Source organism: Streptomyces albidochromogenes (genome assembly GCF_005981925.1).
Taxonomy (GTDB): Bacteria; Actinomycetota; Actinomycetes; order Streptomycetales; family Streptomycetaceae; genus Streptomyces; species Streptomyces albidochromogenes.
The window spans coordinates 1-54,800 of record NZ_VBVX01000004.1; the positions used below are offsets into that span (position 1 = coordinate 1).

The 54,800-nt window shown below is 72.3% G+C and carries 56 protein-coding genes (2 of these 56 only partly in view); 31 read left to right on the top strand and 25 right to left on the bottom strand.

All coding sequences use genetic code 11. The annotated features are described in order from the left end of the window. Positions 1 to 12 precede the first annotated feature (12 nt). Positions 13 to 1,221 (bottom strand): PucR family transcriptional regulator, encoded by a 1,209-nt coding sequence (locus tag E2E34_RS01010; protein ID WP_138899991.1) that lies wholly within the window; start codon positions 1,219 to 1,221, stop codon positions 13 to 15. A gap of 181 nt (positions 1,222 to 1,402) precedes the next feature. On the opposite strand from E2E34_RS01010, the gene E2E34_RS01015 reads away from it, so the two are divergent. Genes E2E34_RS01015 through E2E34_RS01035 form a run of 5 tightly spaced genes read left to right on the top strand, consistent with a single transcriptional unit; the run spans position 1,403 to position 6,209 of the window. Then, on the top strand, positions 1,403 to 2,212 hold the full coding sequence (locus E2E34_RS01015) for an ABC transporter ATP-binding protein (RefSeq protein ID WP_138899992.1): 810 nt from the start codon (positions 1,403 to 1,405) through the stop codon (positions 2,210 to 2,212). Then, entirely contained in the window at positions 2,209 to 2,991 is a 783-nt protein-coding gene (locus E2E34_RS01020) for an ABC transporter ATP-binding protein (RefSeq protein ID WP_138899993.1), read from the top strand. Before E2E34_RS01015 ends, E2E34_RS01020 begins: the two co-directional genes overlap by 4 nt. Further along, positions 2,988 to 3,878: a branched-chain amino acid ABC transporter permease gene (locus E2E34_RS01025; RefSeq protein ID WP_138895603.1), complete on the top strand. Its 891-nt coding sequence runs from the start codon at positions 2,988 to 2,990 to the stop codon at positions 3,876 to 3,878. Before E2E34_RS01020 ends, E2E34_RS01025 begins: the two co-directional genes overlap by 4 nt. Then, complete coding sequence (locus tag E2E34_RS01030) at positions 3,871 to 4,929, top strand: branched-chain amino acid ABC transporter permease (protein ID WP_138899994.1); 1,059 nt, start codon at positions 3,871 to 3,873, stop codon at positions 4,927 to 4,929. Before E2E34_RS01025 ends, E2E34_RS01030 begins: the two co-directional genes overlap by 8 nt. Before the next feature lie 2 nt (positions 4,930 to 4,931). Continuing rightward, a complete protein-coding gene (locus E2E34_RS01035; protein WP_138899995.1) occupies positions 4,932 to 6,209 on the top strand; it encodes an ABC transporter substrate-binding protein in 1,278 nt (425 codons plus the stop codon). Between the two features lie 79 nt (positions 6,210 to 6,288). Here the strand turns inward: E2E34_RS01035 and pssA are convergent, their stop codons facing one another. The 9 genes from pssA to E2E34_RS01080 form a co-directional block, all read right to left on the bottom strand. Next, positions 6,289 to 7,110 (bottom strand): CDP-diacylglycerol--serine O-phosphatidyltransferase, encoded by an 822-nt coding sequence (gene pssA / locus E2E34_RS01040; RefSeq protein ID WP_208765111.1) that lies wholly within the window; start codon positions 7,108 to 7,110, stop codon positions 6,289 to 6,291. A 22-nt stretch (positions 7,111 to 7,132) separates the two neighbouring features. After that, the gene (locus E2E34_RS01045) at positions 7,133 to 7,789 is read right to left on the bottom strand and encodes a phosphatidylserine decarboxylase (RefSeq protein WP_138895600.1); all 657 of its coding nucleotides are present in this window, start codon (positions 7,787 to 7,789) and stop codon (positions 7,133 to 7,135) included. Positions 7,790 to 7,959: 170 nt separating this feature from the next. Further along, complete coding sequence (locus tag E2E34_RS01050) at positions 7,960 to 9,165, bottom strand: acyl-CoA dehydrogenase family protein (protein WP_138895599.1); 1,206 nt, start codon at positions 9,163 to 9,165, stop codon at positions 7,960 to 7,962. A 2-nt stretch (positions 9,166 to 9,167) separates the two neighbouring features. After that, positions 9,168 to 9,680 (bottom strand): MaoC family dehydratase, encoded by a 513-nt coding sequence (locus E2E34_RS01055; RefSeq protein ID WP_138899997.1) that lies wholly within the window; start codon positions 9,678 to 9,680, stop codon positions 9,168 to 9,170. 2 nt (positions 9,681 to 9,682) lie between these two features. Next, entirely contained in the window at positions 9,683 to 10,654 is a 972-nt protein-coding gene (locus tag E2E34_RS01060) for an HpcH/HpaI aldolase/citrate lyase family protein (protein ID WP_138899998.1), read from the bottom strand. Next, positions 10,651 to 12,663 carry a protein meaA gene (locus E2E34_RS01065; protein WP_138899999.1) on the bottom strand — a complete coding sequence of 671 codons (2,013 nt, stop codon included), beginning with the start codon at positions 12,661 to 12,663 and terminating at the stop codon, positions 10,651 to 10,653. The genes E2E34_RS01060 and E2E34_RS01065 overlap by 4 nt, the downstream gene beginning before the upstream one ends. Continuing rightward, positions 12,663 to 14,000, bottom strand: coding sequence for a crotonyl-CoA carboxylase/reductase (gene ccrA / locus E2E34_RS01070; protein WP_138900000.1), 1,338 nt, complete (start codon positions 13,998 to 14,000; stop codon positions 12,663 to 12,665). The genes E2E34_RS01065 and ccrA overlap by 1 nt, the downstream gene beginning before the upstream one ends. A 408-nt stretch (positions 14,001 to 14,408) precedes the next feature. Then, positions 14,409 to 15,239, bottom strand: coding sequence for a TetR family transcriptional regulator (locus E2E34_RS01075; RefSeq protein WP_208765108.1), 831 nt, complete (start codon positions 15,237 to 15,239; stop codon positions 14,409 to 14,411). 97 nt (positions 15,240 to 15,336) lie between these two features. Then, on the bottom strand, positions 15,337 to 17,118 hold the full coding sequence (locus E2E34_RS01080) for a 3-hydroxyacyl-CoA dehydrogenase family protein (protein WP_138900001.1): 1,782 nt from the start codon (positions 17,116 to 17,118) through the stop codon (positions 15,337 to 15,339). A gap of 346 nt (positions 17,119 to 17,464) precedes the next feature. Between E2E34_RS01080 and E2E34_RS01085 the strand changes: the two genes are divergently transcribed. Continuing rightward, complete coding sequence (locus tag E2E34_RS01085; protein ID WP_138900002.1) at positions 17,465 to 18,043, top strand: adenylosuccinate lyase; 579 nt, start codon at positions 17,465 to 17,467, stop codon at positions 18,041 to 18,043. On the opposite strand, the gene E2E34_RS01090 is transcribed toward E2E34_RS01085, so the two are convergent. Together E2E34_RS01090 and E2E34_RS01095 are read right to left on the bottom strand one after the other, a co-directional pair. Next, positions 17,992 to 18,522, bottom strand: a complete 531-nt coding sequence (locus tag E2E34_RS01090) for a GNAT family N-acetyltransferase (RefSeq protein ID WP_138900040.1) — start codon at positions 18,520 to 18,522, stop codon at positions 17,992 to 17,994. The two genes, E2E34_RS01085 and E2E34_RS01090, sit on opposite strands and share 52 nt — an antisense overlap. Positions 18,523 to 18,548: 26 nt before the next feature. Then, positions 18,549 to 19,061: an SRPBCC family protein gene (locus E2E34_RS01095; RefSeq protein WP_341870201.1), complete on the bottom strand. Its 513-nt coding sequence runs from the start codon at positions 19,059 to 19,061 to the stop codon at positions 18,549 to 18,551. Between the two features lie 63 nt (positions 19,062 to 19,124). On the opposite strand from E2E34_RS01095, the gene E2E34_RS01100 reads away from it, so the two are divergent. Beyond that, on the top strand, positions 19,125 to 19,712 hold the full coding sequence (locus E2E34_RS01100) for a TetR/AcrR family transcriptional regulator (protein ID WP_138900003.1): 588 nt from the start codon (positions 19,125 to 19,127) through the stop codon (positions 19,710 to 19,712). Between the two features lie 60 nt (positions 19,713 to 19,772). On the opposite strand, the gene E2E34_RS01105 is transcribed toward E2E34_RS01100, so the two are convergent. Continuing rightward, entirely contained in the window at positions 19,773 to 21,362 is a 1,590-nt protein-coding gene (locus E2E34_RS01105; RefSeq protein ID WP_138900004.1) for an alpha/beta hydrolase, read from the bottom strand. Positions 21,363 to 21,483: 121 nt separating this feature from the next. Then, the gene (locus E2E34_RS01110; RefSeq protein ID WP_138900005.1) at positions 21,484 to 22,512 is read right to left on the bottom strand and encodes an Rv2578c family radical SAM protein; all 1,029 of its coding nucleotides are present in this window, start codon (positions 22,510 to 22,512) and stop codon (positions 21,484 to 21,486) included. A 137-nt stretch (positions 22,513 to 22,649) separates the two neighbouring features. Here E2E34_RS01110 and E2E34_RS01115 point away from each other — a divergent pair, with 137 nt between their 5' ends. The 6 genes from E2E34_RS01115 (at position 22,650) to E2E34_RS01140 (ending at position 29,346) form a co-directional block, all read left to right on the top strand. Continuing rightward, the gene (locus E2E34_RS01115) at positions 22,650 to 23,093 is read left to right on the top strand and encodes an SRPBCC family protein (RefSeq protein ID WP_138900006.1); all 444 of its coding nucleotides are present in this window, start codon (positions 22,650 to 22,652) and stop codon (positions 23,091 to 23,093) included. Positions 23,094 to 23,392: 299 nt separating this feature from the next. Beyond that, a complete protein-coding gene (locus E2E34_RS01120; protein ID WP_138900007.1) occupies positions 23,393 to 24,124 on the top strand; it encodes a class I SAM-dependent methyltransferase in 732 nt (243 codons plus the stop codon). A gap of 79 nt (positions 24,125 to 24,203) precedes the next feature. Then, positions 24,204 to 25,037: a M55 family metallopeptidase gene (locus tag E2E34_RS01125; protein WP_138900008.1), complete on the top strand. Its 834-nt coding sequence runs from the start codon at positions 24,204 to 24,206 to the stop codon at positions 25,035 to 25,037. Beyond that, positions 25,030 to 26,394, top strand: coding sequence for a M20/M25/M40 family metallo-hydrolase (locus E2E34_RS01130; RefSeq protein WP_138900009.1), 1,365 nt, complete (start codon positions 25,030 to 25,032; stop codon positions 26,392 to 26,394). The genes E2E34_RS01125 and E2E34_RS01130 overlap by 8 nt, the downstream gene beginning before the upstream one ends. A gap of 28 nt (positions 26,395 to 26,422) precedes the next feature. Further along, the gene (locus E2E34_RS01135; protein ID WP_138900010.1) at positions 26,423 to 28,414 is read left to right on the top strand and encodes a S9 family peptidase; all 1,992 of its coding nucleotides are present in this window, start codon (positions 26,423 to 26,425) and stop codon (positions 28,412 to 28,414) included. Beyond that, complete coding sequence (locus tag E2E34_RS01140; protein WP_138900011.1) at positions 28,411 to 29,346, top strand: S66 peptidase family protein; 936 nt, start codon at positions 28,411 to 28,413, stop codon at positions 29,344 to 29,346. The genes E2E34_RS01135 and E2E34_RS01140 overlap by 4 nt, the downstream gene beginning before the upstream one ends. A 21-nt stretch (positions 29,347 to 29,367) precedes the next feature. Here the strand turns inward: E2E34_RS01140 and E2E34_RS01145 are convergent, their stop codons facing one another. Continuing rightward, complete coding sequence (locus E2E34_RS01145) at positions 29,368 to 29,868, bottom strand: DinB family protein (RefSeq protein ID WP_138900012.1); 501 nt, start codon at positions 29,866 to 29,868, stop codon at positions 29,368 to 29,370. 188 nt (positions 29,869 to 30,056) lie between these two features. Here E2E34_RS01145 and E2E34_RS01150 point away from each other — a divergent pair, with 188 nt between their 5' ends. After that, the gene (locus tag E2E34_RS01150) at positions 30,057 to 31,865 is read left to right on the top strand and encodes an alpha/beta fold hydrolase (RefSeq protein WP_138900013.1); all 1,809 of its coding nucleotides are present in this window, start codon (positions 30,057 to 30,059) and stop codon (positions 31,863 to 31,865) included. 78 nt (positions 31,866 to 31,943) lie between these two features. Next, a complete protein-coding gene (locus E2E34_RS01155) occupies positions 31,944 to 32,486 on the top strand; it encodes a GNAT family N-acetyltransferase (RefSeq protein WP_138900014.1) in 543 nt (180 codons plus the stop codon). A 37-nt stretch (positions 32,487 to 32,523) separates the two neighbouring features. Here E2E34_RS01155 and E2E34_RS01160 read toward each other — a convergent pair whose 3' ends face one another. Then, positions 32,524 to 32,859, bottom strand: coding sequence for a DUF6204 family protein (locus E2E34_RS01160; RefSeq protein ID WP_138900015.1), 336 nt, complete (start codon positions 32,857 to 32,859; stop codon positions 32,524 to 32,526). Positions 32,860 to 32,995: 136 nt separating this feature from the next. Here E2E34_RS01160 and E2E34_RS01165 point away from each other — a divergent pair, with 136 nt between their 5' ends. Next, positions 32,996 to 34,969, top strand: coding sequence for a DUF5107 domain-containing protein (locus E2E34_RS01165; protein WP_138900016.1), 1,974 nt, complete (start codon positions 32,996 to 32,998; stop codon positions 34,967 to 34,969). Between the two features lie 7 nt (positions 34,970 to 34,976). Here the strand turns inward: E2E34_RS01165 and E2E34_RS01170 are convergent, their stop codons facing one another. From E2E34_RS01170 to E2E34_RS01180, 3 genes are all read right to left on the bottom strand, one after another. Continuing rightward, positions 34,977 to 35,330, bottom strand: a complete 354-nt coding sequence (locus E2E34_RS01170) for a VOC family protein (protein WP_138900017.1) — start codon at positions 35,328 to 35,330, stop codon at positions 34,977 to 34,979. A gap of 49 nt (positions 35,331 to 35,379) precedes the next feature. Beyond that, positions 35,380 to 36,189, bottom strand: coding sequence for a class I SAM-dependent methyltransferase (locus tag E2E34_RS01175; protein WP_138900018.1), 810 nt, complete (start codon positions 36,187 to 36,189; stop codon positions 35,380 to 35,382). A 122-nt stretch (positions 36,190 to 36,311) separates the two neighbouring features. Continuing rightward, entirely contained in the window at positions 36,312 to 37,274 is a 963-nt protein-coding gene (locus tag E2E34_RS01180; RefSeq protein WP_138900019.1) for a TIGR03557 family F420-dependent LLM class oxidoreductase, read from the bottom strand. Positions 37,275 to 37,418: 144 nt separating this feature from the next. On the opposite strand from E2E34_RS01180, the gene E2E34_RS01185 reads away from it, so the two are divergent. The 3 genes from E2E34_RS01185 (at position 37,419) to ligD (ending at position 41,715) form a co-directional block, all read left to right on the top strand. Next, the gene (locus E2E34_RS01185; protein WP_208765109.1) at positions 37,419 to 38,771 is read left to right on the top strand and encodes an NAD(P)/FAD-dependent oxidoreductase; all 1,353 of its coding nucleotides are present in this window, start codon (positions 37,419 to 37,421) and stop codon (positions 38,769 to 38,771) included. 28 nt (positions 38,772 to 38,799) lie between these two features. Then, on the top strand, positions 38,800 to 40,665 hold the full coding sequence (locus E2E34_RS01190) for a transketolase (RefSeq protein ID WP_138900021.1): 1,866 nt from the start codon (positions 38,800 to 38,802) through the stop codon (positions 40,663 to 40,665). A 135-nt stretch (positions 40,666 to 40,800) separates the two neighbouring features. Next, positions 40,801 to 41,715 carry a non-homologous end-joining DNA ligase gene (ligD, locus tag E2E34_RS01195; RefSeq protein WP_138900022.1) on the top strand — a complete coding sequence of 305 codons (915 nt, stop codon included), beginning with the start codon at positions 40,801 to 40,803 and terminating at the stop codon, positions 41,713 to 41,715. A 23-nt stretch (positions 41,716 to 41,738) separates the two neighbouring features. Here ligD and E2E34_RS01200 read toward each other — a convergent pair whose 3' ends face one another. Continuing rightward, the gene (locus E2E34_RS01200) at positions 41,739 to 43,211 is read right to left on the bottom strand and encodes an MFS transporter (protein WP_138900023.1); all 1,473 of its coding nucleotides are present in this window, start codon (positions 43,209 to 43,211) and stop codon (positions 41,739 to 41,741) included. A gap of 91 nt (positions 43,212 to 43,302) precedes the next feature. Between E2E34_RS01200 and E2E34_RS01205 the strand changes: the two genes are divergently transcribed. The 9 genes from E2E34_RS01205 (at position 43,303) to E2E34_RS01245 (ending at position 47,971) form a co-directional block, all read left to right on the top strand. Then, complete coding sequence (locus tag E2E34_RS01205; RefSeq protein ID WP_138900024.1) at positions 43,303 to 43,674, top strand: gas vesicle protein GvpO; 372 nt, start codon at positions 43,303 to 43,305, stop codon at positions 43,672 to 43,674. A gap of 29 nt (positions 43,675 to 43,703) precedes the next feature. Continuing rightward, positions 43,704 to 44,135, top strand: a complete 432-nt coding sequence (locus E2E34_RS01210; RefSeq protein ID WP_138900025.1) for a gas vesicle structural protein GvpA — start codon at positions 43,704 to 43,706, stop codon at positions 44,133 to 44,135. After that, complete coding sequence (locus E2E34_RS01215) at positions 44,132 to 44,848, top strand: GvpL/GvpF family gas vesicle protein (RefSeq protein WP_138900026.1); 717 nt, start codon at positions 44,132 to 44,134, stop codon at positions 44,846 to 44,848. The genes E2E34_RS01210 and E2E34_RS01215 overlap by 4 nt, the downstream gene beginning before the upstream one ends. Before the next feature lie 6 nt (positions 44,849 to 44,854). Next, positions 44,855 to 45,091 (top strand): gas vesicle protein GvpG, encoded by a 237-nt coding sequence (locus tag E2E34_RS01220; RefSeq protein WP_138894826.1) that lies wholly within the window; start codon positions 44,855 to 44,857, stop codon positions 45,089 to 45,091. Positions 45,092 to 45,131: 40 nt separating this feature from the next. Further along, positions 45,132 to 45,473 (top strand): gas vesicle protein, encoded by a 342-nt coding sequence (locus tag E2E34_RS01225; protein ID WP_138900027.1) that lies wholly within the window; start codon positions 45,132 to 45,134, stop codon positions 45,471 to 45,473. Beyond that, entirely contained in the window at positions 45,470 to 46,300 is an 831-nt protein-coding gene (locus E2E34_RS01230; RefSeq protein WP_138900028.1) for a GvpL/GvpF family gas vesicle protein, read from the top strand. The genes E2E34_RS01225 and E2E34_RS01230 overlap by 4 nt, the downstream gene beginning before the upstream one ends. Next, complete coding sequence (locus E2E34_RS01235) at positions 46,297 to 46,512, top strand: gas vesicle protein (protein WP_138894823.1); 216 nt, start codon at positions 46,297 to 46,299, stop codon at positions 46,510 to 46,512. Before E2E34_RS01230 ends, E2E34_RS01235 begins: the two co-directional genes overlap by 4 nt. Then, complete coding sequence (locus E2E34_RS01240) at positions 46,509 to 46,808, top strand: gas vesicle protein K (protein WP_138900029.1); 300 nt, start codon at positions 46,509 to 46,511, stop codon at positions 46,806 to 46,808. Before E2E34_RS01235 ends, E2E34_RS01240 begins: the two co-directional genes overlap by 4 nt. Before the next feature lie 137 nt (positions 46,809 to 46,945). After that, positions 46,946 to 47,971 (top strand): cation diffusion facilitator family transporter, encoded by a 1,026-nt coding sequence (locus tag E2E34_RS01245; RefSeq protein ID WP_425573338.1) that lies wholly within the window; start codon positions 46,946 to 46,948, stop codon positions 47,969 to 47,971. Here E2E34_RS01245 and E2E34_RS01250 read toward each other — a convergent pair. Further along, on the bottom strand, positions 47,943 to 49,463 hold the full coding sequence (locus E2E34_RS01250) for a bifunctional phosphatase PAP2/diacylglycerol kinase family protein (RefSeq protein WP_138900031.1): 1,521 nt from the start codon (positions 49,461 to 49,463) through the stop codon (positions 47,943 to 47,945). The genes E2E34_RS01245 and E2E34_RS01250 overlap by 29 nt on opposite strands. Positions 49,464 to 49,680: 217 nt before the next feature. On the opposite strand from E2E34_RS01250, the gene E2E34_RS01255 reads away from it, so the two are divergent. Next, positions 49,681 to 50,280, top strand: a complete 600-nt coding sequence (locus tag E2E34_RS01255; RefSeq protein ID WP_138900032.1) for a TIGR03086 family metal-binding protein — start codon at positions 49,681 to 49,683, stop codon at positions 50,278 to 50,280. Between the two features lie 62 nt (positions 50,281 to 50,342). On the opposite strand, the gene E2E34_RS01260 is transcribed toward E2E34_RS01255, so the two are convergent. Beyond that, the gene (locus tag E2E34_RS01260; protein WP_138900042.1) at positions 50,343 to 50,888 is read right to left on the bottom strand and encodes a type 1 glutamine amidotransferase domain-containing protein; all 546 of its coding nucleotides are present in this window, start codon (positions 50,886 to 50,888) and stop codon (positions 50,343 to 50,345) included. A gap of 58 nt (positions 50,889 to 50,946) precedes the next feature. Beyond that, positions 50,947 to 51,384 (bottom strand): CBS domain-containing protein, encoded by a 438-nt coding sequence (locus tag E2E34_RS01265; protein WP_138900033.1) that lies wholly within the window; start codon positions 51,382 to 51,384, stop codon positions 50,947 to 50,949. A gap of 363 nt (positions 51,385 to 51,747) precedes the next feature. Between E2E34_RS01265 and E2E34_RS35205 the strand changes: the two genes are divergently transcribed. After that, entirely contained in the window at positions 51,748 to 51,894 is a 147-nt protein-coding gene (locus E2E34_RS35205) for a hypothetical protein (protein ID WP_167518173.1), read from the top strand. Positions 51,895 to 51,936: 42 nt separating this feature from the next. Here the strand turns inward: E2E34_RS35205 and E2E34_RS01270 are convergent, their stop codons facing one another. Next, on the bottom strand, positions 51,937 to 53,742 hold the full coding sequence (locus E2E34_RS01270) for a thiamine pyrophosphate-requiring protein (protein ID WP_138900034.1): 1,806 nt from the start codon (positions 53,740 to 53,742) through the stop codon (positions 51,937 to 51,939). Between the two features lie 268 nt (positions 53,743 to 54,010). On the opposite strand from E2E34_RS01270, the gene E2E34_RS01275 reads away from it, so the two are divergent. Continuing rightward, a protein-coding gene (locus E2E34_RS01275; protein WP_138894815.1) for an RNA polymerase sigma factor SigF crosses the window boundary here: on the top strand, positions 54,011 to 54,800 show its 5' portion. 5 nt of this gene lie beyond the right edge of the window; the window shows 790 of its 795 coding nt (coding positions 1–790); it begins with the start codon at positions 54,011 to 54,013; the stop codon falls past the right edge of the window. Further along, a protein-coding gene (locus tag E2E34_RS01280) for a PAS domain-containing protein (protein ID WP_138900035.1) crosses the window boundary here: on the bottom strand, positions 54,753 to 54,800 show its end. 1,182 nt of this gene lie beyond the right edge of the window; the window shows 48 of its 1,230 coding nt (coding positions 1,183–1,230); its start codon lies beyond the right edge, outside the window — the gene reads right to left on this strand; it ends in the stop codon at positions 54,753 to 54,755. The genes E2E34_RS01275 and E2E34_RS01280 overlap by 53 nt on opposite strands.

The following is a 54,800-nucleotide window of genomic DNA, read 5'->3' on the forward strand; positions in this document are numbered from 1 at the left end:
CACCCGGCCGCCTCACGCCCCCGACAGCCGGAACGCGTCCAGGGCCAGCGTCATCTCGATCAGGTCCCGTGGCCGCGACAGCGAACGCGACGTCAGCTGTTCGAGCCGCCGCAAGCGGTTGAAGACCGTGTTCCGGTGGCAATACAGCCGCCCGGCGGTCCGCCCCGCCGACCCCTCGCACGCCAGCCACGCGTCCAGCGTCTCCAGCAGCACACCCCGGTCCGCCGGGTCGAGCCCCATCAGATTGCCGAACACGTCCGCCACCAGCCGCTCCGCCAGCTCCGGCTGACTGACCACCAGCGCCGTCGGCATCCGCTCGTCGAGCCGTACGATCCCGGTCGCGTCCGGCGCGCACGTCCGCAGCGCCAGGTCCGCGAGCCGCCGCGCCCGGCCCAGGGCCGCCAGCCCCTCCACCACCGGGCTGATCCCGCCCGGCCCCGGGCAACGCCCGGCGAGCAGCTCCGACAGGGCGGCCGGCGTCGTCTCCTCGCCCAGCGAGACGACGCCCACCTCGCAGTCCGTGCGCATCCGCCAGATGAACCGCATCCCGGCGCCCTGGATCCGCCGGTGGAACGGCTCGCGCCCGTCCCGCCGCTCCAGCCGCAGCACCACCACCGCGTACCGCCCCTGCTCCGGCAGATCGAGGCCGGCCGCCGCGCGGGCCGCGAGGGCCGGTGAGTCCTCGCCCTCCAGCAGGGCGTCCAGCAGCGCCTGGAGCCGCTCGTCGGTACGGTGGCGCAGTTCGGCCTCGGTCGCCCGGTACGCCTCCGAGGCCGTCGCCGTCTCCGCGTCCACCGCCGCGAACACCGTCGTGGCCGCCCGCATCAGCACCGCGAGCCGCTCCGGACCGCCGCCCTCCGCCCCTTCCGCGCCCTCCAGCAGCGCGTCCCAGATCAGGTAGCCGGCCTGCCGGTACGAGTGCACCAGCAGCTCCAGCGGAAAGCCCTGCTGGGCCCGCCGCCGCCCGGTCCACTCCGCGTACTCCAGATCCCGGCGCGGCTCCGTCTTCGGCGCGGAGATCGCCTCGATGCCGATCCGCATCGCGCGCTCGGTCTCCTGCCAGTGCTGGTCCTGCGACAGGACCCGCGTGTACAGCGGCGAGTGCGCGTGCAGCTCGCGCAGGTGCCGGTCCACCAGGTCCGGCAGCCGGTCAAGCAGCGCCGTACATGCCTCGGTCAGCACTGCCCAGTCGTGTCCCGTCCGTGCTCTGCGGCCTCCCATGGGGCGAGAGCGTGCCACGTGCCGTGCCGTGCCGACAGCCCCCTGACACGCGGTGTTGTGCGCGTGCACAACCGTCCGCGGGTGCGGCTGGTCACCGGCAGCGGTTGTGCCGCGAGCCGTGGACGGCGGCCCCCGCCGGTGCTGAGGTGAGCGCCATCGAACGGCCCGAGGAAGGGGTGCCATGGCGGGCGCCGCATTGGAAATACGGGATCTTTCGGCGGGGTACGGACCCGTGCGGGCGCTGCGACACGTGTCGCTCACGCTGCCCGAGGGGTCCGTCGTCGCCGTACTGGGCAGCAACGGAGCGGGCAAGTCCACGCTCCTGCGCGCCATCTCCCGCACACTGTCGTTCCACGGCGGAGCGGTCACCGGGGGCACCGTCGCCTTCGGCGGCCGGCCGCTGACGGGCCTGACACCCGACCGGGTGGTGGCGGCCGGGCTGTGCCAAGTCCCGGAAGGGCGCCAGGTGTTCGCCCGGATGACGGTGACCGACAACCTGCGCGCCGGCGCCCTGGGCGCCACCGGGAACCGCGCCGCCCAGGCCGCCGCGCTGCGCCGCGTCCACGAGCTGTTCCCGGTCCTGGCCGAACGCGCCGGGCAGCGCGCGGGGCTCCTCTCCGGCGGTGAGCAGCAGATGCTGGCGGTCGGCAGGGCCCTGATGGCCGGCCCGATGCTGCTGCTCCTGGACGAGCCCTCACTCGGGCTCGCTCCGCTGATGGCCCAGCGGATCGCCGAGACGATCACAGAGATCAACGCCCAGGGCACGGCCGTACTGCTCGTCGAACAGAACGCCGCCATCGCCCTGCGTCTCGCCTCGCACGCGTACGTCCTCGACGTCGGCGAGGTCGTCCTGTCCGGGCCCGCCGACGAGCTGGCCGCCTCCGACGAGGTGCGCCGCCGCTACCTGGGCGTCGTCGACGAGGACGCCGCCGCCGACGCCTCCGAGGCGGTGGCGGCCCACCGCACCCTCAGCGTCTGGGAGGGCGAATGAGCACCGGGGCCCCGACGCTGGAAGTGCGGGACCTGACCGTACGGTTCGCCGGCCTGACGGCCCTGGACGGGATCGGCTTCACCGTACGGCCGGGAACGGTGCACGCCGTCATCGGACCCAACGGCGCCGGCAAGTCCACCTGCTTCAACGTCCTGTCCGGCGTGTACCGGGCCACCTCCGGCAGCGTCCGCTTCGGCGGCGAGGAGCTGACCGGCCTGCCGGCCCACCGGATCGCGGACCTCGGTGTCGCCAGGACCTTCCAGAACCTCGCCCTGCCGCCCGGAGCCACGGTCGAGGACAGCCTGATGCTCGGCCGGCACCGGCTCACCCGCACCGGCTTCGTCGCGGCGGGCCTCGGGCTGCCGTACGCCGTGCGCGAGGAGGCCCGGCACCGCGAACGCGTCCGGGAGATCGCCGCGTTCGTCGGTCTTGAGGACCAGCTGGCCCGCCCCGCCGGGACCCTCCCGTACGGGCAGCAGAAGCTCGCCGAGCTGGCCCGCGCCCTGTGCATGGAGCCCAAGCTGCTGCTCCTCGACGAGCCGGTCGCCGGGATGACCGCCGGTGAGCGCCGGGCCACCGCCGCCGTCGTCGCAGGCGTACGGGACAGCCTCGGCATCTCCATCGTGCTGGTCGAGCACGACATGGGGGTGGTGATGCGGCTCGCCGACTCCGTGACCGTCCTCGACTTCGGTCGGCTGATCGCCGACGGGACGCCCGCGTCCGTCCAGTCCGACCCCGCCGTCGTCCGCGCCTACCTGGGAGAGGAGGCCACCTCATGACCACCTTCGCCGAACTGCTCCTCAACGGGATCTCGATCGGTTCCGTCTACGCCCTGATCGCCCTCGGCTTCGTGGTGATCTTCCGCGCCACCGAGGTCGTCAACTTCGCCCACGCCTCGCTGCTCCTCGCCGGCGGTTACGTCACCGCCGTGCTGCACGACGACATCGGCTTCTGGCTCGCCCTGCTCGCCGGGATCGGCGGCGCCGCCGCCGTCGGCGCCGGCGTCGAGTTCCTGGTGATGCGCCGCTACCGGGGCTCGAACCACAGTGTGCTGGCCATCGTGACCATCGGCGTCGACATCCTGCTCACCACCGAACTGACGCGCCGCATCGGCACCGACGTCCTCGCCCTGGGCGACCCCTGGGGCGACTCCGTCCTGACCGTCGCGGGGGTGAGCGTCGCGCACACCCGCATCGCCGCGTTCGTCGCCGCCGGCCTGCTCATCACGGCGTTCCTGCTCGCCTTCCGCCTCACCTCCTGGGGGGTGGCGATGCGCGCCGCCGCCGAGAACTCCGAGACCGCCGCGCTGATGGGCGTACGCCTGGGCCGGGTCTCGCTCGGCGCCTGGGCGGTGGCGGGCGGCCTCGCCGCCGTCGCCGCGCTGTTCCTGACGGTCTTCCCGACGCCGGGGCTCGAACGCTCCACCTCGCTCGCCGCCATGAAGGCGTTCCCCGCCGCGATCCTGGGCGGTCTCGACTCCACCACCGGAGCGCTCGTCGGCGGCTTCCTCGTCGGCATCACGGAATCGCTCGCCACCGGCTACCAGGGCGACCTGACGTTCCTCGGCCGCGGCATCGGCGACCTGGCGCCGTACCTCGTGATGGTCGCCGTCCTGCTGGTCCGCCCGGCCGGCCTCTTCGGCACGAAGGAGCTGGCCCGTGTCTGAACCGATCAAGCGGCTGCGCCGCCCGGCGCTGTGGACCGCCGGAGCGGTCCTGCTGCTCGCCCTGCCGTTCTACCTCGACCGGTTCTGGCTCCAGGCCGGCCTGTTCGCGATGGCCGCCGCCATCGGCGCCATCGGGCTCAACCTGCTGACCGGCGCCACCGGCCAGCTCTCCATGGGCCACGCCTTCTTCCTCGCCGTCGGGGCGTACGGCTACTGCGTCCTCGCCGGGGACTCCACCGCCACGCTCACCGGCCTGAACCTCCCCAGCTGGCTGGCGGCGGTCCTGGCCGTGGCGCTCGCGGGCGTCGCCGGCGGGCTGTTCAGCCCCATCGCGGGCCGCCTCCAGGGCGCGTACCTCGGCATCGCCACCCTCGCGCTGATCTTCATCGGCCAGCACGTGCTCTTCAACGCGCACGACCTGACCGGCGGCTTCAACGGCCGCGACGTTCCCCCGCTCAGCCTCTTCGGCGTCACCTTCGACGAATCCGAGCTGCTGGTGGCCGCCGTGCCCTTCGGCAGCGCCGAGAAGCTCTGGTACGTCGCCCTGCTCGCCCTGGCCGGCTGCGCGCTCTTCGCCCGCGGCGTACTGCGCGGGCGCCCCGGACGGGCCATGAACGCCATCCGCGACCACCGCATCGCCGCGGGGGTCATGGGTGTCCCGGTGGCCCGCTACCGGGCCGGGGTGTTCGTCCTGTCCTCCATGTACGCGGGCCTGGCGGGCGTCCTGCTCGCGCTGGTCTTCCAGCGGACCGTGCCGGAGTACTTCGGCATGATCCTGTCCCTCGAATACCTGGCCATGATCGTCATCGGCGGTCTCGGCTCGGTCGCGGGAGCGGTGGTGGGGGCCGTGTTCGTCTCCCTGCTGCCCCAGCTCCTCACCCGGTACAGCGACGCCCTGCCCCTCGTCTCCGCCCCCGGTACGGGCGGGGTCGCTCCGGGCGAGGCGTCCCGGTACCTCTACGGCGCCGCCGTTGTCGCGGTGGTGCTCTTCCTGCCGGGCGGCCTGGTGCGGCCGGCCCTCCGGCGCAAGACGACAACCCCAGGGGAGTAACGATGCCCACGCGTACCCAGGTCACCAGAACCACCGCCGCCACGCTGGCGGCCCTGCTCGCGCTGACCGCGGCCGGATGCAGCTCCAAGGCGAAGGACAGCGGCAAGGACGGAGACAAGCCGAGCGCCGGCGGGATCAAGACCGGACAGGGCGTCACGGACAAGACGATCAAGCTCGGTGTACTGACCGACATGACCGGCGTCTACGCCTCGCTCGGCAAGAGCGTCACCCAGGCCCAGCAGCTGTACGCGAAGCAGATCAACGCCGACGGCGGCATCTGCGGCCGGAAGGTCGAACTCGTGGTCCGCGACCACGGCTACGACCCGCAGAAGGCCGTCTCCGGCTACACCGAGCTGTCGCCGCAGGTCCTCGGCTTCGCCCAGTTCATCGGCTCGCCCTTCGTCGCCGCCGTCAAGCAGCGCGTCGACGGCCAGGACAAGGGCCTGGTCATCCCCCAGGCGTGGTCCGCGTCCCTGCTGGGCAGCCCGTACATCCGCGTCATAGGCAACACGTACGACGTCGAGACGATCAACGCCGTCGACTTCCTCATGAAGGAGAAGGGCCTCAAGAAGGGCGACAAGCTCGGGCACGTCTACTTCGAGGGGGACTATGGCGAGAACGCCCTGGCCGGAGCGAAGTACGCCGCCGGGGAGGCCGGCCTCACCGTCGTCGAGCAGAAGATCAAGCCGACCGACAACGACATGACGGCCCAGGTGGCCTCGCTCAAGAAGGCCGGGGTCAAGGGCGTGGTGATCAGCGCGGGACCGCGCCAGGCCGCCTCGTTCGTCGGGGTCGCGGCGGCGGTCAAGCTCCAGGCGCCGATCATCGGCAACAACTCGGCGTTCTCGCCGCAGCTCCTCGCCACCCAGGCCGGCCCGGCGCTGACGAAGAACTACTACGTGGCCTCACCCACCCAGCCCATCGGCACCGACAGCCCGGCGGCCAAGAAGCTCGTCGCCGACTACAGGGCGGCGTACCCCTCGGACGCGCTCGACAACGGCGTGGTGGCCGGCTGGACGGCGGCCTCCGTCTTCGGGGAGGCGCTGAAGAAGGCGTGCGCGGCGAAGGACCTCACGCGCGAGGGCGTCGACAAGGCCCTGCTGACGATCGACGCGTACGACTCGGGCTTCGGGACCACCCACGACTTCACCGACCCGAAGGCGCCCTCCTCGCGCCAGACGGTCGTCCTGCGGCCGGACAAGAAGGCGACCGGAGGCATGAAGGTGGTCCGCGAGGCGGAGGTCTCCCAGGCCGCCGAGAGCTTCACCGTGGGCGGCTGACGGCCCGCGCGCGGCACCACGGCCGAGGGCCCCGGGGAAGCGTCCCCGGGGCCCTCGGCCGTACCTGCGGTACGAACGGTTACGGCAGCTGCGCCGCGCGCGCCACGCGACGGTTGTCGCGGAAGGTGTTCACCCGCCGCGCCGTGGCGAAGAGCGGGATGACCGCGCCCAGGACCACCTGGAGCGCGCAGCCGGTCGCCAGCAGGACCTGACCGCCCGGGGCGTCGAACGCCCAGGCCGCCAGCAGCCCCATGGCGCCCACGATCCAGCCGAGCATCGCCACCGCGAGGACGCCCCGCGGCTTGGGGTACTCGACCCGGCTCACCATCAGCCACGCGACGCCGATGATGGCGAGCAGCGTGGGGATGAAGGGGAGCTCCAGGAGGACGATCGAGACGACCGTGAGCGCGCCGAAGGGGCTCGGCATGCCCTGGAACATGCCGTCCTTCATGGTGACGCAGGAGAATCTGGCCAGCCGCAGGACCACCGCCAGCAGCACCACGATCGCCGCGAGCGCCGATACGCGCTGGTGGGCGTCGTCCGCGACCATCCCGTACACGAGCACGAAGTAGGCCGGGGCGAGCCCGAAGCTGATCAGGTCGGAGAGGTTGTCCAGCTCCGCGCCCATGGGCGAGCTGCGGAGCTTGCGCGCCACCAGCCCGTCGCAGAGGTCGAAGATCGCCGCGAGGAGCATCAGGATGACGGCGGTCGCGGCGCTGTGCCGCGCCATGCCGGTCTCCTGGCTGCCCTGGAGGTGCGGGATGAGGATTCCGGTGGTGGTGAAGTACACCGCCATGAATCCGCAGGTCGCGTTGCCGAGTGTGAGGGTGTCCGCTATCGACAGCCTCAAAGAGAGCGGCATGTCCTCGGCGTCGGCGTTCTCGTCCTCGGCCTCCGGCACCCAGCCGGCCCGTGTCTCGGGATCAGTCACGGTCAATTCGAGTCACCCCCGCGGTGGTCGCCTGACCGACCTCTACGTCGACCTCGACACCCTCCGGGAGGTAGATGTCGACGCGCGATCCGAAGCGGATCAGGCCGATGCGCTCGCCCTGCTCGACCTTGGTGCCCTGCGGCACGTACGGGACGATGCGACGCGCGACCGCGCCGGCGATCTGCACCATCTCGATGTCACCGAGCTCGGTGTCGAAGTGCCAGACAACGCGCTCGTTGTTCTCGCTCTCCTTGTTGAACGCCGGTACGAACCCGCCGGGGATGTGCTCGACCGACGTCACCGTGCCCGCGAGGGGGGCACGGTTGACGTGGACGTTCAGCGGGCTCATGAAGATCGCGACGCGGGTACGTCCGTCCTTCCACGGCATGATGCTCTGCACCACTCCGTCGGCCGGGGAAATGACCCGGCCCTGGGTGATCTCGCGCTCGGGGTCGCGGAAGAACCACAGCATGCCCGCCGCGAGCGCGGTGGTGGGCACGGCGACAGCGGCCCAGCGGCCGGACTTGCGGGCCCGGGCCAGGCTGAGCGCCGCGGTGGCGACGGTCGGCAGAAGCCACGGCGATGCTCCGCGAGCAAGGCGTCCATTGAGGAGGCCGTCGCGTGGTGCAGAGGTTTGGCTGTGGGGCATGGATGACCTTCGTAGCGGATGATGCCGCGCTGGCAACAGGGGGACGGCGGCTTACCGGCGATGGTAGCGGTTGCGGGCCGCAACTGGGCAAGCCAGAAGCCGAGTCGACGGCCTGAAGCCGATAACAGGGTGTGATCTTTTTCGCGGTCATTTACCCACGAAAGGGGCAATCAGCCCTGGAACCGGTACTCTTCGAGGAGTCGCCGACCGATGATCATTTTCTGGATCTCGGCGGTACCTTCGCCGATGAGCAGCATCGGCGCCTCGCGGTAGAGGCGCTCGATCTCGTACTCCTTCGAGAACCCGTATCCGCCATGGATACGGAAGGCGTCCTCGACGACCTCCTTGCAGTATTCGGAGGCGAGGTACTTCGCCATCCCTGCCTCTAGGTCGTTTCGTTCCCCGGAGTCCTTTTTGCGTGCTGCGTTCACCATCATCGCATGCGCTGCCTCGACCTTGGTAGCCATCTCGGCCAGCTTGAACTGAATGGCCTGGTGCTGGGCGATGGGCTTTCCGAAAGTATGACGTTGCTGGGCATACGAGACACCCAGTTCGAACGCACGCTGTGCGACGCCGCAGCCACGCGCCGCCACGTTGACGCGGCCGACCTCGACGCCGTCCATCATTTGGTAAAACCCTCGGCCGGTGGTGCCGCCGAGTACACGATTGGCCGGAATGCGCAGTCCGTCCATGATGAGCTCGGTGGTGTCGACCCCCTTGTAGCCCATCTTGTCGATCTTCCCGGGGATCGTCAGGCCGGGCCGCACCTCGCCGAAGCCCGCCTCCTTCTCCACCAGGAAGGTCGTCATCTGCTTGTGCGGGGCCGTGCCCTCGGGGAGACCCTCGTCACTGCGGCACAGGACGGCGACGAGCGTGGACGAGCCACCGTTGGTCAGCCACATCTTCTGGCCGTTCAGGACGTACTCGTCGCCGTCCTTCACGCCCTTGGACGTGATCGCCGACACGTCCGAGCCGAGCGCCGGCTCCGACATCGAGAACGCGCCCCGCACCTCGCCCAGCGCCATGCGCGGCAGGAACGTGTCCTTCTGCTCCTGCGTGCCGTGCTGCTTGAGCATGTACGCCACGATGAAGTGGGTGTTGATGATCCCGGAGACGCTCATCCAGCCGCGAGCTATCTCCTCGACGCACAGCGCGTATGTGAGAAGGGACTCACCCAGGCCGCCGTACTCCTCGGGGATCATCAGCCCGAAGAGCCCGAGCTCCTTGAGACCCTCGACGATCTCCGTCGGGTACTCGTCACGGTGCTCCAGCTCCGTGGCGACCGGAATGATCTCCTTGTCGACGAAGTTCCTGACCGTGGCCAGGATCTCCTGCTGGATGTCGGTCAGACCGGCGGTCTGGGCGAGACGGGCCATGGCTACTTCTCCTGGGACTTCGGCTCCGGGCGGCCGGGCTGCTCGCCGCCGCGCTCCTTGATGTACGTCTCGGTCGGGACCATCACCTTGCGCCGGAACACGCAGACGACGGTGCCGTCCTGCTTGTAGCCCTTCGTCTCGACGTAGACGATGCCGCGGTCGTTCTTGGACTTCGACGGCGTCTTGTCCAGGACGGTCGTCTCGCCGTAGATCGTGTCGCCGTGGAAGGTCGGCGCGATGTGCTTGAGCGACTCGACCTCCAGGTTGGCGATCGCCTTCCCGGAGACGTCCGGCACCGACATGCCCAGCAGCAGCGAGTAGATGTAGTTGCCGACGACGACGTTCTTGCCGAAGTCGGTCGTCTTCTCGGCGTAGTTGCTGTCCATGTGCAGCGGGTGGTGGTTCATGGTCAGCAGACAGAAGAGGTGGTCGTCGTACTCGGTGACCGTCTTCCCGGGCCAGTGCTTGTAGACCGCACCGACCTCGAACTCCTCGTACGTGCGTCCGAACTGCATGATCAGGCCTCCGGGGCTTCGAACTTCGAGGTGCGCCGCATGCCGGCCGCGCGTCCCTTGCCGGAGATGACCAGCGCCATCTTGCGGCTCGCCTCGTCGATCATCTCGTCGCCGAGCATCGCCGAGCCCTTCTTGCCGCCCGCCTCGGAGGTGTAGTAGTCGTACGCGTCCAGGATCAGCTCCGCGTGGTCGAAGTCCTCCTGGGACGGCGAGAAGATCTCGTTCGCGGCGGCGACCTGGTCCGGGTGCAGCACCCACTTGCCGTCGAAACCGAGGGCGGCGGCGCGCTTGGCGACCGCCTTGTAGCCCTCCGGGTTGCGGATCTGGAGGTAGGGGCCGTCGATCGCCTGGAGGTTGTTGGCGCGGGCGGCCATCAGGATCCGCATCAGGATGTAGTGATAGGCGTCGGCGTCGTAGCCGGGCGGCTGCTCGCCGACGACCAGGGACTTCATGTTGATGGAGGCCATGAAGTCGGCCGGGCCGAAGATGATCGTCTCGACCCGGGGGGATGCCGTGGCGATGGCGTTGACGTTGTTGAGGCCCTGCGCGTTCTCGATCTGCGCCTCGATGCCGATCTTGCCGACCTCGAAGCCCATCGTCTTCTCGATCTGCGTCAGCAGGAGGTCCAGCGCGACGACCTGCTGCGCGTCCTGGACCTTCGGCAGCATGATGCAGTCGAGGTTCTGGCCCGCGCCCTCCACCACCGTGACGACGTCGCGGTACGTCCACTCGGTGGTCCAGTCGTTGACGCGCACGACCCTGGTCTTGCCCGTCCAGTCACCCTCGTTGAGGAACTTCACGATGGTGTGCCGGGCCTCGGGCTTGGCGAGCGGCGCGCACGCGTCCTCCAGGTCGAGGAAGACCTGGTCGGCCGGGAGGCCCTGGGCCTTCTCCAGGAAGCGCGGGTTGGAGCCCGGCACGGCGAGGCAGGAGCGGCGGGGGCGCAGCCGGTTCACGGGCTGGGGCGTGGTCATGCGGGGACCTCCAGAGGGTCGAGCTTGTTCGCTTTCCGGATCTCGTCGACGATACGGCCGATGATCTCCGTGATGCCGAAGTCCTTCGGGGTGAATACTGCGGCCACTCCGGCGGCCCGCAGCTCCGCGGCGTCCGCCGGCGGGATGATCCCGCCCGCGATCACCGGAATGTCGGCGGCCCCGGCCTCCCGCAGGCGTACCAGCACGTCGGGCACCAGCTCGGCGTGCGAGCCGGACAGGATCGACAGACCGACGCAGTGCACGTCCTCCGCGAGAGCGGCGCTCACGATCTGCTCGGGCGTCAGCCTGATGCCCTGGTAGACCACCTCGAACCCCGCGTCGCGGGCCCGTACGGCGATCTGCTCGGCGCCGTTGGAGTGCCCGTCCAGGCCGGGCTTGCCGACGAGCAGGCGCAGCCGCCCCGAGCCGAGGTCCTCGGCCGTACGGGCCACCTTGTCCCGTACGGCGGCGAGCGGCGTGCCCGCCTCGGCGGTGACGGCGACCGGTGCGCTGCTCACGCCCGTCGGCGCGCGGAACTCGCCGAAGACGTCGCGCAGCGCCCAGGACCACTCGCCGGTGGTGACGCCCGCCCGGGCGCACTCGACGGTGGCGGCCATCAGGTTCTCGGTGCCCGCCGCGGCCTTCTTGAGGGCCGCCAGCGCCTCGGAGGCGCGGGCCTCGTCGCGGTTGTCGCGCCACTCGTGCAGCTTGGCGACGACGCGTGCCTCGTTGGCCGGGTCGACCGTCATGATCGCGCCGTCGAGGTCCGAGGTGAGCGGGCTCGGCTCGGTGGCCTCGTAACAGTTGACGCCGACGATCTTCTCGTCGCCGGACTCGATGCGCGCGCGGCGCTCGGCGTGCGAGGACACGAGCTGCGACTTGAGGTAGCCGGACTCGACGGCGGCCATCGCGCCGCCCATCTCCTCGATGCGGTCCATCTCGGCGAAGGAGTCGGCGACGAGCGCGTCCACCTTGGCCTCGATGACGTGCGACCCCGCGAAGATGTCCTCGTACTCCAGCAGGTCGCTCTCCAGGGCGAGGACCTGCTGGATGCGCAGCGACCACTGCTGGTCCCAGGGCCGGGGCAGGCCCAGCGCCTCGTTCCAGGCGGGGAGCTGCACGGCGCGGGCGCGGGCGTCCTTGGAGAGCGTGACGGCCAGCATCTCCAGGACGATGCGCTGGACGTTGTTCTCCGGCTGCGCCTCGGTGAGGCCGAGCGAGTTGACCTGCACGCCGTAGCGGAAGCGGCGCTGCTTCTCGTTCTCGATGCCGTACCGCTCGCGCGTGACCTTGTCCCAGATGCGGCCGAAGGCGCGCATCTTGCACATCTCCTCGACGAAGCGGACGCCCGCGTTCACGAAGAAGGAGATACGGGCGACGACGTCCCCGAACTTCTCCGCCGGCACCTGACCGCTGTCCCGTACGGCGTCGAGGACGGCGATCGCCGTGCTCATGGCGTACGCGATCTCCTGGACCGGCGTGGCGCCGGCTTCCTGGAGGTGGTAGCTGCAGATGTTGATCGGGTTCCACTTGGGGATGTTGTTCACCGTGTAGGTGATCATGTCCGTCGTCAGGCGCAGGCTGGGCACCGGCGGGAAGACATGCGTCCCGCGCGACAGGTACTCCTTCACGATGTCGTTCTGCGTCGTCCCCTGGAGCTTGGTGACGTCGGCGCCCTGCTCCTCCGCGACCACCTGGTACAGCGCCAGCAGCCACATGGCGGTGGCGTTGATGGTCATCGAGGTGTTCATCTGCTCCAGGGGGATGTCCTGGAACAGCCGCCGCATGTCACCGAGATGAGAGACCGGGACCCCGACCCGGCCGACCTCGCCGCGGGCGAGGATGTGGTCGGGGTCGTAGCCGGTCTGCGTCGGAAGGTCGAACGCCACCGACAGGCCCGTCTGGCCCTTGGCGAGGTTGTTGCGGTACAGCGCGTTGGACGCCTCGGCGGTCGAGTGGCCGGCGTACGTCCGCATGAGCCAGGGCCGGTCCTTCCGACGCTCGCTCATCAGATGTCCCGGAAGCGGTTGATGGCGTCGATGTGCTGCTCGCGGAGCTCGTGGTCGCGGACGCCGAGACCCTCCCGGGGTGCCAGCGCCAGCACGCCGACCTTGCCCTGGTGCAGGTTGCGGTGGACGTCGTACGCGGCCTGGCCGGTGTCCTCCAGCGAGTACACCTTCGACAGCGTCGGGTGGATCTTGCCCTTGGCGATGAGGCGGTTGGCCTCCCACGCCTCGCGGTAGTTCGCGAAGTGCGAGCCGATGATGCGCTTCAGCGACATCCACAGGTAGCGGTTGTCGTACTCGTGCATGTAGCCCGAGGTCGAGGCGCAGGTGGTGATCGTGCCGCCCTTGCGGGTGACGTAGACGGACGCGCCGAAGGTCTCACGGCCGGGGTGCTCGAAGACGATGTCGATGTCCTCGCCGCCGGTCAGCTCGCGGATGCGCTTGCCGAAGCGCTTCCACTCCTTGGGGTCCTGGGTGTGCTCGTCCTTCCAGAACTTGTAGCCCTCGGCGTTGCGGTCGATGATCGCCGTGGCGCCCATCGAGCGGCAGATGTCCGCCTTCTGGTCGCTGGAGACGACACAGATCGGGTTGGCGCCGCCGGCCAGCGCGAACTGGGTGGCGTAGGAGCCGAGTCCGCCGCTCGCGCCCCAGATCAGCACGTTGTCGCCCTGCTTCATGCCGGCGCCGTTGCGCGAGACGAGCTGGCGGTACGCCGTGGAGTTGACGAGGCCGGGGGCCGCCGCCTCCTCCCAGCTCAGGTGGCCGGGCTTGGGCATCAGCTGGTTGGACTTCACCAGTGCGATCTCGGCCAGCCCGCCGAAGTTGGTCTCGAAGCCCCAGATGCGCTGCTCGGGGTCGAGCATCGTGTCGTTGTGGCCGTCGGAGGACTCCAGCTCGACGGACAGGCAGTGCGCGACGACCTCGTCCCCGGGCTTCCAGGCGTTCACGCCGGGGCCGGTGCGCAGGACGACGCCCGCGAGGTCGGAGCCGATGACGTGGTACGGGAGGTCGTGGCGCTTGCTCAGGTCGCTGAGCTTGCCGTACCGCTCCAGGAAGCCGAAGGTCGAGACCGGCTCGAAGATCGAGGTCCACACGGAGTTGTAGTTGACCGAGCTGGCCATGACCGCCACCAGGGCCTCGCCCGGGCCGAGCTCGGGCACCGGCACGTCCTCGACGTGGAGGGACTTGCGGGGGTCCTTGTCGCGGCTGGCGACGCCGGAGAACATCTCGGCCTCGTCCTTGTGCACGGTCACCGCGCGGTACGACTCGGGGATGGACAGGGCGGCGATGTCTGCCGCCGTGCTGTCCTGCGACTGGATCGCGTCCAGGATTTCCTTCACGGGTGCCTCCGGCGAAGCGCGTACTCGAGGGAACGCTTTGAGGGGAAACGTCGGGGTGTTGCTGTGGAGGTGTGCCGTCGGTTCGGCGGTGGTGCGGGTGTTCGGCAGCGCGGGTAGCGCGGGAGGTTGCCTGTGACGCAGGCGCCCGGGCGCGCAAACACGTGGTTTGCGGGGACAGCCGGCGTACGAAAGATCACTGCACGCCGGCCGCCCGGACGACATCAAGGTATGACACCCCGTGCCACGTGACAAGACACTGAGTGCCAACAATTTCTCTCACTTGTCACCTCGCCGTCACACATGAGCGATGATCGATCGATCCTCCTCATCACAGCACGCGAAGACGCCGCCCGCCTCCCGGGTCTCCGGGGGCGGACGGCGTCCGTGTGCGGGGGGAGCGAGGCCGTGTCAGGCCTTCTTGAGCGCCCGTTCGATCGTGCGCATGACCTCGTCAAGAGGGGCGTCCGTACGGGCCACGGTCACCAGCACGTCACCGGTCACCGACGCCGACGCCGGGGGCTGGGCGGCGGGGGACGGCGCCGGCCTGGAGCGGCCCGCTCCGATGCCCGTGCCGAAGGTGTCGCGGACGATCGCGAACGCGTGGTCGAGCTGCGCCTCCACGTCGCCCTGGCCGCCCGCCCGCAGCCAGCGCCGCAGGACGTGGTTGTGGGCCGTCACGACGGCGGAGGCGGCCACCTCCGCCAGCAGGGGGTCGTCGTTGCCGTCGTGGTGGTCGCGCTCGTCGAAGTGGCCCAGCAGATATCGCGTGAACAGCCGCTCGTAACGGGCCACCGAGGCGATCTCGGCCTCCCGGAGCGTCGGGACCTCGCGGGTGAGCTTGTAGCGGGCGACGGAGACCGCGGGGGATGCCGCGTACATCCGCATGACTTCCTTGATGCCCCGGCAGACCGTGTCCAGCGGGTGCTCGTGCGGGGACGCCGCGTTGAGCACCGCCTCCGCCCGCACGAGGGTGTCGTCGTGGTCCGGGAAGATCGCCTCTTCCTTGGAGCGGAAGTGCCGGAAGAAGGTCCGGCGCGCGACTCCGCCGGCGGCGGCGATCTCGTCGACGGTCGTCGCCTCGTACCCCTTCGTCGCGAACAGCTCCATCGCCGCGGCCGACAGTTCGCGGCGCATCTTGAGCCGCTGGGCGGCGGCCCGGCTGCCCGCGGCGCTCTCGGGGGCATCGGACGCGGAGCTCGTACGGGACGGTCGTCGGGGGGAGTCAGCGGGCTGGGACATGCCCCGAACGTACTGCATCTGCGCAGGAGAGCGCGCCTGTGGGTGCGGGCCGCCGTCCGGCTCCAGCAGCCCGCCCCATCCGGTCACACCCTCCTGCTCAGCGCCCCGCATACTCCCGGAAGCCGCGTCCCGTCTTGCGGCCCAGGCATCCCGCGGCCACCAGGTGTTCGAGCAGCGGAGCCGGCGCCAGGCCCGGGTCGCGGAACTCGCGGTGCAGGACCTGCTCGATGGCGAGAGAGACGTCGAGCCCGACCACGTCGAGGAGCTCGAAGGGCCCCATCGGGTAGCCGCCGCCCAGCTTCATCGCGGCGTCGATGTCGTCCAGCGTCGCGTAGTGCTGCTCGACCATCTTGATCGCGTTGTTCAGGTACGGGAAGAGCAGCGCGTTCACGATGAATCCGGCGCGGTCGCCGCAGTCCACCGGGTGCTTGCGGATCTTGGCGCACACCTCGCGGACCGTCGCGTGCACGGCGTCCGAGGTCAGGACGGTACGGACGACCTCCACCAGCTTCATCGCGGGCGCCGGGTTGAAGAAGTGCATGCCGATCACGTCCTGCGGGCGCGAGGTCGCGCGGGCGCAGGCGACGACGGGCAGCGAGGACGTGGTCGTGGCGAGCACCGCGCCCGGCTTGCAGACCTTGTCGAGCCTCGCGAAGAGCTCCTGCTTGACCGTCAGGTCCTCGGCGACCGCCTCCACCGCCAGATCGACGTCGGAGAACGCGTCGAGCGAGCCGGCCGGAGTGACCCGGCCCAGCGTCTCCTCGCGCGCCTCGGCCGTCATCCGCCCCTTGTCGACGGAGCGGGCGAGGGACTTGGCGATCCGGGCCTTGGCCTTGTCCGCCTTCTCCTGGCTCCGGGCCGCGAGCACCACGTCGTACCCGGCCTTCGCGAACACCTCCGCGATGCCGGACGCCATCGTCCCGGACCCCGCGACGCCGACCGACCGCACCGGCCGGCCCGGGGTGGCCGTCGCCGACTCCAGCGGGGTGGAAGCGTCGCGCACCACCGTCTGGCTGCCGGGCGCCTCGTAGGTGTAGAAGCCCCGGCCCGACTTGCGGCCGCTCAGCCCCGCCTCGCTCAGCTGCTTGAGGATGGGCGCGGGGGCGTGCAGCCGGTCGTGCGACTCGGCGTACATGGCGTCCAGGACGGTGCGGGCCGTGTCGATGCCGATCAGGTCGAGCAGGGCCAGCGGGCCCATCGGCAGGCCGCAGCCCAGCCGCATCGCGGCGTCGATGTCCTCGCGGGAGGCGTACTTCGCCTCGTACATCGCGGCGGCCTGGTTCAGGTAGCCGAAGAGCAGGCCGTCGGCGACGAAACCGGGCCGGTCGCCGACCGCGACGGGCTCCTTGCCCAGATCGCGGGCGAGCGCGGTGACGGCCTCGACGGCCTGCGGCGCGGTGAGCACCGAGGACACGATCTCGACCAGCTTCATCGCGGGCGCCGGATTGAAGAAGTGCATGCCCAGCACCCGCTCGGGGTGCGCGGAGTCGGCGGCGAGGCGGGTCACGGACAGCGCGTTCGTGCCGGTCGCCAGGACCGCGGTGGGGCGCACGATGGCGTCGAGGGCGTGGAAGACCTGCTGCTTGGCCTCGTACGACTCGTGCACGACCTCGATCACCAGATCGGCTTCGGAGGCCGCCTGGAGATCGGAGAAGGTACGGAACCGGGCGAGGGCGTCGCGGCGCTCCTCGTCGGTGATCCGCCCGCGCTCCACCGCGCGGGCGGTGGATGCCTCCAGCGACGAGACGGCCAGCCGGGCGGCCTCCTCGCTGATGTCGATGCCGATGACTTCGCGGCCGGCGCGGGCCAGGACCTCGGCGATGCCGGTGCCCATGGTGCCGAGACCGACGACGGCGACGGTACTGAGAGGGGTGTCCATCACGGGACTCCAGAGAATGAGTGACGACTGAGGGCACACGCACCGCGCCGGAGGTACGCCAAGGGGCGCACGGCGAAAGGAGGTTGCGTGCGGAAGGGCTGATCCGAGGGACTGCGCGCTGCGCAGGGCGGGTCGAGCTGCGGGGCCGACGGACTCTGTCCCGGAGTCACGTCGCGGAAGAACACCGAACCGACAGAACACTCGGGCGGCTGCGTCACCAGGCCGCCATGAGGTGATCATTCAGCGGGGGGTGGCCCGCTCACTTGAGAGTAACCGGCGAGTAACGAGCGCGCCAGACCTGGCGGGATGTGATCTGGGACGCCTGTGCGCTGCATACGCTTGCGCCATGGACGAGGAGCTGCGGTCGCTCGCCGACCGGGTACGGGGTGAGGCGCGGTCCGGGCCGGGTGGTGCAGCGGCGTACGAGCGGCTGCTCGCCACCGAGGACCCCGACGAACTGGCGGGCGTGCTCACGGAGACGCAGCGCCCTCTGTGGGCCCGCGAGATAGCCGCCTTCCGCCTCGGTTGCTCCGGCGACCGGCGGGCGTTCGAGACCCTGGTGCTGCTCCTCAACCACCGCGACCCCGACCGGTGCGTCACCGCCGCGTACGCGCTGGCGCGCCTGGGCGACCCGCGCACCGCGCGCGCGGCGGCCGCGCTCGCCACGAACGCGCTGCGCACGGCGTACGCGCTGACGCCGGTGCGGCTGCTCACCGAACTCCGGGCGCCCGAGACCGTACCGGCGCTGATCACCACCCTGCGGGGGTTGCTCGCCCCGGCCAACCCCCACTGGCGGGTGGCGCTGGCCTGCGTCGAGGGCCTGGGGCAGCTGCGCGACGCACGGGCGCGGCCGGTGCTGGAGGCGGCGCTGGGTCACCCCAGACTGGGCGCCGCCGCGTCCGCCGCGCTCAGCCGCCTCGCGTAACGCGTCTCGGGGACGGCGGTGCCGAGCACGTCGAACGGGGCCTCGGCGCCGTCCGGGACGAAGCCGGCCCTCTCGTAGAAGCGGCGGGCGCGGGCGTTGCGGGTGAGGACCCACAGCAGCATCCGCGGGTGGCCGTCGGCGGCGGCGCGGGCCAGCAGCCCGGCGGTCAGCGCGCGGCCCGCGCCGGTGCCGTGGTGTTCGGGCAGTACGTACAGGGCGTACAGCTCGGCGTCCCCGGTCGGCCGGCCCGCCTCGTCGCGGTACGGGCCGCAGCAGCCCCAGCCCACGATCTCGCCGGCCCGCTCGGCGACCAGGTGGTGCGTCGTGCCGTCGTCCCCGGCGAGGTGGGCGCGGCGCCGGGCGGCGTCCTCCTGGACGCTCATCGCGTCGAGGTACGCCTGGGGCATCATCCCGGCGTACGCCGTCCGCCACCCCCGCACCCGCACCCGGGCCACGTTCTCGCAGTCGTCGAGGCCCATGTGCCGTATCCGCAGCTCGGCGGCGCTCACGCGGCCGCGCTCCCGCCGGGCGTGAGGCGGCGGAGCAGCCGGACGTACCGGCTCCAGCGGGCCGGGCGGGAGACGGCGCCCGTCAGCGCGGACTCGGCGCGGTCGAGGCTGTCCTCCAGGACCGCGTCGTGGAAGGCCCGGTAGGCGAGCGGCCAGCTGAGCAGGGCGGGGCCGCTCACCTTCATGGCGAGCGTGTGGCGCAGGACCGCCTGCCCCTCGCCCGCCGCGTGGACCGTGTACTCGTGGAAGCCGCCGAAACCGCGCGGCCCGCTGAACGCGAACCGGACCCACTCCCGGGGGACGTACGCCTCCACCGTGTACCGCACCGGTCCGTGGCCGCCCGAAGAGCCGGGCGCGAGCCCGTTGTCCAGCTCCATGGGCGGCCAGTGCTCACCGGGCCACAGCAGGTCGCCGGGGGTCGCGAGCGTGTCGAGGAGCGCGCCGGCCTCGCCGGCGGTGACGGGCAGGAGGCGCTCGTGGACGTTGAAGGCCGACATCGACGCTGGCATGGGAGCTCCCGGAATCCGTTTTGGAGAGGTCTCTCTATTTAATTGGAGGGTACTCTCCAGAACATGGCGAGGCCACCCCGTTACGACACCTCACTGCTCCTCGACGCCGCCGTGCGCCTCGCGGCGGAGGGCGGCCCGGCCGCCGTCACCATGGCGGCGGTCGCCAAGGCGGTCGGCGCCCCGAGCGGCTCCGTCTACCACCGCTTCCCGTCCCGGTCGGCGCTGATGGCCGAGGTCTGGCTCCGTACCGTCGAGAGATTCCAGGAGGGGTACGTCGCCGTCCTGACCGCGTCCGGTGACCCGGGGCAGGCCGCCGTCGCCGCCTCGCGGCACGTGGTGGCCTGGAGCCGTACGCACCGGGAGGAGACCGCGCTGCTGCTGCACGGCCCCGAGGCGTTCGGCAGGGGCGCCTGGTCGCCGGAGCAGGCCGAACGCGCCGACGCCGGCAATCGCCGGCTCTTCGGCCGGATCGCCGCCCTCGCGGCCGAGCTGGGCGCCCGCCACCCCGCGCAGACCGAGCGCGTCGCCCTCGCCCTCGTCGACCTGCCGCTCGCGCTCGTACGCCGTCATGTGCGGGGCGGCGGCCTCCTCCCCGCACACGCGGAACAACTCGCGGCGGACAGCACCGCCCTGCTGCTGTCCGATCTCTGAGCCGCGCGCGGGGGCGCGTCCGGTACGTCCGCCGCGCCCCGTGTCGCGGGCCCCGACGCCTCAGCCCCGGTAGCCCAGCAGCCCGTGCAGGGTGCTGCCCCGCGTCGGGGCCGCCGCCCGCTCCGGCGGCAGCGGCTTCGGATCGGGCAGCGCGTCGCAGACCGCGTCCGCTTCGCCGAGGCCGGAGCCGCGCGGCACCTCGCCGGTCGCGAGATAGTCCGCCAAGTGCCGGTCCAGGCACGCGTTTCCGCTCAGCGTGATGCCGTGGTTGCCGCCGCCGCTCTCGACCACCAGCGCCGAGCCGGACAGCATCCGGTGCAGCGCGGCCCCGCCGGCGTACGGCGTGGCGGCGTCCTCCGTCGCCTGGAACAGCAGCGCCGGCGGCAGTTCGCCGTTCGTGACGTCCGGCGGGTCGAGCCGCCCGGTGGGCCAGAAGGCGCACGGCGCGTTGTACCAGGCGTTGTTCCAGGTGGAGAAGGGGGCCTTCTCGTGCACGTCCCAGTTGTCCTCGTGCCAGGTGCCCCAGTCGCGCGGCCACGACGCGTCCCGGCACTGCACCGCCGTGTAGACGCTGTAGCTGTTGTCGTCGGAGGCGTCGTTCGCGCCGAAGTTCTTGTACGCCGCCACCAGCGGGGCCGGGTCCTTGTCGTTCACGTACGACGCGAACGCCTCGGCGAGGTGCGGCCAGTAGCCGTTGAAGTACCCCCCGGGCAGGTACGTGTCCTCCAGCTCGGCCGGGCCCACCTTCCCGCCCCCCGGGCTCCGGCGCAGCGCCTCGCGCATCCGGTACCACGCGGCTTCGACCGCTGCCGGGTCGCCGCCGAGCCCGTAGACCGCGTCGTGCCGGGCCACCCACGCGGCGAAGGCCTTGTGGCGGGCGTCGAACGCGTGGTCCTGCGCGATATTGTTGTCGTACCAGACGCCCGTCGGGTCGACGACGCTGTCGAGCGCGAGGCGCCGTACCCGCTGCGGGAAGAGCCGGGCGTACACCGCGCCGAGGTACGTGCCGTACGAGTAGCCGAAGTAGTTGATCCGCTGCGCCCCGAGCGCCCGGCGCACGACGTCCAGGTCCTTGGCCGCGCTCACGGTGTCGATGTACGGCAGCACGTCGCCGTACCTCTCGCCGCACGCCTCGGCGAACGCCCGCGCCCGCCCCACGCCGTCCCGCTCCTCCCGCGGTCCGCCCGGCACCGAATCGGGCCGCACGGCCGAGAAGTGCCCGGGCCGGCAGTCGAGGGCCGGCTCGCTCGCGCCCACACCGCGCGGGTCGAAGCCGATGACGTCGTACTGCGCCGCCACCTTCTTCGGCAGCGAACCGGCGACGAACCCCGCCAGGGACCGGCCGCTGCCGCCCGGGCCGCCCGGGTTCACGAGCAGCGGTCCCTGGAACTCCCGCGCGGTGTGCCGGACGCGCGACAGGGCCAGGGTGATCTTCCGGCCGTGCGGTTCGGCGTGGTCCAGGGGGACCTCGACCGAGGCGCACTGGAGCTGCGGATAGCTCTTGGTGCCGCACGCGGTCCAGGTGAGCGTGGTGCGCGCGGCGGGGCCGGCCGCTGACGCCGTGTCGGCCGAGACCGCCGGCGGTACGGCCGTGACCAGCCCGGCCACCGTCGTCCCGACGGCGAACAGCACTCCTGCGCGTTTCTTCACTGAGCCTCCCGTGCTGGGGAACGCGGCTGTGAGGGACACAGCCCCCGTCGCATCGTGCCGGAAAGTCAGGTGAAGTATGTGCTTATTAACACTTTTGTCTGTCGTGGCGTCTGTCGTGGCGTCAGAGCAGGGTGAGCTGCGTGGGGCCAGGAGTCTCGGGTTCGGCGGGCACCGGAACACGCCGGCGTACGCCGGGCCCGGACGGGCCTATGCCGAACTCGGTGGCGAGCTCGTGCACCTGACGGGTGATCCGCCGCTGGTACCACTTGGGCGCGTACGCCCCTTCGGCGTACAGCCGCTCGTACCGCCGCACGAGGTGGGGGTGGTGCTCGGCGAGCCACGCCATGAACCACTCGCGCGCGCCCGGCCGCAGATGCAGGACGAGCGGGGTGACCGAGGTCGCGCCCGAGAGGGCGATCGCCCGGACCGTGGCCCGCAGCTGGTCGGGCGAGTCCCCGAGGAAGGGGACGACCGGGGCCATCAGGACGCCGCAGCCGATGCCGTGGTCCGTGAGGGTGCGTACGACGTCGAGGCGGCGCTCGGGGGAGGGCGTGCCCGGCTCGACCGTGCGCCACAGCTCCTGGTCGGTGAAGCCGACGGAGACGGAGATGCCGACATCGGTGACCTCGGCGGCCTGCACCAGCAGGTCGAGGTCGCGCAGGATCAGCGTCCCCTTGGTCAGGATCGAGAAAGGGTTCGCGTGGTCGCGCAGAGCGGCGATGACGCCGGGCATCAGGCGGTAGCGGCCCTCGGCCCGCTGGTAGCAGTCGACGTTCGTGCCCATGGCGATGTGCGCGCCCTGCCAGCGGGACGAGGCGAGCTGGCCGCGCAGCAGCTCCGGCGCGTTGATCTTGACGATGATCTGGGAGTCGAAGTCCAGGCCGGTGTCGAGGTCCAGGTACGTGTGGGTCTTGCGGGCGAAGCAGTAGACGCACGCGTGCGTGCAGCCCCGGTAGGGATTGACCGTCCACTCGAACGGCATCCGGGAGGCGCCCGGCACCCGGTTCAGGATCGAGCGGGCCCGCACCTCGTGAAAGGTGATCCCCCGGAACTCGGGGGTGTCGAAGGTGCGGGTGGTCACCGCGTCCGTTCCGAAGAGCGCGGCCTCCCCGGTGGTGGCGGGGTTTTCGGCCAGATTGTTCCAGCGCATGTGCGCCTCCTCGGTAGCACTGACCACAGAATAGAACACATGTTCCCTTCCGTCGCGCAACCCCGATTTTGGGCGGCCGCGTGGGAGGTGGTTGGGTAAGCCGCACCCTTGAAAACCCAAGTGCTGGAGGAACAGGCATGGCGCAGGTCGAGGCCACCGCGGAGCGGATCATCGCGGCGGATGCGGAGACGGTGTTCGACACGCTGGCCGACTACAGCGGCGCGCGCGAGAAGCTCCTGCCCGAGCACTTCTCCGCGTACGAGGTGCGCGAGGGCGGCGACGGCGAGGGCACCCTCGTCCACTGGAAGCTCCAGGCCACCAGCAAGCGCGTCCGTGACTGCCTGCTGGAGGTGACCGAGCCGACCGACGGGCAGCTCGTCGAGAAGGACCGCAACTCGTCCATGGTCACCACCTGGACCGTCACCCCGGCCGGCGAGGGCAGGTCCAGGGCCGTCGTCACCACGGTGTGGAACGGCGCCGGCGGCATCGGCGGCTTCTTCGAGAAGACCTTCGCGCCCAAGGGCCTCGGCCGGATCTACGACGCCCTGCTCGCCAATCTCGCCGCCCACGTGGAGAAGTAGCCCCTCACCGGTTCGGGTGGTCTTGCCGGCGCGCCGGTGGTGCGCCGCAGGCGCTCCCACCGGCGGTCGAGCCGCCCGCGTACGCCTGCCGCCCCGCTTGCTGCCCCGGCGCACCGGACGCGATCTTCAACTCGGCCACGCGGACCGAACCTTCGGGGCCCCGGCGGGCGTGGGCCGTTCGGAGTGCCGCCGGAGGTTCCCGGGCCGCACGGGCGCGCTGAGCGCGGCGGCGGCCGGTGCCGGGTCCTACGCTGGGCCCGGCCCCGGTGCGGGGCGCCGGTGGACCCCAGGGAGCGACGATGCCGGAGCAGGGCCCGGAGGCGGCCGACGCGCAGCGCGAGCACTGGCAGCGGACGTACGCCGGGCATCCGGGGATGTACGGCGAGGCTCCCTCGGCCGCCGCCGTCCACGCCGCCGCCGTGTTCTGCGTGGCGGGCGCCAGTGACGTACTGGAACTGGGGACGGGCCACGGGCGCGATGCCCTGTACTTCGCCGGCTGCGGCTTCACCGTGCGCGCCACGGACTACAGCCCCGCGGGGCTGGAACAACTGACCACACAGGCCAAGGAGTTGGGCCTCGACCCGGCGGTGAGCGCCACCGTCCACGACGTACGGCGCCCGCTGCCGCTGCCGGACCGGTCGGTGGACGCGGTGTTCGCCCACATGCTGATGTGCATGGCGCTGTCGACGCCGGAGATCCACCGGCTGACGGACGAGGTACGACGGGTCCTGCGGCCCGGCGGCACGTTCGTCTACACCGTGCGGCACACCGGCGACGCCCACTACGGGGCGGGCACCGCACACGGTGACGACATCTTCGAGCACGGCGGGTTCGCGGTCCACTTCTTCGACCGAGCGCTGGTCGACGCGCTGGCCCAGGGCTGGGACCTGCGCGAGGTCCACGCCTTCGAGGAGGGTGACCTGCCGCGCCGCCTCTGGCGGATCACGCAGACGCTGCCGGGCGGCCCGGCCCCGGCGCGGGAGGACGGCGAGCGGTGCGGCGACGGACCGCCGCCGCGCCGGGACACGTGACGGACCGCCCCCGGACCAGACCTGTGGCGGCGCCGCCGGACCTGGCCGGGGCCGGCCCCGGCGCGTAACGTGATGCCGCATGAAGATCCTCATCAGCGCCGACATGGAGGGCGCCACCGGCGTCACCTGGCCGGCCGATGTACTGCCGGGGACCCCGCAGTGGGAGCGCTGCCGCGCCCTGTTCACCTCGGACGTGAACGCCGCCGTCCTCGGCTTCTTCGACGGGGGCGCCGACGAGGTGCTCGTCAACGAGGCGCACTGGACCATGCGCAACCTCCTCCTGGAGCGGCTCGACGAGCGCGCCGCGATGCTCACGGGCCGCCACAAGTCGCTCAGCATGGTCGAAGGCGTGCAGCACGGCGACGTCGACGGCATCGCGTTCGTCGGCTACCACACCGGCGCAGGCGCCGAGGGCGTCCTGGCCCACACCTACCTCGCCAACTCCATCACCGGGGTGTGGGTGAACGGCGTACGGGCGAGCGAGGGCCTGCTCAACTCCCACGTCGTCGCGGAGTACGGCGTACCCGTGGTGCTCGTCACCGGCGACGACCTGACCTGCGAGGACGCCGAAGATTACGCGCCCGCGGCCCGCAAGGTCGCCGTGAAGGACCACGTCTCGCGGTACGCCGCGGTCTGCCGCACCCCCGCCCGTACCGCCGCCGACATCAGGGCCGCCGCCAAGGAGGCGACGGCCCTGGCGGTACGTCACGACCCGGTGCGCGGCGGCCCTTTCGCGGTGGAGGTGGAGTTCGACGCGGAGCACCTCGCGGGGGCCGCCACCGTGGTGCCCGGGGTGGAGACGGCCGGGGAACGGCGTGTCGCGTACACCAGCGCCACGATGTATGAGGGCATTCGTACGTTCAAGGCCGTCACGACGATCGTGTCGGCCGCGGTGGAGGAGCAGTATGGCTGACAACCAGCCGGCCGGCGGGGGAGCGGCCGACGGCCTCACGATCGACGCGCTCGCGCTCGACGAAGTGGTGACGTTCACGTCCGACCTCATCCGGATCGACACCACCAACCGGGGCGGCGGCGACTGCCGCGAGCGCCCCGCCGCCGAGTACGTCGCCGAGCGGCTCGCCGGCGCCGGCCTGAGCCCACTGCTGCTCGAACGCACCCCCGGACGGACCAACGTCGTGGCCAGGATCGCCGGCACCGACCCGTCGGCCGACGCGCTCCTCGTCCACGGTCACCTCGACGTCGTACCGGCCGAGCCCGCCGACTGGAGCGTGCACCCCTTCTCCGGGGAGGTCCGCGACGGGGTGATCTGGGGGCGCGGCGCGATCGACATGAAGAACATGGACGCCATGGTCCTCGCGGTCGTGCGGGCCTGGGCCCGCACCGGCACCCGGCCGCGCCGCGACATCGTGCTCGCCTTCACCGCCGACGAGGAGGCCAGCGCGGTCGACGGCTCCGGCTTCCTCGCCACCGGCCACCCGGAACTCTTCGAGGGCTGCACGGAGGGCATCAGCGAATCCGGCGCCTACACCTTCCACGCCGGGCCCGGCATGGAGATCTACCCGATCGCCGCGGGGGAGCGGGGCACCGGCTGGCTCAGACTCACCGGCGTCGGCACCGCCGGACACGGCTCCAAGGTCAACCGGAACAACGCCGTGAGCCGGCTGGCCGCCGCCGTCGCCCGGATCGGGGCGCACGAGTGGCCGGTGCGGCTCACCCCGACCGTACGGGCCGGCCTCACCGCACTCGCCGCTCTGCACCAGTTCGACGCCCCCGACTTCGAGGCGCCGGACTTCGACGTGGACGCGCTGCTCAACAAGCTCGGGCCGGCCGCCGCGCTGTTCGAGGCGACGGTACGGGGGAGCGCCAACCCGACGATGCTGGACGCCGGGTACAAGGTGAACGTCATTCCGGGACGGGCGACCGCGTATGTCGACGGACGCTTCCTGCCCGGCGGCGAGGAGGAGTTCTGCCGGACGCTGGACCTGCTCACCGGGGACGGGGTGGACTGGGAGTTCCACCACAGGGAGACCGCCCTGCAGGCGCCGACCGACTCCCCGACGTACGCCCGACTGCGCGCGGCGGTGGAGCACTTCGCACCCGGCGGACACGTCGTGCCGTACTGCATGTCGGGCGGCACGGACGCCAAGCAGTTCTCGCGGCTCGGCATCACGGGCTACGGCTTCTCGCCGCTGAAGCTGCCGCCCGACTTCGACTACCAGGCGCTCTTCCACGGCGTGGACGAACGCGTTCCCGTCGAGGCCCTCCACTTCGGCGTCCGCGTGCTCGATCATTACCTGAAGACCGCCTAGCAGCGACGAGCAGGGGGAGTTGGACGGCATGGTGCCCACAGGGTCCTACGGAAGCTGGCCGTCGCCGATCGGCGCCGGCCTCGCCGCCTCGCACGACGGGCACCCCGAGTACGTCGGCGTGATCGGCGACGAGGTGTGGTGGACGGCGCCGCGCCCCACCGAGGGCGGACGGCGCGCGCTGATGCGCCGACGGGCCGACGGCGGCGAGGAATCGGTTCTGCCCGCGCCCTGGAACGTGCGCAGCAGAGTCATCGAGTACGGCGGCCGGCCCTGGGCCGGCGCGCGGCGCCCGGACGGCGGACCGCTCGTCGTCTTCGTCCACTTCCCCGACCAGCGGCTCTACGCGTACGAACCGGACGCGCCCGGCGCCGCGCCGCGCCCCCTCACCCCCGTGTCGGGGGTCGGCGGCGGACTGCGCTGGGTCGACCCGCAGCTGTGGCCGGAGCGCGGGGCGGCGGGCGAGGTGTGGTGCGTGCTGGAGGAGTTCACCGGCGAGGCGCCCACCGACGTACGGCGCGTCCTCGTCGCCGTACCGCTGGACGGATCGGCCGCCGACGACCGGGCCGCCGTACGGGAACTGTCCGACGGCGCGCACCGCTTCGTCACCGGGCCCCGCGTCTCGCCGGACGGCCGCCGGGCCGCCTGGATCGCCTGGGACCACCCCCGGATGCCCTGGGACGGCACCGAGGTGATCCTCGCGGACATCGCCGAAGACGGCGTGTTCCGGGAGCCCCGGCCGCTGGTGGGCGGGCCCGACGAGGCGATCGCCCAGATCGACTGGACCGCCGACGGGCAGCTGCTCTTCTCCAGTGACCGCAGCGGGTGGTGGAACCTCTACCGCGCGGACCCGCACGGGGGGACGGTGGCGCTGTGCTCCCGGGACGAGGAGTTCGGCGGGCCGCTCTGGAAGATCGGTCTGCGCTGGTTCCACCCGCTGGACAACGGCCTGGTCGCCGTCATCCACGGCAGCGGGGCCACCGCCCTCGGCATACTCGACCCGGAGAGCTGCGAGGTCGTCGACGCCGCCGGCCCCTGGACCGAGTGGGCCCCCACGCTCGCCGTGCACGGCAGCCGGGTCGTCGGCGTGGCCGCCAGCCCGCGCAGCGCGTACGAGGTCATGGAGCTCGACACCCGCACCGGGCGCACCCGCGTCATCGGCTCCGCGCACGACGACCCGGTCGACCCGTCCTTCTACCCCGAGCCGCAGATCCGCGTCTTCACCGGACCCGACGGCCGCGAGACGCACGCCCACATCTACCCGCCGCACAACCCCGGCCGCGTCGCGCCCGCCGACGAGCTGCCGCCGTACGTCGTGTGGGCGCACGGGGGACCGACCGGGCGCGCCCCGCTCGTACTCGACCTGGAGATCGCGTACTTCACCTCGCGCGGCATCGGAGTCGCCGAGGTCAACTACGGCGGGTCGGCCGGGTACGGGCGCGCGTACCGCGACCGGCTGCGCGAGCAGTGGGGCGTCGTGGACGTCGAGGACTGCGCCGCCGTCGCCGTCGCGCTCGCCGAGGAGGGCACCGCCGATCCGCGGCGGCTCGCGATCCGCGGCGGCAGCGCGGGCGGCTGGACCGCCGCCGCCTCGCTGGCCACCACCGACGTGTACGCCTGCGGCACCGTCATGTACCCGATCCTGGACCTCACGGCCTGGGGGACGGGCGAGACCCACGACTTCGAGTCGCGGTACCTGGAGAGCCTCGTGGGGCCGCTCGCCGCCTGCGCCGACCGGTACCGCGACCGGTCGCCGGTGCGGCACGCCGACCGGATCACCGCGCCCTTCCTGCTGCTCCAGGGGCTCGACGACGTGATCTGCCCGCCCGCGCAGTGCGAACGGTTCCTGGAACGCATGGCGGGGCGCGGCGTTCCGCACGCCTACCTCACCTTCGAGGGGGAGGGGCACGGCTTCCGCAGGGCGGAGACCCTGACCCGGGTGCTGGAGGCTGAACTCGGCCTGTACGCGGAGGTGTTCGGCATCGACCGCGCCGACGTACCGCTGCTGGAGCTGTCCACGTGAGCGTCGCGCCCCTGACCCGGCCCGCCCGGCTGCGGCCGGGGGCCCGGGTCGCCGTCGTGGCTCCCAGCGGGCCGGTCCCCGGGGACCGGCTCCAGGAGGGGCTCGACATCCTGCGGGACTGGGGGCTCGACCCGGTCGCGGGGCGCCACGCGCTCGACGTCCACCCGGAGTTCGGCTACCTCGCCGGTGCGGACGAGGCGCGGGCCCGGGACCTGGAGGCGGCCTGGTGCGACCCGTCGGTGGACGCGGTGATCTGCGCACGCGGCGGGTACGGCGCCCAGCGCATGGTCGACCTGGTCGACTGGGCGGCGATGCGGGCCGCCGGCCCGAAGGTCTTCGTCGGGTACAGCGACATCACGGCGCTGCACGAGGCGTTCGCCGTACGGCTGGGCCTGGCCACCCTGCACGGGCCGATGGCCGCCGCCGTCTCCTTCCTCAACGACGCCCGCACCCAGGAGTCGCTGCGGGCCACGCTCTTCGAGCCCGAGTCCGTCATGACGCTGAGCGCGCGGACCGCGGGCGTACTGGTCCCCGGCCGGGCACGCGGTGTGACGCTCGGCGGCTGCGTCAGCCTGCTCGCGGCCGGTCTCGGCGGCCCGCACGCGCGGGCCGGCGCGCGCGGTGGACTGCTCCTCGTCGAGGACATCGGCGAGGAGGCGTACCGCCTGGACCGGATCCTCACCCAACTGCTGCGCTCCGGCTGGCTCGACGGCGTGGCGGGCGTCGCGCTCGGCTCGTGGGAGGACTGCGGCCCGTACGAGCAGGAGGTGCGGACGCTGCTGCGCGACCGGCTGGCCCCGCTGGGGGTGCCGGTCGTCGAGGAGCTCGGCTTCGGGCACTGCGCGGGCGCCCTGACCGTGCCGCTGGGCGTTCCCGCCGTACTGGACGCGGACGCCCGCTCCCTCACCCTCGACGTGCCGGCGCTGCGCTGACACCGGCGGACCGGGCCCCGGTCAGGCCGGCGGGTGGTCGCCCGTCGCGCCGTCGATGAGCTCGCGCAGGATGTCCATGTGGCCCGCGTGGCGCACGGTGTCCTCCAGCATGTGGATGAGCACCCAGCGCATCGACACCGTGCTCCCCGACCACGAGGTGCCCGGGGTGTCGAGGTCCAGCTCCGCGACGGCCCGGTCGGCGGCGGCCCGCGCGCGGCCGTAGAACGCCACGATGTCCGCGGTCGACTCGCCCTCGGCCACCACGATGTCCTCGCCCTTGAACGGGTCGAACCAGAGCGGCTCGCTCTCCCGCCCGAACGTGGTGCAGAACCATCCGTACTCGACGCTCGCCAGGTGCTTCACCAGGCCGAGCAGGCTGGTCCCCGACGGGGTCATGGGGCGGCGCACCTGCTCGTCGTCGAGGCCGTCGAGCTTCCACAGCACGGCGTCACGGTGCCGGTCCAGGCTGGCCTGGAGGCTCTCCTTCTCGCCGCCGGTGAACGGCACACGCTTCGTCGTCATGTCCGGAACCTAACAGGGGGGTCTGACAACGTCCTTGCGTCCGGCGCCCGCCCGGTGCCGTCCTTCGCACGGCTGACTGACCGTCATTCCGCGGCCGGGGACGGGTCGGCAGTGGTATGACACGTGTCACAGCGTGATCGGCGCCGCTGCTCACTCGTCGGCAAGGCGCCCCCAGTGTGGAGGTCCTCGTGCCCCGTAGCCGTCGCCGCCGTCCCGGCCGTCGCCCCGCCTCCGCATCGCGCGGACCACTCGTGCTCGCCCTCGGCGCCGCCCTCGCGGCGCCCCTCGCCCTCGCCGCCCCAGCGACCGCCGGGGAGCCGGCGGGCTTCACCGTCACCCCGCTGACGTTCACGGTCCGGGCGGGCGGCCGGCACTGCGCCGTGGACGCCGACCTGTACCGGCCCGCCGGGGTCGACCAGAACCGCCCCGCCCCCGCCGTCCTCACCACGAACGGCTTCGGAGGCAGCAAGGCCGACGGCTCCACCGACACCGTCGCCAAGGCCTTCGCGGCCCGCGGCTATGTCGCCCTCGCCTACTCCGGCCTCGGCTTCGGCAGGTCCGGCTGCCCCATCTCGCTCAACGACCCCGAGATCGACGGCAGGGCCGCGTCGGGCCTGATCGACTTCCTCGGCGGCACCCGCGCCGCCGACGACGGCACCCGCGCCGACTACGTCGTCAAGGACGGTCCGGGCGATCCGCGCGTCGGCATGATCGGCGGCTCCTACGGCGGCACGATCCAGCTCGCCACCGCCGCGAACGACCCCCGCCCGGACGCCCTGGTGCCCCTGATCACCTGGAACGACCTCGCCTACTCGCTCGACCCGAACAACGCGAACGACCCGGCCGTGCCCGGCGCGTACAAGTACCAGTGGACGTCCGGCTTCTTCCTCATGGGCGAGGCGCAGGGGCTGCTGAACCCCGGCCTCGACCTGTCCCGGATCGGTGGCGGCGGCTGCCTCCACTTCGTCGCCCGGGCCTGCGAGACCACCCGGCTCCTCGCCACCGGCAGCTACCCCGCCGCACGGACCGCCCGGATGCTCGCCTACGCGCGCGGCGTCTCCCCGGCGACCTACCTCCACCGGGTCGAGACGCCCACCTTGATCGTCCAGGGCCAGGCCGACACCCTGTTCAACCTCAACGAGGCCGAGGCGACGTACAAGGCGCTCAAGGCGCGGGGCACCGAGGCCCGCATGATCTGGCAGTCCTGGGGCCACAGCGGCGGCATGTCCGCCCCGGCGCCCGGCGAGCTCGACCTCGGGCGGGGCAACCTGGAGACGAGTTACGTCGGCCGGCGCGTCCTCGCCTGGTTCGACCGCCACCTGCACGGCCGGAAGGGCACGGACACCGGCCCCGCCTTCGCGTACTACCGCGACTGGCGCGGCGGCTACGGCACGGCCGACGCGCCGCCCGCCCTCTCGCGGAAGGTCTACCTCTCCGGCGACGGGAAGCTCGTCGACGACCGCGCCGAGGTCGTGCGCGGCGCCCGCGAGTACCGCAACCGCCTGCTGGCCACCAGCCACTCCGAGAACTCGCTGGCCGGCCTCACCGGCCTGCCGGAGCGCGCGCCGAGCGACACCCCGGGCACCTACCTGGGCTGGTCGACCGGGCCGCTCAAGACCCCGGTGGATGTCGTCGGCGCGCCGAGGGCGACCCTCAGGGTCGTCTCCCCGGCGACCGAACGCGTCCAGGACTCCGGCGACGCGGCCGACCGGCTCGTCCTCTTCGCCAAGCTGTACGACGTCGCCCCCGACGGCACGAAGACACTGGTGCACCGGCTCGTCGCGCCGGTCCGGGTGCCCGACGTGCGGCGCCCGTTCACGGTGTCGCTGCCCGGCATCGTGCACCGGTACCCGAAGGGGCACCGGCTGGAGTTCGTCGTCGCGGCGAGCGACGACGCGTACTACGGCAACCGCGGGATCAGGCCGGTGACCGTCACCAGCGCCCCCGGGGACACCGGCGTACTGGAGCTCCCCGTGGTCAGCGGCTCGCTCGGCTGAGGGCCCGGCGGGCGGCGCGCCCCGCGGCCGGGCGCCCCGTGCGGTGGCGCGGGCGGCCGGCCGACGTAGCCTGGCCGCATGTCCGAAAGCGCCGTACGGGGAGCCGAGGGGCCTCGCGTCGTCCTGCGCCGTTTCAGCCAGGCCGACGCCGAGGAGTTCACCGCGCGGGCGCGCGAGAGCAGGAGCCTGCACCACCCGTGGCTCTTCCCGCCGGAGCGGCCCGCGGCGTACGCCGCCTACGCGGCTCCGCTCATCGACAACCCGGCCCGGGTCGGCTACCTGGTGTGCGAGCGCTCCGACGGCGCGATCGCCGGCTTCATCAACATCAACAACATCGTCGGGGGCGGCTTCCTGTGCGGCGTGCTGGGTTACGGCGCGTTCGCGCACGCGGCGGGCCGGGGCCTGATGAGCGAGGGCCTCGGCCTGGTCATGGAGCAGGCGTTCGGGCCCCTCGGCCTGCACCGGCTGGAGGCCAACATCCAGCCCGCGAACGAGGCGTCCCTGGCGCTCGTCCGCAGGGCCGGCTTCCGGCTGGAGGGCTACTCGCCCGACTTCGTGTACGTCGACGGCGCCTGGCGCGACCACGAGCGGTGGGCGGTCACCACAGAGATGCGGCGCTGACGGGAGCCCGCCCGGAGTCCGGTTGCGGCGGCCCGGCTCAGCGGCCCTTGCGGTTGATCCTCATGGTGTCCTGGTCGGTCGCCGTGGACCGCAGATCGCGGTAGCCGTGCCCCAGATCGTCCAGCGCCGTCCGCGCCATGTCCTGCGCGATCGCGGCCGCCATCTCCTCCCCGTCCGCCGCGTCGGACACCACCTCGAAGCGGTACGTGAAGTGCCGCAGGGCCGCGTCGTACGCCAGCGAACCCTCCGGCGTGAACTTCATCCGCGCCAGGCCGTGGTCGTCCGCGCCGGCGGCCAGCCGCGCCCTCGACTCGTCCGTCAGATTGTCCCAAGTCCCGCGCACGATCACCCGGTACGTGTGCTCCGTGGTCATGAGGTCCTCCGCGCTCTGGTCGGTGTGCGACGTGCGGGTCCAGCGTAGGACCCCCTGGTCAGGGAGGCACCCGGCATGTTCGGATGGTCGTCCGGGCGCCGGTGGACGGCGGTCCGTGTGAGGGAGTGAGGCTGCCTTGGCCACGACCGTGCGACGTGCCGTACTGACTCTGCCCGCCGCCCCTTTGGGGCCGGAGAACCCGCTGCCCGGACTCCGGCCGCTCGACGAGCAGCACGTCGTCGACGAGCGTACGCGCGCGGCGCTCCCGCGCGACATGGCCCGCCAGGTCGGCCACGAACCGCTGCGCACGCTGCTGCCGGTGCGCGTCCTGGACGGGTACGGGCGCGAGCGGACGCCGACGGACCTGGACACGATCGTCATCGAGAACGACCGGCTGCGGGCGACCGTACTGCCCGGTCTCGGCGGGCGCGTGCACTCGCTGTTCCACAAGCCGACCGGACGCGAACTCCTCTACCGCAACCCGGTCCTCCAGCCCGCCGACTTCGCCCTGAACGGCGCCTGGTTCTCCGGCGGCCTGGAGTGGAACATCGGCGCCACCGGACACACGACGCTGTCCTGCGCCCCGCTGCACGCCGCGATCGTGCCCGCCCCCGACGGCGGCGACATGGTCCGCCTCTGGGAGTGGGAGCGGCTGCGCGACCTGCCGTTCCAGGTGGACCTGTGGCTGCCGGCCGACTCCGACTTCCTGTACGTCGGCGTCCGCATACGCAACCCGCACGAGCGGACCGTCCCCACCTACTGGTGGTCCAACATCGCGGTCCCCGAGGACGAGCGGACCAGGGTGCTCGCCCCGGCGGACGAGGCGTGGCACTTCGGGTACGAACGCAGCCTGCGGCGCGTGCCCGTGCCGGTGTCCGGCGGGGTCGACCGCACGTACCCGCTGCGCGGCGAGTACCCCGCCGACTACTTCTACGAGGTGCCCGAGGCGTCCCGCAAGTGGATCGCCTCGCTCGACGCCGAGGGCCGGGGCCTCGTCCAGACCTCCACCGACACGCTCGGCGGGCGCAAGCTCTTCCTGTGGGGCTCGGGGCGGGGCGGGCGGCGCTGGCAGCAGTGGCTGACCGAGCCCGGCACCCCGGGGTACGCCGAGATCCAGGCCGGTCTCGCCCGTACGCAGCTGGAGCACGTACCGCTGGGGGCCGGGGCCGAGTTCAGCTGGCTGGAGGCGTACGGTCCGCTGGCCGCGGATCCCGCGGCGGTGCACGGCGAGGACTGGGCGGCGGCGCGAGCGGAGGCGGAGGCCCGGCTGGAGGCGGCGCTGCCCCGGGCGCGGGTGGACGCGGCGTACGAGGCGTGGCGGCCGTACGCCGACCACGAGCCGGGCGAACCGCTCGCCACCGGCTCCGGGTGGGGCGCGCTGGAGGTCCTGCGCGCCGGTCACCAGCTGCCGGGCACGCCCTTCGGTGAGGCGACGCTGGGCGAACAGCAGGCACCGTGGCGGGAGTTGCTGCGCAGTGGCACGTTCCCGTCACCGGACGGGGCGGCCTCCCCGCCCGGTGTCTCCCTCGTCGCGCAGCACTGGCGGGACATGCTGGAGACGGCGCCGGCCGACCCCCTCACCGAGTACCACCTCGGGGTCGCCCAGTGGCACGCGGGGGACGTGGCGCAGGCGGTGCGCAGCTGGGAGCGCGGGCTGCGGTCCGCGTCCTCCCGGTGGCCGCTGCTGCGCTGCCTCGCGGTCGCCGACCTCGACGCGGGCAACGCGGGGCGCGCCGCCGACCACTACGCCGAGGCGTTCGAGGACCTGTGCCGGGAGCGGGGCGACGGCGAGGCGTGGCGCGCGGCGACGGCCGCGCTGGGACGCGAGGCGATCGCCGCGCTGCTCGACGCGGGGCGCACCGGGGCGGCGCGCGCGGTCTGGGGGGAACTGCCCGACGACCTGCGGGACAGCGGGCGCTTCCGGCTCGTCGAGGCGCGGCTCCTGGTCGCCGAGGGCGACAGGGCGGGCGCCCGCGCCCTCTTCGACGCCGGCTTCGAGGTGCCGGACCTGCGGGAGGGCGCGGAGGTGCTCGGCGAGGTGTGGGCGGGGACCGGCGACGATCCGCTGCCCGACGCGTACGACTACCGGATGCGGCCCGCGGCGCGCTAGGGCCGGATCAGGCGACCGGGCGCCGGTCGACGTACTCGAAGACCGAACCGTCCGGGTGCGCGGCGATCAGGTTGCGGCCGACGGGGGTGGGGACGGGGCCCGCCACGATGCGGGCGCCGGCCCCGGCCAGGGCGGCGCCCGCCGCGTCCACGTCGTCGACGGCGATGGTCGCCGACACCTTGCGCAGGACTTCGAGTTCGGACTCGGGGCCGCTCATCAGGAGGAAGCAGCCGACCGCCGCCACGGACACCCCGCCGCGCTCGAAGCGCAGCGCGCGGCTCCCGGTGAGGCGTTCGTAGAAGCCCACCGTGGGCTCCAGGTCGTCGACGCAGATGCGCAGCGTGGTTCCGAGGATCTCCATGCGTCCCAGCGTAGTTGCTCGCATCCACACCCGGCGGGGGTACGCCGGCTCACGCCCGGCACAGCACCTCGCCGTGCGGCACCATGAACCACGCGTCCTCCCGCTCGCCCCACTCCCGCCACGCGGTCGCGATCGCCGTCAGGTCCTGCCGGGTCGCGTGGCCGCCGGTCACGGCCAGTTCGGCGTACCCGGACGCCGTCGTGCGCTCCGCCCACAGGCCGCTCCACCACGCCCGCTCCGGCGGCGTCGCGAAACACCACACCCCGGCCGAGGGGCGTACGTCGGTGAAGCCGGCCCGGCGCGCCCACGACAGGAGTCTGCGGCCGGCGTCCGGTTCGCCGCCGTTCGCCCGGGCCACCCGGCCGTACAGCCGCTGCCAGTCGTCCATCAGCGGCACCTGCGGGAACCACGTCATCGCCGCGTAGTCGCTGTCGCGCGCCGCGACGACGCCGCCCGGGCGGCACACACGGCGCATCTCGCGCAGGGCGCGCACCGGATCGCCCACGTGCTGGAGCACCTGGTGCGCGTGGACGACGTCGAAGGAGTCGTCGGGGAAGTCCAGCGCGTGGACGTCGGCCACCGCGAACTCCACGTTGCGCAGACCGCGTTCGGCCGCCACCTCGCGGGCCCGCCCGAGCACGTCCCCGGCCGCGTCGACCGCCGTCACCCGGCCGGGGGCGACCAGCGCGGCAAGGTCCGCCGTGATGGTGCCGGGGCCGCAGCCCACGTCCAGGGCGTCCAGCCCCGGCCGCAGATCGCCCAGGAGGTACGCCGCCGAGTTGGCGGCCGTGCGCCAGGTGTGCGAGCGCAGCACCGACTCGTGGTGTCCGTGGGTGTAGACGGCGGTCTCCTCCGGCATGGGCGTACTCCTCCTCCGGGCGGCGTCCGGTGCGGACGCGCTGCGCCGTACGGTACGCCGCCGCGCCGAGATGTGAGACGCCTATCTCGGGATGTGATACGCGAGTCGAGGTGCCGGCGGGGTCAGTTCTCCCGCACCCGTGGCAGCACCTCGGTGCGGTAGAAGTCGAAGAACCCCCGCTGGCCGGGCCCGATCTGGTGCACATACACCCGGTCGAACCCGGCTTCGGCGTACGCCAGCAGTCCGCGCACGTGCGCCTCGACGTCGTCGCCGCAGACCACGTTCGAGGCGACCATGTCCTCGGTGACGAGGGCCGACGCCTGCTCGAAGTGGCGTGGCGCCGGCAGCACCTGGCCGAGTTCGCCGGGGAGCCGGTCACTCGGCCACAGCCGGTGGGCGGTGCGCACCGCCTCGTCGCGGTCCGGCCCGTAACAGACCTTCGTCCCGCCGCTCACCGGCTTGGCGCCCCCGCCGCCCTTGCGGAAACGGGACACCGCCTCCGCGTCGGGGGCCATGGTGATCAGGCCGTCGCCGACCCGCGAGGCCAGAGACATGGCCCGCGGGCCGAACGCCGAGACGTCGATGGGGACATGCTCGTCCGGCACGGTGTAGAGCCGGGCGTTCTCCACCGTGTAGTGCTTGCCCTCGTGGCTGACCTCGTTGCCGTCGAAGAGATTGCGGATCAGCAGCACGGCTTCCTCCAGCATCTCCAGCCGCACCCGCGCGCCGGGCCAAGGGCCGCCCAGGATGTGCTCGTTGAGCGCCTCGCCGCTGCCCACCCCGAGCCGGAACCGCCCGTCGCCGAGCTGTACGGCCGCCGTGGCGGCGGCCTGCGCCACCACCGCCGGGTGCATCCGTACGGTCGGGCAGGTCACGGCGGTCTGCACCGGGAGCGACACCGCCTCGGACAGCGCGCCGATCACCGACCAGACGAAGGGGCTCTGCCCCTGCTCCTCGTTCCACGGGTGGTAGTGGTCGGAGATCCACAACGCCTGGAAGCCCGCCTGCTCGGCCATCCGCGCCTGCTCCACCAGTTCGGCCGGGCCGAACTCCTCGGTCGACAGGAAGTATCCGTACTCGGTCATGGGGGCGCCTCCCGGGCGAGCGGTTCCTGAACGGCGGGTAACCCGGCCCCTGAACGGGAAACGCGGGCCGCCCGGTGTTTGCCCCTGGGGGACGGGGGCACCGGGAAGGTCCACCGCACCCGCCCCGCCCACGAGGTGAACGCAGTGACCCGAAACCGTCCCCGCATCGTCGTCGTGGGAGCGGGATTCGCCGGCCACCAGGCCGCGAAGACCCTCTCCCGGCAGCTGCGGGACAACGCCGAGATCGTCCTGCTCAACCCCACCGACTACTTTCTCTACCTCCCGCTCCTGCCACAGGTCGCCGCCGGCATCCTCGAACCGCGCCGGGTGACGGTCTCGCTGCCGGGGACGCTTCCGCGCGTACGGCTGGTCCTCGGCGAGGCGGACCGTGTCGACCTCGCGGCCCGCCGCGTGCACTACACCGGCCCCGAGGACGACAAGGGCGAGCTGGAGTACGACCGGCTCGTCCTGGCCGTCGGCAGCGTCAACAAGCTGCTGCCCGTCCCCGGCGTCGCCGAGCACGCCCACGGTTTCCGCGGGCTGCCCGAAGCGCTCTACCTGCGCGACCACGTGACCCGCCAGATCGAACTCGCGGCCGCCACCGGCGACCCGGACGAGTGCGCCGCGCGCTGCACCTTCGTCGTCGTCGGCGCCGGATACACCGGCACCGAGGTCGCGGCCCAGGGGAAGATGTTCACCGACGCCCTCGTCCGCAGGCAGCGCGCCTGGCGGCACGCCGGGCACAAGCCGCGCTGGCTGCTGCTGGACATCGCGCCGAGGGTCCTGCCCGAACTCGACCGGCGGCTGTCACGGACGGCCGACACGGTGCTGCGCGGGCGCGGAGTCGACGTACGGACCGGGACGTCCGTCAAGGAGGCCACCCGCGAAGGAGTCCTGCTGGACGACGGGGAGTTCGTCGACACCAGGACCGTCGTCTGGTGTGTCGGCGTACGGCCCGATCCGCTCGTCTCGGAGGTCGGCCTGCCCGTCGAGCGCGGGCGGCTCCTCGTCGAGCCGACCCTCAACGTGCCCGGCCACCCGGAGGTCTTCGCCTGCGGCGACGCGGCGGCCGTGCCCGACCTCACCCGGCCGGGGGAGTTCACCCCGATGACCGCGCAGCACGCCGCCCGGCAGGGCAAGGTGGCCGGCCGCAATGTCGCCGCCTCCCTCGGGTACGGGGAGCAGCAGCGGTACAAGCACAACGACCTGGGGTTCGTCGTGGACCTCGGCGGCGTCAAGGCCGCCGCCAACCCGCTCGGCGTACACCTGTCCGGCCCGGTCGCGGGCGCGGTCACCCGCGGCTACCACCTCGCCGCCATGCCGGGCAACCGGATCCGGGTCGCCGCCGACTGGCTGCTCGACGCCGTCCTGCCGCGCCAGGCCGTGCAGCTGGGCCTCGTCCGGTCCTGGTCGGTGCCCCTCGACACGGCGTCACCGGAACTGGCCAGGGTCCCCGGCGGGCGCGGCCGGGCGGAGCAGAGTGAACCCGACGGGTGACCGCCAGGGAGCGACCACAGGGAGTGACATGGACAGGGAACAGTTCAGCGAGCTCGGGCAGCAGCTCAGGGTGGACGCGGTACGGGCCGCCGACGCCGCGCAGTCGGGCCATCCGACGTCGTCGATGTCGGCGGCCGACCTCGCGGCGGTGCTCCTCGGCGGCCACCTGCGCTACGACTTCGACCAGCCCGGCCATCCGGGCAACGACCGGCTGATCCTCTCGAAGGGCCATGCCTCCCCGCTGCTGTACGCCATGTACCGGGCGGCCGGCGTCATCGACGACGAGGAACTCCTCACCTACCGGCGGCGCGGCAGCCGCCTCGAAGGGCACCCGACGCCCAGGCTCCCGTGGGTGGACGTGGCGACGGGGTCGCTCGGGCAGGGCCTGCCGGTCGGGGTCGGCGTGGCGCTGGCGGGCAAGCGCCTGGACCGGGCCCCGTACCGCGTCTGGGTGCTCAGCGGCGACAGCGAGATGGCCGAGGGGTCGGTGTGGGAGGCCGCCGAGCACGCCGCCCACGAGCACCTCGACAACCTCACCCTGGTCGTCGACGTCAACCGGCTCGGCCAGCGCGGACCCACCCGGCACGAGTGGGACCTGGGGGCGTACAGCCGTCGGCTGCACGCGTTCGGCTGGCACACCGTCGAGGTCGACGGCCACGACGTCGAGGCCGTGAACGCCGCCTTCGACGAGGCGCGGTCGACCACCGGCCGCCCCACCGCCGTCATCGCCCGCACCCGCAAGGGGCGCGGCGTCGCCGCGGTGGAGGACAAGGAAGGCATGCACGGCAAGCCGCTGAAGGACGCCGACAGCGCGATCCGGGAACTCGGCGGGCCGCGTTTCGTCCGGGTGGAGGTGGCGAAGCCGGCCGCCGCGCGGGCGTCCGCCCTGCTGACCGCACCCCTCGGCGAACTGAGGCTGCCGCGCTACGAGAAGGGCGGCGACGAGGTCGCCACCCGCAACGCCTACGGCGAGGCGCTCGCCGCGCTCGGGTCCGCGCGCGGCGACGTCGTGGCCCTCGACGGCGAGGTGAGCGACTCGACCCGGTCGCAGTTCTTCGCCAAGGAGCACCCCGACCGGTTCTTCGAGTGCTACATCGCGGAACAGCAACTGGTCGCCGCGGCCGTCGGCATGCAGACACGGGGTTACGTCCCGTACGCCTCGTCCTTCGCGGCGTTCCTGAGCCGCGCGCACGACTTCATCCGCATGGCGGCGGTCAGCCGGGCCGGCATCAACCTGGCGGGCTCGCACGCCGGAGTCGCCATCGGCGAGGACGGCCCGTCCCAGATGGGCCTCGAAGATCTCGCGCTGTTCCGCGCCGTGCACGGCAGCACCGTCCTGTACCCCTGCGACGCCAACCAGACCGCCAGGCTCGTCGCCGCGATGGCGCAGGGCGACGCGCGCAGCCGGGGCGTGCGCTACCTGCGCACCAGCCGCAGCGCCATGCCGGTCATCTACGGGCCCGACGAGGAGTTCCCCGTCGGAGGCAGCAAGCTGCTGCGCTCCGGCGAGGACGACGTGCTGACCCTGATCGCCGCCGGGGTGACGGTCCACGAGGCGCTGCGCGCCGCGGACCTCCTCGCGCGGGACGGCGTGCCGGTGCGGGTCCTCGACCTGTACTCGGTCAAGCCCGTCGACGAGCCGGCGGTGCAGGAGGCGGCCGAACGCACCGGCTGCCTGGTGACGGTCGAGGACCACCACCCCCAGGGCGGCCTGGGCGACGCGGTCGCCGAAGTGTTCTCCGACGGCCGCCCGGCCCCGAGGCTGGTGCGCCTGGCCGTGGGGAACATGCCCGGCTCGGCCACCGGGCAGGAACAGCTCGGCGCCGCGGGGATCGACGCCGACTCGATCGTGGCCGCCGTACAGCTCCTGGCCGAGAAGGTGCTCGTACGGTGAGAGCGCGGCGGGGTGTGGGTGGCGGGATGCCCTGAACATCCCGCCACCCTCCCCGCGCCGCGCGGGCCCGCCGGGAGCGGGCCCGCGCCCGTGCGGCCGCGCGCACGACGACGGAGCGAGCCCGGGAGAGGGACGATGAGCGACACCACCACCATCAGGGCCGGACGCCGCACGGTGACCGTCCACCGCCCCGGGAAGGTCCTCTTCCCCGACTGCGGTCTCACCAAGGCCGACCTCGCCGGCTACTACCGGCGGGTGGCGGCGTTCATGGTGCCCCAACTGCGCGACCGGCCCCTGATGCTGGAACGCCGGCCCGACGGGACCGGCGGACCGCGCTTCATGCAGAAGGAGACGCCGGAGCACTACCCGGACTGGGTGCGCCGGGTCCGGGTCGCCAAGGAGGGCGGCACGGTCACCCACACCGTGTGCGACAACACCGCCACCCTCGTCTTCCTGGCCGACCAGGCGTGCCTGACCCTCCACCGGTGGCTCTCCCGGGCCGACCGCGTCGAGTGGCCCGACCGGCTGGTCTTCGACCTGGACCCGGCGGGGGACGACTTCCCGGCCGTACGGGAGGCGGCGTACCGGCTCGGTGAACTCCTCGACCAGCTGCGGCTGCCGTCCACGCTCATGACCACCGGTTCCAAGGGCCTGCACGTGATCGTGCCCCTCGACGGGCACACCACGTTCGACGACTCCCGCGCCTTCGCCAGGGACGTGGCCGAGACGCTGGCCGAGCGGCGTCCCGACGAGCTGACGACGGCCGTACGCAAGGAGGCCCGCGGCGGCCGGCTCTTCCTGGACGTCGGACGCAACGCCTACGCGCAGACCGCCGTCGCCCCCTGGTCGGTCCGCCCGGGCGAGGGCGCGCCGGTCGCCGCTCCGATCTCCTGGGAGCAGCTCGACGACAAGGAACTCACCGCGCGCACCTGGGCGTTGACCGACCCCGACGGCGTACTGGAACAGGCCCGCGCGAACCCCTGGTCGGGCGTCACGTCCAGGGGCCGCGCGCTCGGCCCGGCGCGCCGGCGGCTGCGCGCCCTGCGCTGAACGAAGCGCGGCGGCAGCCCCTGTCAGGCGTTCTCGCGGGCCGGGCCGGATTCCGTCACGGCGCTGAGCGGCGCGGCGATCGACTCCAGGCTCCGGCGCTCGCTCTTGACGCCCAGCACCGACTCGACCACCCCGGCGGCGACCATCAGCGCGGCGCCGACGCAGAACGCCAGGGTCGTGTCGGCGCGCTCCCCGCTGCTCACCAGGCCGTTGAACAGCAGCGGTCCGGTGATGCCGCCGAGGGCGGTGCCGACGGCGTAGAAGAAGGAGATGCACATCGCGCGCGTCTCCAGGGGAAAGACCTCGCTCACCGTCAGGTACGCCGAACTGGCCCCGGCGGAGGCGAAGAAGAGCACCGCGCACCAGCACGCGGTGAGCGTCACGGCGGACAGCGAGCCCTGCTGGAAGAGGTACGCCGTACCGAACAGCAGCAGACCGGACACGATGTAGGTACCGGCGATCATGGGCACGCGGCCGACACTGTCGAAGAAGTGGCCGAGGACCAGCGGGCCGAGCAGGTTGCCGACCGCGATCACCGCGAAGTAGTACGCCGTGGAGCCGACCGGCACGTCGAAGAACTCGGTCAGGATGACGGCGTAACCGAAGGTGATCGAGTTGTAGAGGAACGCCTGGCCGATGAAGAGCGACAGGCCGAGCGCCGTGCGCCCCCGGTACTGCGCGAAGACCGTGCGCACGATGGTGCCGAAGCCGATGGACTTCCGCTGCCGGATGGCGATCTCCTCGTCCGGCACGGCGAGCCGCTTCCCGGTCTCCTGCTCCACCTGCTGTTCCACGCCGTCGACGATCCGGTCCGCCTCGTCCACCCGCCCGCGGATGAACAGCCAGCGCGGACTCTCCGGCACGTGCCGGCGGACCAGCAGGATGGCGAGGCCGAGCACCACGCCGGTCGCGAAGGCGAGCCGCCAGCCCAGGTCCTTCGGGAACAGGTCCGTGTCGAGGAACGCGACCGACGCGAGCGCGCCGAGCGCCGCGCCCGCCCAGAAGGTGCCGTTGATGATGAGGTCGATGCGGCCGCGCAGCCGGCCCGGGATCAGTTCGTCGATGGCCGAGTTGATGGCGGCGTACTCGCCCCCGATGCCGAAACCGGTGAAGAAGCGGCAGAGATAGAAGAACCAGGCGGTTTCGGAAAAGGCGGTGGCCGCCGTCGCCGCGAGGTAGACCGCCAGCGTGATCATGAACAGCTTCTTGCGGCCGTAGATGTCGGTAAGCCGGCCGAAGAAGAGGGCGCCCACGCATGCTCCGGCCACATACAGGGCAGCAGCCCACGTGGTCACCTGAACGGTGGTGATGTCGATGCCGCTGCCTTCTTCGGCGAGGCGGCCCACGATGTTGCCGACGATGGTCACTTCGAGGCCGTCGAGGACCCACACCGTCCCCAGGCCGATGACGATCCGCCAGTGCCACGGTGACCACGGGAGGCGGTCGAGCCTCGCCGGAATGCGGGTGCGAATCACCCCGGTGTCCGTTGATGTCATCACACGCGGGTACCCGGACAGAAACGAACAACGCTCGGACACCGCGGAGTTTGGGCCCGGAGTCACGGGATACACGATGACGGAGGCTGCAATGGCAAATACATCCGGTACTTCCGGAAAGTCTGATACGTCCAATGCGTCCGACAACGAAGAGAAGAACGAGAAGAGTTCACAGAGCACGTCATCCAGCAAGACGGAAAGCCTGCCGGGCCCGATGGAGGTGCTGCGCGGAGCGCGGGCACAACTGGCGGAGCTCACCGGCATGGAGGCCGAGTCGGTCTCGTCCTTCGAACGCACGGAGGACGACGGCTGGGTGTTGCGGGTCGAGGTCCTCGAACTGGCCAGGGTCCCCGACACCATGAGCCTCCTCGCGTCGTACGAAGTCACTCTCGACGCCCACGGAGCGCTCACCGGCTACCGGCGCGTCAGCCGCTACGAGCGCGGCAGGGCGGACCGTTCATAGACACCCGACATTAAGGAGGGCTGGTCGGCATGACCGTAGTCCCGGCACAGCAAGGTGGAGGCGGCGGCGGTACCAGCGGCCTCTACGACGTCCTGGAGCTCGTCCTCGACCGGGGACTCGTGATCGACGCGTTCGTACGTGTCTCCCTGGTCGGCATCGAGATCCTCAAGATCGACATCCGCGTCGTGGTGGCCAGCGTCGACACGTACCTGCGCTTCGCCGAAGCCTGCAACCGCCTCGACCTCGAAACCGGCGCCAACAAGAGCCCCGGCCTCCCGGAGATCGTGGGCGACGTCACCGAGTCCGGCGCGAGGGGCAAGTCCAAGGGGGCGCTGTCCGGCGCCGCCGAGACCCTCTCGGGCGCCTTCCAGCAGGTGCGCGGCGGTGACGACGAGAAGGCCGAGTCGAGGACGAGCAGCCGGCGCAGCAGCACGTCCCGCCGGAAGGAGGAGCAGGAGTGAGTACGTACGTCTACGGGATCGCCCGCGGAAACCACCCCGAACTGCCCGAGCCGACCAACGGTGTCGGCGAGCCGCCGATGCCCGTACGGGCCCTGCGGACCGGCGAACTGACCGCCCTGGTCAGCGACGCGCCCGAGGACCTCAGGCCCAAGCGCCGCGACCTGCTGGCGCACCAGACCGTGCTGGCGGAGGCCGGCGCCGTGGGCGCGGTACTGCCGATGCGCTTCGGCAGTCTGTCGACCGACGACGAGTCGGTGCGCACGGTGCTCGCCGAGCGCGAGAAGCACTACCTGGAGCGGCTCGACGCGCTCGACAACAAGGTCGAGTACAACGTGAAGGCCTCGCACGACGAGGAGGCCGTCCTGCACCAGGTACTGGCCGACGACCCCGAACTGCGCGCCCTCAACGAGGCAAACCGCGCGGCCGGCGGCGGCACGTACGAGCAGAAGCTGCGGCTCGGCGAGCGCGTCGTGCAGGCGGTGCAGCAGCGCGAGAAGCGCGACGGCGAACTGGTCCGCCAGGCCCTGGAGGGGGCGGCGGGAGACATCAGCCCCGGCCCCGACAGCAGCGGCTGGCTGGCGAACATCTCGTTCCTCGTCGACCGCGACAGCACGGCGGACTTCGTCGAGGCCGTGGACGCCCTGCGCAAGGAACACCCCCACCTCGTGCTCCAGGTGAACGGCCCACTGCCTCCTTACAGCTTCGTGGAGTGACGCCGCATGGGCCTCCTGGGAGAGCTGCTCCTCCTGCCCCTGGCCCCTGTCCGCGGCACCTCCTGGGTGCTGCGGCAGGTGGTCACGGAGGCGGAGCGCCAGTACTACGATCCGTCGGCCATCCAGCGTGAACTCTCCGCCCTGGAGCGGCAGCTCGATGCCGGAGAGATCGACGAGGCCGAATTCGACCGCCGTGAGGACGAACTCCTCGACCGGCTGGAGAAGAGGAACCCGGCACCATGACCTACCGTGAGCGCGCGGCCGACGAAAGCCGGGCCCGCCGATGACGACGCCCAACAGACTTCCCGACCCGTACGGCTCCCAGGGCGGCGGCGCGAATCTCGCCGACATTTTGGAGCGCGTGCTGGACAAGGGCGTCGTCATCGCGGGAGACATCAAGATCAATCTCCTGGACATCGAACTCCTCACCATCAAACTGCGTCTCATCGTCGCCTCCGTCGACAAGGCGAAGGAAATGGGCATCGACTGGTGGGAGGACGACCCGTCGCTCTCCTCCGGCGCCCGGCGACGTGAACTCGCCGAGGAGAACGAGCGGTTGCAGCGCCGCATCGCCGACCTGGAGGCGGCGCCGGCCCAGGTGGAACGCAAGGACGACGAGGCATGAACGAACTGCGGTACGTGTACGCGGTGACCCGCCCCTTCGACGGCGTACTCCCCGAGGGCGTGCGCGGCCTCGGCGGTGAGCCGCCCCGGTTGCTCGACCACGGCGACCTGGTCGCCGTGGTCGGCGCGGTGCCGGCCGAGGACTTCGCCGAGGCGCCGCTCAAGAAGCGCCTGGAGGACCTCGACTGGCTCACCGCCACCGCCCGCGCCCACGAGGCGGTCATCGGCGCCATGACCACCGTGACCTGCACGGTGCCACTGCGCCTGGCCACCGTGTGCGTCGACGACAGCGGAGTGCGCAGGCTGCTCGACGCGGGCCGCGACCGCTTCACGACGACGCTGGAGCGGCTGGAAGGGCGCGTCGAGTGGGGCGTCAAGGTGTACGCCGACCCCCAGCCGGACCCGGCGACGCCCGGGCCGGCCGGGTCCGACGGGCCCTCGGCCGCGCCGCGCGAGCGGCCCGCCGCACCCGCCTCCGGCCGCGACTACCTGCGCCGGCGCCTGAGCAGCCGCCAGGCCCGCGAAGGGGTGTGGGAGCGCGCCGAGGCCCTGTCGCGCACGCTCCACGCGGAACTCTCGCAGCGCGCCCAGGCCGCCGCCCTGCACCGCCCGCAGGACTCCCGGCTCTCCGAGGCGCGCGGGCAGAACGTACTCAACGCGGCCTACCTGGTGCCGCGCGAGAGCAGCCAGGAGTTCGTCGCGGAGGTCGGCCGGCTGACGCCGCGGGACCAGGGCGTACGGGTGGAACTGACGGGCCCGTGGGCTCCGTACTCCTTCGCGGGACAGGCCGGACAGGCCGGGCCCGACGAGGCGGGGACGGGCCGATGACGGCGCAGCCCACCGACGCCGGCCCTCTCGCCCAGCGCCAGCTCGCCCTCGTCGACCTCCTGGACCGGCTGCTCGCCGGCGGGGTCGTGATCACGGGCGACCTCACCCTGCGCATCGCCGACGTCGACCTCGTACGGGTCGACCTCAACGCCCTCATCAGCTCCGTCAACGTCGACGTGCCGTCCCCGTTCGAGGAGGAGGAGTCCCTGTGACCGCCGAGAGCACCGAAGGACGCCGCCGCGTCGAGCTGGACGCCGACACCGTCGAACGCGACCTCGTCAAGCTCGTCCTGACGGTCGTGGAGCTGCTGCGTCAGCTGATGGAGCGCCAGGCGCTGCGCCGGGTGGAGACCGGCGACCTCAGCGAGGAGCAGGAGGAGCGGATCGGCATGACGCTCATGCTCCTGGAGGACCGCATGGACGTCCTGCGCACCCGGTTCGGACTCGAACCCGAGGACCTCAACATCGACCTGGGACCCCTGGGACCGCTGCTGCCCAGGGGCGAATAGGAACACCGGGGAAACACCACGGAACGCACAGTACGGAAAAGGAAAGGGGCGGCGGCCCGAAGGCCGCCGCCCCGGTCATCTCGACATGCCCACCAGCAGAAGAACCGGAACCATGGTGTGCACCTCCTGAGCTCCGAGTGCCCTCATTCCCCCCTCGTACACCGCGCACACGGAGAGCCCACGTGACCCAGAAGTCCGACCGCGAGACCCGTAACACCGTCCTGGTGGCTCTCGCCGCCAACCTCGTCATAGCCGTCGCGAAAACAGTCGGCGGACTGGTGTCCGGTTCGCCCGCGCTGCTCTCCGAGGCCGCGCACTCCGTGGCGGACAGCGTCAACGAGGTCTTCCTGCTCGCCGCCCTGCGCCGCAGCCGCCGCCCGGCCGACCGGAAGCACCCCTTCGGATACGGCAAGGAGCGCTACTTCTGGTCCCTGCTGGCCGCCGTCGGCATCTTCGTCATGGGCGGCTGCTTCTCCGTCTACCAGGGCTTCGAAGCGCTGGGCGCGGCGAACGGCCAGGAGTCGCACACCGGTTACCTCGCCGGGCTCGCCGTCCTCGGCGTCGCCCTGCTCGCCGAGGGCACGTCCCTCGCCCGCGCCCTCTACCAGGCACACCGCCAGCCGGGCGCCGGCATCGGCGACGACCCGGCGCTGCGCACGGTCGTCGCCGAGGACGGCACGGCCGTGGTCGGTGTGCTCCTCGCCGCCGCCGGCATGGCACTTCACCTGGTGACCGGGGACGCCGTCTACGAGGCCGTCGCGTCCTTCTCCATCGGACTGCTGCTGGGGTACGTCGCCTTCCGGCTCGGCCGGGAAGCCCGCGCCCAGCTCATCGGCGAGGCCGCCGCCCCCGAACTGCGGGCCGACATCCGCCGGCTCGTCGAGGCGCAGCCCGAGATCGACAACGTCGCCGAACTGCTGACCATGCAGATGGGGCTCGACTCGCTCCTGGTGGCCGCCCGCGTCGATCTGGCGCCGGGACTGGACAGCGAGGAGGTGGAGCTCGTCTGCGTACGCATCAAGAAGTCCGTGAAAAAGACCTGGCCGCAGGCCGACCAGGTCTTTCTCGATGTTACCGAGGCCCCTTCCGACGCCGAGGACTCGGGTGGAGCCCCGGCCGCAGCCGCGGGGGCCGTTACTGCTGAAGCGGACGGTAGACGGTGAGGGCCTCGTGGGCCTTGTCGATGACGAACTCCTCGGGCGCCGGGGCCACTTCACCGTCGTACGCGAGCAGGGTGCCCGGCGCGAGGCCCGAGATCCACACCCGGCGCAGCCGCTGCGCCGCGTGCACGGGGGAGCGGCTCAGCGGCCCGGCCAGCGCCGCCGCAAGCAGCCGCAGGCCCGGCAGCCGCCCGCCGTGCACCACGCGCACGTCGAGCAGCCCGTCGGCCAGGTCCAGGCGGCGGCCGGGGGTCGGGCCGAGGCGCTGGTACATGCCGTTGCCGGCGAACAGCATCCACAGCGCGCGCCGGCGCCCCTTGTGCTCTCCGATGGTGGCCTCCAGCGGCCGCTCGCCGCGCAGCACCTCCGCCGCCGCCAGGATGCCGGCGGGCCAGCCGCCGATGCGCGGCCCCCAGTGCTCCCTGATCCGTACCAGCTCGGGATAGACGCCCAGGCTGAAGGTGTTGAGGAAGTGGCCCGGTTCGCCGTCGGGGCCGGGCCCCGGCGTGAACCGGCCCAGGTCGACCTTGACCGCGTCGCCGGACTCCAGGGCCCGGCAGGTGTCCTGGACCTCCTCGATGCCCAGGTCGTACGCGAAGTGGTTCAGCGTGCCGCCGGGGAACACGGCGAGCGGCACCCCGCGGGCGGCGGCGACGACCGCGGCCCGGTTCACCGTGCCGTCCCCGCCGCAGACCCCGATCGCCCGGCCCTGCTGCGCCGCCTTCTCCAGCTCGGCGGACAGGGCGTCGGGTTCGCACTCGACGACCTCCGCGCGCGGCAGCGCGTCGCGCACCAGCGCCGCCTTCGCGGCGGCCGAGCCCGACCGCTTGTTGACGACGACGACCAGGTCCTGGCCGGCGGGGAGCGCCGGCGCCTCGGTGTACGGCCGGCCGGGCGCCGGGATCTGCCCCCGCGTCGGTACGAGCCCGCGCACCGCGAACGCCGCCCCGACCCCCAGGGCCGCGCCCACCAGGACGTCGCTGGGGTAGTGCGCGCCCGTGTAGATGCGGGAGAAGGCAACCGACGCCGCCACCGGCGCGACGACCGCCCCCCACCCCTTGGACTCCAGCGCGACGCCCGTCGCGAAGGCGGCGGCGGAGGCGGAGTGCCCGGAGGGGAAGGAGGTGGTGATGGGCTGGCGCTTGAGCTGGCGGATCAGCGGCACGGAGTCCAGGACGGGCCTGACCCGGCGCACCGAACGCTTCCCCACGGTGTTGACCGCGAGGGAGGCCAGCGCGAGGGAGGCGAGACCGCGCACGGCGGCCCGGCGGGCGCGGGTGCTGCCGCCGACGGCCGCTATCCCGGCGGCCGTGCCGAACCACAGCACGCCGTGGTTCGCCCCGTGGCTGAGACGCGGCAGGACGCGGTCCGCGCCCGGCCAGTGATGGGTCGCCACGCCGTGGAAAAGCGCCCGGTCCCGGGCGCTCAGCCAGGAGGCGATCCGTCCCGACGGCCGGGGCGGGATGTGCGCGTGTGCGGAAGACGCAGAAGACATGGCACGCGAGTACCCGTCCCGCGCCCTTCCGAATCAACGCCCCACCCGGGCGGGCTCCACGCCCCGCGGCCCGGGCCCCGTGCGGACGGCCGGGGCGGCGGCCCGGACGGGTGCCCGGGGGGCGGGACGTTCGTACAGTGGGGTGAGGAATGGGAGGTCCGTTTCCCCCTCCGGGATGTCTGACGGGACGTGCACGGCGAGTACCCGAAGGTGAACCATGAACACCACCGATTCGAACCCGCTCCTCAGCCGCCACAGCGACGCCCTCGCCCTCTTCGGCGGCCATGTGCACGCCGTGCGCGAGGACCAGTGGCAGGCGTCCACGCCCTGCACCGACTGGTCGGTGCGCGACCTCGTCAACCATCTGACCGTGGAACAGCTGTGGGTGCCCCCGCTGGTCACCGAGCGGCGCCCCATCGACGAGGGCGCCGACGGCGGCTTCGGCTTCGACCCCGAGGGCGACGCGCTGGGCGAGGACCCGGTGGCGGCCTGGGACCGGGCGGCGACGGCCGCCCGCGAGGCGTTCGCGGCGCCGGGCGCGCTGGATCGGACGGTGCACCTGTCGTACGGGGAGACCCCCTGTGCGGCGTACTGCGCCCAGATGGTGGCCGACCTGGTCGTGCACGCGTGGGACCTGGCGCGGGGCATCGGCGCCGACGAGCGGCTGCCGGCCGACCTCGTGGACTTCGCGGTGCGCGAAGTGGGCCCGTACTCCGCCGAACTGGAGAAGAGCGGCCTGTTCGCCGCTCCGGTGGAGCCGCCCCCGGGCGCCGACGTGCAGACCAAACTGCTCGCTCTGCTGGGCCGCCGCGTCTGACGGCCGGCCGGGCCGCCCCCGGCCCCGGCCCCCCACGGGCCCGGGCCGGGGGCGAAGCCGCGTCAGGGCTTGGCGGCCCGCGCGAACTCCTCGGTGAAGGCGGTGCAGAACGCCTTCAGGTCGTCCGGCTTGCGGCTGGTGATCAGCGTGGCGGGCGTCGCGTCGCACACCTTGACCTGCTCGTCGACCCAGGTGCCGCCCGCGTTGCGGATGTCCGTACGCAGACTCGGCCACGAGGTCAGCGTCCTGCCGCGCAGCACGTCCGCCTCGACGAGCGTCCAGGGACCGTGACAGATGGACGCGACGGGCTTGCCCGCGTCGAAGAAGGCGCGCACGAACGCCACGGCCTTCTCGTCCATCCGCAGGAAGTCCGGGTTGGCGACGCCGCCCGGCAGCACCAGGCCGCCGTACTCCTCCACCGAGGCGTCGCCGACCACCTGGTCGACGGGAAACGTGTCCGCCTTGTCGAGGTGGTGGAACGCCTGAACGCTGCCCGGCTTCGTGGAGACCAGCCGGGGCGTGTCACCCGTGTCGGTCACCGCCTGCCAGGGCTCGGTGAGTTCGACCTGCTCGACGCCCTCGGGCGCCACGAGAAACGCGATCCGCATCATGCTCCCTTCCTGGAAATGTGTGGTGCCGCGGTGTGTCCGCCGTCCGCCCGGCGTCTCAGAAGCCGGCGTCGGGACCGGGGGTGGGCGCGGACCTGCTGATGTCGGCGAGCGCCGACCGCGGGTCCTGGAACTCCGCGAGGTCGCCGATGCTCACCACGCCGAGCGGGCGGCCGTCCTCGACGACCGGAAGCCGCCTGATGGCGTGCTGCCGCATCAGCGTGACGGCCGTCGACACCTCGTCGTCCGGCCCGACGCACACCGGCGCCGGCGTGCACACGGACTGGGCGTTGACCGTGAGGGGATCGAAGCCGTCCGCGACCGCGCGCAGCGCGATGTCCCGGTCGGTGAGCACACCGATCAACTGGTTGTCCCGCGCCACCAGCACATCACCGATGTCCTGCGCGCGCATCAGCTGCGCCGCCTCCACGAGCGAGGCGTCGGGCCGCACGGCCGCGACCCCCGCCGTCATGACTTCCCTCACGAACTGGGCCATGGCTGTCCGCCTCATCTCTTCACTCGCTGTCGGCTACCGGCGCGGGTACCCGTGGCGCGGGTCGCAAACATGCGCCGGTCCCGTCCCCCGGTCCGTCCGTCGATTCCCCGCCGCCCGCGTGTTTGGAGCCCGGCGCACAGGGGACCCGGTGCGCGGCCGAGCGGCCACTTGGGAAGAGGGACGGCCTCCGGGCGCGTTCCCGCACCGCTTCGAACGGCGGCGGCGCGGGACGCGCCCGGAGTTCTGCCGCGCCCCGGGACCCCGCCCGGGTCCAGCTCGCCCGCGAAGTGTCACTTCCACGGGTTTGCCCGTCGCCGTCCTGGTGACCCGGCCCCCAGGCCGTCCCTCAGGAAGGACAGGGCCATGGTGGGCTTAGCCGTGCTGATCCCGGTGCTCGTGCCGGTGTTCATGCTGGGCGTGATCATCGCGCTCGGCCGCTACGAGGAATTCATACTGACCGCGCGGGCCAAGGGCGCGCGTCACCGCCGGACGGGACCGGTCAGGCGGTGACGGAACGCACCAGGCCGGGGCAGCCCCCCGGCCCTGCGGAGGTCAGTCGTCCGCGCCCGGCCTGGGGCTGCCCGGCAGGAACTCCTGGAACTTCGACTTCAGACCCTGCTTCATCACCGCCGCCCCGTCGGCGTCCCCCTTCAGCAGCGCCGAAGCCGTCGCCTCGATCTGCTCCCACGTCGCGTGCGGCGGGATCGGCGGCACCGACGGATCGGTGACGAAGTCCAGCACCACCGGGCCGTCCGCCGCCAGCGCGGCCCGCCACGCGCCCTCGACCTCCTCCGGCTTCTCCACCCGGATCCCGGTCAGGCCGATCGACTCGGCGAACGCCGCGTACGACACGTCGGGGAGCGACTGCGAGGGCAGGAACGACGGCGCGCCGCCCATCGCCCGCAGCTCCCAGGTGACCTGGTTCAGGTCCCGGTTGTTGTAGACGGCGACCACCAGCCGCGGATCGTCCCACAGGTGGCGGTACTTCGCGACCGAGATCAGCTCCGCCATGCCGTTCATCTGCATCGCCCCGTCGCCGACGAGCGCGATCGCGGGACGGTTCGGGTGCGCGAACTTCGCCCCGATCGCATACGGCACACCGCACCCCATCGTGGCCAGCGTCCCCGACAGCGACGCCCGCATGTCGCCGCGCAGGCGCACATGGCGTGCGAACCAGTTGGTGGCCGACCCCGAGTCGGCCGTCACCATCGCGTGGTCCGGCAGCAGCGGCGACAGGGCCGCCGCCACGTGCTCCGGGTTGACCGGGTCGGCGGACAGGGCGGCCCGCCGCTCCATGATCTCCGTCCACCGCTCGACGCCCGCGCAGATCTCGTCGAACCAGTCCCGCGCCTCGTTGCGCCGCAGCAGCGGGATCAGCTGGCGCAGGGTCGCCCGCGCGTCGCCGACCAGGTTCACCTCGTACGGGTAGCGCATCCCGATCATGTGCGGGTCGATGTCGATCTGCACCGCGCGGGCCTTGCCGAACTCCGGGAGGAACTGGGCGTACGGGAAGCTGGAACCGATCGTCAGCAGCGTGTCGCAGTCCCGCATCATCTCGTACGACGGACGGGTGCCCAGCAGCCCGATGGAGCCCGTGACGTACGGCAGCTCGTCGGACAGCACGTCCTTGCCGAGCAGCGCCTTCGCGACGCCCGCGCCCAGCAGCTCCGCGACCTCCGCGACCTCGGCCCGCGCCCCCGCGGCGCCCTGACCGGCCAGGATCGCCACCTTGTCGCCGGCGTTGAGCACGTCCGCCGCCCGCCGCAGCGCGTCCGGCGACGGCATCGCGGTCCAGCTGCTGCGGTCCAGGCTGGAGGGGACCATCTTGAAGGCGTGCGGCGGCGGCGTGTACTCCAGCTCCTGCACGTCCGCCGGCACGATGACCGCCGTGGGACAGCGCCGGGCGTACGCCGTGCGGATCGCCCGGTCCAGCACGTTCGGCAGCTGCTCGGGCACGGTCACCGTCTCGACGAAGTCGGAGGCGACGTCCTTGAACAGCGAGTGCAGATCGACCTCCTGCTGGTACGAGCCGCCCATGGCGCTGCGCGCGGTCTGCCCGACGATGGCCACCACCGGCACGTGGTCGAGCTTGGCGTCGTACAGGCCGTTGAGGAGGTGGATCGCACCGGGCCCGGAGGTCGCGACGCACACGCCGAGCCGGTTGCCGAACTTGGCGTATCCGACCGCCTCGAACGCGGACATCTCCTCGTGGCGGGACTGGATGAAGCGGGGCTGGTCGTCGGCGCGCCCCCAGGCCGCCAGCAGGCCGTTGATGCCGTCACCCGGATAGCCGAAGACGCACTCGACTCCCCACTCGCGCAGGCGCGACAGGATCCGGTCGGCAACGTCGGTGCTCATACGAAGGGCCTCCTACGGGCGGTGCGGTTGAAAAGAGCAGCACTCTGCCGAGTACCAGGCATACGGACAGGGAAACCGGACCGCCGTAAAACCCGACCCGTTTGCCCTCCCGAAGCGGGGGCACGTGCTCCATGTGCTTCGGACCGGAGGCACGTCCGTGGGAGCGGCAGTTCAAGCGCTCCGGGCGTGTCACGTCCGGACGCTGCGAAAACTCCCCCCGCGGTGACACCCGTCCGCCGTCTGCACCGTTCAGGGAGTTGCAACGAAGATGCGTACCACCTCAGCCCGCAGGACGCACCCGCACCACGATGCCCCCGACACCTCCGAGGACTTCCGCCGTCTGTGCGCCATGCCCGAGGGCGAGGAGCGGGACGCGCTGCGCCAGGAGATCGTGAACGCCTGGCTGCCGATGGCGGACCGGCTCGCGAGCCGGTTCCGCAACCGCGGGGAGGCCATCGAGGACCTGCGCCAGGTGGCCGCGCTGGGCCTGGTCAAGGCGGTGGACCGGTACGACCCGGACCACGGCTCGGCCTTCGAGAGCTACGCCGTGCCGACGATCACCGGTGAGATCAAGCGCCACTTCCGCGACCACATGTGGACCCTGCACGTGCCGCGCCGCGTCCAGGACCTGCGCAACCGCGTCCGTGCCGCCAGCCAGGAGCTGTCCGCGACCGTGTCGGGCCCCGCCCCCACCGTCGCGGAGATCGCCGAGAAGGCCGGCATGACCGAGGAGGAGGCCCTCACGGGTCTCGAGGCGCTCGACTCCTTCACCGCGCTGTCCCTCGACGCCCAGCTGCCCGGAACGGGCGACGGATACTCGCTCAGCGACGCGCTGGGCGGCCCCGACGGCGCCCTCGACGTCATCGTCGACCGGGAGGCCGTCAAGCCGGCCCTCAACCGGCTCCCGGAGCGCGAGAAGAAGATCCTCTACATGCGCTTCTTCCGCGACATGACGCAGAGCAGCATCGCCGAGGACCTCGGGCTCTCCCAGATGCACGTCTCCCGGCTGATCAGCCGCTGCTGCACCCGTCTGCGCGACGAGGCCCTGCGGGACGCCG

Bases quoted from the DNA above. Each gene is read 5' to 3' on its own strand.
- E2E34_RS01010 (WP_138899991.1), bottom strand. From the start codon at position 1,221: ATGGGAGGCCGCAGAGCACGGACGGGACACGACTGGGCAGTGCTGACC.
- E2E34_RS01015 (WP_138899992.1), top strand. From the start codon at position 1,403: ATGGCGGGCGCCGCATTGGAAATACGGGATCTTTCGGCGGGGTACGGA.
- E2E34_RS01020 (WP_138899993.1), top strand. From the start codon at position 2,209: ATGAGCACCGGGGCCCCGACGCTGGAAGTGCGGGACCTGACCGTACGG.
- E2E34_RS01025 (WP_138895603.1), top strand. From the start codon at position 2,988: ATGACCACCTTCGCCGAACTGCTCCTCAACGGGATCTCGATCGGTTCC.
- E2E34_RS01035 (WP_138899995.1), top strand. From the start codon at position 4,932: ATGCCCACGCGTACCCAGGTCACCAGAACCACCGCCGCCACGCTGGCG.
- E2E34_RS01045 (WP_138895600.1), bottom strand. From the start codon at position 7,789: ATGCCCCACAGCCAAACCTCTGCACCACGCGACGGCCTCCTCAATGGA.
- E2E34_RS01050 (WP_138895599.1), bottom strand. From the start codon at position 9,165: ATGGCCCGTCTCGCCCAGACCGCCGGTCTGACCGACATCCAGCAGGAG.
- E2E34_RS01055 (WP_138899997.1), bottom strand. From the start codon at position 9,680: ATGCAGTTCGGACGCACGTACGAGGAGTTCGAGGTCGGTGCGGTCTAC.
- E2E34_RS01060 (WP_138899998.1), bottom strand. From the start codon at position 10,654: ATGACCACGCCCCAGCCCGTGAACCGGCTGCGCCCCCGCCGCTCCTGC.
- E2E34_RS01065 (WP_138899999.1), bottom strand. From the start codon at position 12,663: ATGAGCGAGCGTCGGAAGGACCGGCCCTGGCTCATGCGGACGTACGCC.
- E2E34_RS01075 (WP_208765108.1), bottom strand. From the start codon at position 15,239: ATGTCCCAGCCCGCTGACTCCCCCCGACGACCGTCCCGTACGAGCTCC.
- E2E34_RS01080 (WP_138900001.1), bottom strand. From the start codon at position 17,118: ATGGACACCCCTCTCAGTACCGTCGCCGTCGTCGGTCTCGGCACCATG.
- E2E34_RS01085 (WP_138900002.1), top strand. From the start codon at position 17,465: ATGGACGAGGAGCTGCGGTCGCTCGCCGACCGGGTACGGGGTGAGGCG.
- E2E34_RS01090 (WP_138900040.1), bottom strand. From the start codon at position 18,522: ATGGGCCTCGACGACTGCGAGAACGTGGCCCGGGTGCGGGTGCGGGGG.
- E2E34_RS01095 (WP_341870201.1), bottom strand. From the start codon at position 19,061: ATGCCAGCGTCGATGTCGGCCTTCAACGTCCACGAGCGCCTCCTGCCC.
- E2E34_RS01100 (WP_138900003.1), top strand. From the start codon at position 19,125: ATGGCGAGGCCACCCCGTTACGACACCTCACTGCTCCTCGACGCCGCC.
- E2E34_RS01110 (WP_138900005.1), bottom strand. From the start codon at position 22,512: ATGCGCTGGAACAATCTGGCCGAAAACCCCGCCACCACCGGGGAGGCC.
- E2E34_RS01115 (WP_138900006.1), top strand. From the start codon at position 22,650: ATGGCGCAGGTCGAGGCCACCGCGGAGCGGATCATCGCGGCGGATGCG.
- E2E34_RS01120 (WP_138900007.1), top strand. From the start codon at position 23,393: ATGCCGGAGCAGGGCCCGGAGGCGGCCGACGCGCAGCGCGAGCACTGG.
- E2E34_RS01125 (WP_138900008.1), top strand. From the start codon at position 24,204: ATGAAGATCCTCATCAGCGCCGACATGGAGGGCGCCACCGGCGTCACC.
- E2E34_RS01130 (WP_138900009.1), top strand. From the start codon at position 25,030: ATGGCTGACAACCAGCCGGCCGGCGGGGGAGCGGCCGACGGCCTCACG.
- E2E34_RS01135 (WP_138900010.1), top strand. From the start codon at position 26,423: ATGGTGCCCACAGGGTCCTACGGAAGCTGGCCGTCGCCGATCGGCGCC.
- E2E34_RS01145 (WP_138900012.1), bottom strand. From the start codon at position 29,868: ATGACGACGAAGCGTGTGCCGTTCACCGGCGGCGAGAAGGAGAGCCTC.
- E2E34_RS01155 (WP_138900014.1), top strand. From the start codon at position 31,944: ATGTCCGAAAGCGCCGTACGGGGAGCCGAGGGGCCTCGCGTCGTCCTG.
- E2E34_RS01160 (WP_138900015.1), bottom strand. From the start codon at position 32,859: ATGACCACGGAGCACACGTACCGGGTGATCGTGCGCGGGACTTGGGAC.
- E2E34_RS01170 (WP_138900017.1), bottom strand. From the start codon at position 35,330: ATGGAGATCCTCGGAACCACGCTGCGCATCTGCGTCGACGACCTGGAG.
- E2E34_RS01175 (WP_138900018.1), bottom strand. From the start codon at position 36,189: ATGCCGGAGGAGACCGCCGTCTACACCCACGGACACCACGAGTCGGTG.
- E2E34_RS01180 (WP_138900019.1), bottom strand. From the start codon at position 37,274: ATGACCGAGTACGGATACTTCCTGTCGACCGAGGAGTTCGGCCCGGCC.
- E2E34_RS01190 (WP_138900021.1), top strand. From the start codon at position 38,800: ATGGACAGGGAACAGTTCAGCGAGCTCGGGCAGCAGCTCAGGGTGGAC.
- ligD (WP_138900022.1), top strand. From the start codon at position 40,801: ATGAGCGACACCACCACCATCAGGGCCGGACGCCGCACGGTGACCGTC.
- E2E34_RS01200 (WP_138900023.1), bottom strand. From the start codon at position 43,211: ATGACATCAACGGACACCGGGGTGATTCGCACCCGCATTCCGGCGAGG.
- E2E34_RS01205 (WP_138900024.1), top strand. From the start codon at position 43,303: ATGGCAAATACATCCGGTACTTCCGGAAAGTCTGATACGTCCAATGCG.
- E2E34_RS01210 (WP_138900025.1), top strand. From the start codon at position 43,704: ATGACCGTAGTCCCGGCACAGCAAGGTGGAGGCGGCGGCGGTACCAGC.
- E2E34_RS01220 (WP_138894826.1), top strand. From the start codon at position 44,855: ATGGGCCTCCTGGGAGAGCTGCTCCTCCTGCCCCTGGCCCCTGTCCGC.
- E2E34_RS01225 (WP_138900027.1), top strand. From the start codon at position 45,132: ATGACGACGCCCAACAGACTTCCCGACCCGTACGGCTCCCAGGGCGGC.
- E2E34_RS01230 (WP_138900028.1), top strand. From the start codon at position 45,470: ATGAACGAACTGCGGTACGTGTACGCGGTGACCCGCCCCTTCGACGGC.
- E2E34_RS01235 (WP_138894823.1), top strand. From the start codon at position 46,297: ATGACGGCGCAGCCCACCGACGCCGGCCCTCTCGCCCAGCGCCAGCTC.
- E2E34_RS01250 (WP_138900031.1), bottom strand. From the start codon at position 49,463: ATGTCTTCTGCGTCTTCCGCACACGCGCACATCCCGCCCCGGCCGTCG.
- E2E34_RS01255 (WP_138900032.1), top strand. From the start codon at position 49,681: ATGAACACCACCGATTCGAACCCGCTCCTCAGCCGCCACAGCGACGCC.
- E2E34_RS01260 (WP_138900042.1), bottom strand. From the start codon at position 50,888: ATGCGGATCGCGTTTCTCGTGGCGCCCGAGGGCGTCGAGCAGGTCGAA.
- E2E34_RS01265 (WP_138900033.1), bottom strand. From the start codon at position 51,384: ATGGCCCAGTTCGTGAGGGAAGTCATGACGGCGGGGGTCGCGGCCGTG.
- E2E34_RS35205 (WP_167518173.1), top strand. From the start codon at position 51,748: ATGGTGGGCTTAGCCGTGCTGATCCCGGTGCTCGTGCCGGTGTTCATG.
- E2E34_RS01270 (WP_138900034.1), bottom strand. From the start codon at position 53,742: ATGAGCACCGACGTTGCCGACCGGATCCTGTCGCGCCTGCGCGAGTGG.